Source organism: Shewanella sp. POL2 (assembly GCF_000282755.1).
GTDB classification, from domain to species: domain Bacteria; phylum Pseudomonadota; class Gammaproteobacteria; order Enterobacterales; family Shewanellaceae; genus Shewanella; species Shewanella xiamenensis.
Genome location: NZ_AKZL01000010.1, coordinates 1 through 57,671, shown reverse-complemented (window position 1 = coordinate 57,671; position 57,671 = coordinate 1). Strand labels below are relative to the sequence as shown.

The following is a 57,671-nucleotide window of genomic DNA, read 5'->3' as shown; positions in this document are numbered from 1 at the left end:
CCTAACTATCAATATTTTCATCAAAATATAAATCAAGGTTTTATTATGCAACCAACGAATAATCAATATTATTCGTCGATTTCTCGTCGACGAAATAAATGGTCTGTGTTTTTCTGCTTGCAGGTGATGCTGGCGAGTTTTTCATTTGTCGGCCAAGTATTGGCTGTCAATGAATTTGAGTTAGCCACGGATGCACAAGCTGCAAAATGGTCTGGCTACGTTAATGTTGGGTTTACCCGAAACATTTATGACTCGGATAGTTATTACGCCTATCAAGCCTATAACATCGATAGCCGGATCGATTACAAGGCAAATTGGGGCAATGTGCTGTTTACCCTTGGGGGCGAAAAGCAAACATTGCATGGCAAAGAGTCCAGTTTTTATGACCCTTTGCTGGAATACCGTACACCACTGTATGCCTTAAGCGATACCGTCTCATTCAAAGGCAGTTTAGGTGTGTATTTGCCCGCAGAGCGCGAATCAAAATTGGATAGGTTGCAATATGCACCGCGTATTGCTGCGTACTTATTTTGGAGCCCGCTAGATAACCTAAGTTTTTATTTTTCACCGCGCTATCGCTACAACGCTTACCAATACAAAACCGCTGGTGAGCGCGTGTTAGTTGAACAGCAACTCGATGGATTACTCGATGCTTATTGGCAAATTACGGCTAATTGGTATTTGGACGTGAGTGGTCGTTATCGAGTCTCCAAAAACTATTACGGTCGCCGACTCGACGATCAATTTACCTTCGCCCAAGAACTCGGTTGGTCGTTTAAGCCTGACTGGGTGTTGGCTGTTGGTCATAACAATAGTGGTCGTTTCTATAACCCAGAAGTGGGGACATCTCAGGGATTTGAGATTTATGACAAAAAGAGTTCAACCTTTTATTTGTCAGTTACTAAATATCTATAAAAACAGTAGTTAAGAGGAATCTATGAAGAAGTCCATGGTATGTCTGGCGATAACCAGCGCACTGACCCTTGTGGGGTGTGGTGCCGGTGATGAGCCTTATAAAGAACTCCCCAAAGATGAAAAGCAAGTCACCACTGCCGACATCGATAAAGCCACTGAGCGGCAATATCTCTACATTCGCAGCGTGGGTAAGGCTCCGCGTTATGCCGCCGAGGTGCGAGGTTTTACCCAAGGTGATCCTAAGTTGGTAACCTTGCATAAAACAGAGAATGGTATCCAAGTACGTCAAATTGACCGAGATAATATCGGATTAGGCCATGACAGCCGTTATCCTAATGAATATAACCAAGCGCCAGTGTTAACCATTCCTGGTGAATATATCGACTTTAAATGTACCGAAGATAAATGGCGTGAGTGTATTAACGTAGAGCAAGTTAACACCGATGCTAATTTAACATGGCAGGATAAGCGCTACTTTGTCCCCGATTTTGCCAAAGCTAAAATTGCCGAGTTGGGCATTAATGACATATTTACCTTTGGTGAATGTGTGACTGAAACAGAGGCCCCGCGTCTAGTGAATACTCAAGGCCAAAAAGGCTATGAGATGGATTTAGCTAAGGGCGTGGTTAACTTTGAAATTGAGCATACCTATCAGGCTTCACCAAGTTGCTTTAACCAATTTTACGGTGGCAACCTCGACAATCTATCCTTTACGACCACTGAGTTTATTTCGATTGTGGCGGTGGATCAGTTAGCCAGTAAAGACTATCAAGCGATTCCCTATGCCGAAAATGAAAAGGGCGCATTTGGTTTCTTTACTTCCTCACATACTTATCGTGATGCGACTGATTCAGAGGGCGTTGACGGGTATGTGCGTACCTACATGAATCGCTTCAATCCGGCCAAATCGGAACTGACTTATTACCTGAGTAATAATTTCTACGACGCGAAAAATAAACCCTTTTTGGATGCTGCTATCGAGTCCGTGACGGCAATTAACATTCAAAACAAGTTGTATAAAACGGGTTTTCCACAGATAAAACTTGAGCAAGCCCACGATAAACGCCATGGCGATCTGCGCTATAGCAACATCACTTTATTTGATGAACCGCTGGATAATGGTTTGGCGGGTTATGGCCCATCCGCGGCAAACCCGCTTACAGGCGAAATTGTGAGTGCGCGAGTCAATCAATACAGCTCGAATCTAAAACAAGGCGCAGTACGTTACTATCGCCAAGTGCGTTTAGATTATAACAGAGGCAAATTGGACGCGAATTCAGTCACATCGTTAACGGGCGAGCCTTATGTGTCGAATCTAAACAAGCCAGATGTCAGCGTTGATACTGTGCCAGTTGAGGCGGCGGCATTTGAACAACCGACTCAGCAGCTTATTGCAGCACCCAAATCAATGTTATTAACGCCTAAGGATAATAGTCTCGATGCTTTGGCGGATTTTGATGAAAAAACACAAGCGTTTTGGTCTGAAAATTCAATGATGCATGTGGATACCGTGTTTGCTACAGGTGGTAGTAATCGTGAATTACCTCGCGGTATCAAAGGTCATGAAATTGATTGGAAAAAAGCCGAAATGTGGGTTGATGGCAAAGTGGGCGGTAAATTAGCGGCATTTGAAGATTTGCCGATAAGTTTACAAGACTCATTAACTACAGCCCTTGCTGCACAAGCATTTGCCGGCACCTTGACCCATGAATTAGGGCATACCTTTGGCTTAAGACATAACTTTGCTGGGAGTCGCGACCACGACAATACCTTTAACCAAGCACAACTGACGGAGTTAAAAGCCGCCTTTAGCGATGCAGGTTACCCAGATATTACTGTTAATGCCGAGTTTTCGAGCCAAATGGACTACAACGTGAATCGGTTTGCAACCACGTTTGAACCCTATGACTTAGCGGCGTTACGTTTTGGCTATGCCCGCGAAGTGGAAACAAAGGCTAACGAATTTGTATCGCTCAAAGCGGAAGATGCTAAGCGTCGCGACGAACTTGCCAAAGGCATTGTTAACGGGGATACCCGATTTGGCGCACTTTATAATATTGAGCAAAACAATAGCCTACGTCAGTATTCTTATTGCACAGATGAACATGTGTCCCTTAACAGCAACTGTAATCGTGGTGATGCGGGTAAAAACTTAGATGATATTAACCAGTTCTATATCGATAAGTATTTTGATAGCTACGAGACCATGAACCTACGCCATAATCGTCAATCTTTGTTTGAGGATCATAGTCTAAGTTACACCATTAATCGTAAAGTTCAGTTTGATGAGATACGTCAATTCATTGAAGATGTGAGCTTTTTAGAGCAATTATTTGGTCTATCAGAAAACTTTTTTGCAGGTGAGTGCGACCGACTGGCTGCGGCAGGTAGCGAGGCTTGGTATTGTGCGAATCAGCGGGCAATGAATCAGTCGGCCGATTTCTTCCTTAAGCTAGTGGGAGAAAACGACGCCACATTGGACGTCACATACAAACAAGCTGATGGCAGCGTAGCGTTAAGACAGCAGTACAATTTTGCTAAGGTACTTGAGCAATATCGTTTTAAAAGCGGCGATATGAAGGCGCAATTTGAGCCGGGTGAGGTGATCAGTCAGTTCTCTGATTCCCCAGAAGCCTTGAAAGAGTTGATCATTAAATCGCAAATAAATCCTCAATTTCAGGATTTATTAACGGCTGATGTTAGCTTTTCGGGCCGCTTACTCAATGGTATTAAAACGCCTGCATCCTCACCTAACCATCCGTATGTGAATGAGCGCGACGTGTTAGGTGTATGGCCTGATAAATTGTTAGCCGTGCGAGCCTTAGTATCACGTACAACGCCCCGCAGCACATCGAGTCGTGGTTACAAAGCATTGGTTGATTTACCGAATGTGGGTCCAGTGTTCCAAGATATGTTGTGTAAGATGACCATGGGTGAAGGCCCTGGGCTGACTCGTGGTAATGCACCGCTCTTTACCGAAAGCTGTGGCGTGAGTGGTAAGCTCGATAGCTATCTGCCTTATTACACTGATTTTGCCCAACAAAGTATTGAGCCATTACCTAATTACGATCGTTCAGTTTCACGTTACTTCCAATTTGATACTGTTAACGGCCAACCAAAAGGTAAGAGCAATTTACTGCAGATGATATTACGGCAAGTGGTACTTGCATCGGTTGACAGTGATTATCAAGGCGAGCAAAAAGCCAGAGTATGGCGTGAATACGTCGGTATTCATCTAGCCGGCCCTGCATTAGCCACACAAGCGGAAGTGACAGTAAATGGCCGTGTGTATGCTGCGACCGCAGAAAACACTTTAGCATTGGCGCTGATCAACCGAATTAAAGAAATGGAAACCTTTAAGGCGCAGGTCGGCGAGGCCACGCTTGCCATCAAGTTAAACAACGGTACAGTAGGTGAGATAATTGATGGGCAACTAAGCCGAGATCAGTTAGTTCTCAGTTATTTGCCTGTGCTTGATTAAGTCACTTGAATCGAGTGAGCCGCACCCGCGGCTTTGCAATCCATCACCATGTGTAAAACGTAAAAAAAGGCCGCTCAGTGAGCGGCCTTATTATTCATACAATCTTATATGGCTTAAGACTTTGCGCGTTTCATCGCGGTGAAGAATTCTTCGTTAGTCTTAGTCATCGCCAGCTTATCAATGAGGAATTCCATTGCACTGACTTCATCCATTGGATTGAGGATCTTACGCAGGATCCACATTTTTTGCAGTTCGTCAGGATTTGTCAGCTTCTCTTCACGACGAGTACCGCTGCGGTTAAAGTCAATCGCAGGGAAGACGCGTTTTTCAGCGGCTTTACGTGACAGATGCAGCTCTTGGTTACCAGTACCTTTAAACTCTTCGTAAATCACTTCGTCCATCTTAGAACCGGTATCGACTAACGCAGTAGCGATAATGGTTAAGCTGCCGCCGTGTTCGATGTTACGTGCTGCACCGAAGAAGCGTTTTGGACGGTGCAGGGCGTTTGCATCCACACCACCGGTTAACACTTTGCCTGATGAAGGGATAACAGTGTTGTAAGCACGCGCTAAACGGGTGATAGAGTCGAGCAGAATCACCACGTCTTTTTTGTGTTCGACTAAACGCTTAGCCTTTTCAATAACCATTTCAGCCACTTGTACGTGACGGCTTGCTGGTTCGTCGAAGGTAGATGCAATAACTTCACCTTTAACGAGGCGTTGCATCTCGGTTACTTCTTCTGGGCGTTCATCGATCAGCAGAACCATCAATACCACTTCAGGGTTGTTGTAGGTAATGGATTGCGCAATGTTTTGCAGTAATAGCGTTTTACCCGCTTTTGGTGGCGCAACGATCAGACCACGTTGACCTTTACCGATAGGTGAGCATAAATCCAGAATACGGGCAGTGATGTCTTCAGTTGAGCCATTACCACGCTCCATACGCATACGTTCTTCTGCGTGGAGTGGCGTTAAGTTTTCAAAGAGGATTTTATTGCGAGAGTTTTCAGGTTTATCAAAGTTAACTTCGTTAACTTTTAACAGGGCAAAATAACGTTCACCTTCTTTTGGTGGACGAATCTTACCAAAAATGGTGTCACCCGTTCGCATGTTGAAACGGCGAATTTGGCTTGGTGACACGTAAATATCATCAGGGCCAGCTAAGTAAGATCCATCTGCACTTCGTAAGAAACCGAATCCGTCTTGGAGTATCTCTAATACGCCGCCACCGAAAATGTCTTCGCCACTTTTGGCGTGGGCTTTAAGGATGGAGAAAATAATGTCCTGCTTGCGAGCACGGGCCATATTTTCGAGTTTCATGTTTTCGGCTAGCGAAACTAGGTCGGATATCGGCGTGTCTTTTAATTCAGTTAAGTTCATGTTGGGGATCTTGTGTTACGCGACAAAGCTTACCGCGATCAATCAGTAAAGTTTGTGATTCAGGATAGTGATTGACGAGCGAGAAGTGGTTTAGTTAGAAAGAATCTGGTTATTAAAGTAGCACTAACAAAGCGGGGCGTCCAGAAATTTAGGGGCATTCCGGCACAATTTAATTTCAGCTTGTGCCGGAGGTCACTCATAACGACAACAAATTAGATTTGTGCGTCGATAAACTCTTTTAACTGAGTTTTAGAGAGCGCGCCAACTTTGGTCGCTGCCAATTCACCGTTTTTGAATAACAGCAATGTTGGAATGCCGCGAACGCCGTATTTCGCTGGAGAAACGTTGTTCTGGTCAACGTTTAATTTAGCGATAGTTACGCGACCGGCATACTCTTCGGCAACGTCGTCAAGGATTGGCGCGATCATTTTACATGGACCACACCATTCAGCCCAAAAGTCTACCAATACTGGTAAATCGGCCTTTAATACGTCGTTTTCGAAGCTGTCGTCGCTCAGGTATATAATTTTATCGCTCATGATGTTCTCCAGTTTGGTTGCCATTGCTGGTTTGTTAATGGCTTACCATGTATATTGGGGCTGAAAAATAGCTTTTCAAGTTACCTTTTACAATGTGGCTATTTCAAACGATCGAGTATCTTATTGCAACCCCAAATGGTATGCTTGCGCTATGAGCCAAACACATTTATCAAATCAAAAATTTGCCGACTTACCTCTGCATCCTGAGGTTAAACAGGCCCTTGCCGAGAACGGCTTTGAATTTTGTACGCCGATTCAGGCGTTATCATTACCCGTATTACTTCAATCAAAAGATATCGCTGGCCAAGCTCAGACGGGCACTGGCAAGACAATGGCGTTTTTGGTTGCTACATTTAACCATTTATTGTCGACCCCTGTTCCTGAAGGACGTCAATTAAATCAACCGCGTGCCATTATCATGGCGCCCACCCGTGAATTAGCCATTCAAATTGCTAAGGACGCGATTTTACTCGCGAAACATACTCGCTTAAAGGTGGGGATTGTTTACGGTGGTGAGAGTTATGACGTCCAACGTAAAGTGCTCGACCAAGGTGTTGACATCTTAATCGGTACAACCGGACGGATTATCGATTATGTGCGTCAGGGCATTATTAGCTTAAATGCGATTCAAGCCGTGGTGTTAGATGAAGCCGATCGTATGTTCGACCTCGGTTTTATCAAGGATATTCGTTTCTTATTCCGACGCATGCCTAATGCCGATCAGCGCCTGAACATGTTGTTTTCAGCGACGCTTTCAATGAAGGTGCAAGAGTTGGCTTATGATCATATGAATGATCCGGTGAAAGTCGAAATTGCCCCCGAAGAAAAAACCTCAAAGAATATCAAAGAAGAAATTTTCTATCCTTCCCAAGAAGATAAGATGCGTTTATTGCTAACGCTGATTGAAGAAGATTGGCCTGAGAAAGCCATTGTTTTTTCAAACACTAAGCATAGCTGCGAGAACTTATGGGCTTGGCTTGAGGGTGATGGTCACCGTGTGGGTTTGCTCACTGGGGATGTGCCACAGAAGAAACGTATTCGAATCCTAGAGCAATTTACGCAAGGTCAATTAGATATCTTGGTTGCGACTGACGTGGCTGCACGCGGCCTGCATATCTCCGATGTTTCCCATGTTTACAATTATGATTTACCTGATGATTGTGAAGATTACGTCCACCGTATTGGTCGTACTGGGCGAGCGGGTAACAAAGGGGTATCAGTTAGTTTTGCCTGTGAAGAATACGCACTAAACTTGCCAGCAATTGAGACTTATATTAATCACTCAATCCCAGTGAGTAATTATGACCGCGATGCGTTACTGGATGATATTCCACAGCCAGCTAAGATTCATCGCAAACATCCAGCGGGAGCTCGTAATTTACGTGAGCGCTCTGGGGTGAGTCGTACTCAAGGTGCACATCGTAGTGGTGGTCGTCCACCTCGCCATGACAGGACGCGTAGACAGCCGTAAATGCCAACACCCGCTTATGCTGCCATTACTTTAGGCTCTAACAGTTTTAATATGCTGATCGCTAAAACAAAAGGTGGTCAGCCACATATTATTGCTAAGTACAAACGTAAAGTAAGGTTAGCCGAAGGGATTGGCGAAGACGGCTATTTATCACAGGAAGTGATGCAACGAGGTTTAGATTGCCTCGCCATGTTTGCCCAAATGTTAGCACTGCATAAAGTCCATCCTAATCATGTTGCTGTGATTGCCACAGCAACACTGCGTACTATCAATAACGCCGACGAGTTTAACCAGAGGGCAATTCCCCTTCTCGGTCACCCGATTGAGATTATTTCGGGCATGCGTGAAGCTGAGCTGATTTATCAAGGTATGGTGGCAACAACCTGTGGCCAAGGTCGACGCTTAGTGATTGATATTGGTGGAGCAAGTACCGAATTTATTATCGGGGATGGTCATCAGGTTCAGTTTAAGACTAGCTTGCCTATGGGCAGCGTGACCTTTAACCGCCGTTTCTTCAACAACGCGCCGTTGCAAGAGCTCGATTTTGACGATGCTAAACAGGAAGTGCTAGCAGTCTTAGGTGAACATAGGCAAAGGCTAAAAGACTTAGGATGGCACTGTGTAGTGGGGGCTTCTGGCGCAGTGCAATCTGTGGTCGAAGTGTTAATGCACCGTAAGCAGTCTGAAATCATCACTTTAGCTGTGCTGACACAGCTGAAAGCGGAAATCCTCGCCGAGGAAGATGTGAGTCTTGAGGGGATTATCGGCTTAAGCGCCGAACGTGCGCCAACATTTGCCGCAGGGGTGGCGATTTTACTTGCGCTCTTTGAACTCTTAGGAATTGAGCAGTTGGCGCTATCAGGTGGAGCATTGCGTGAGGGGGTGTTAGTGATGCTGGCGCAGCGGATTTTAGAAGAAACGATTTAATACGATTGGTATAACCTCACAACTATTATTAAAAGACAAAGGCCGCCAAGTTTACACTTGGCGGCCTTTGTTATTATTCGGGTACGATTACTTTAAGATCTCGGCTAAATCTTTTTCGAGCGAAACGGTTGGACGCTCTACGATGCGGCCAATTTCTTTACCTTGTTGTTGCACGATAAAGGTAGGAATACGTTTGAATTCGTATTTTGCCGCCAGTCCTTCAGGGTCTTGCTTGCTGCGATCGACACCAATATAAGTCACTTTAATATTGGGGTTCGCCACTTCTTCGATAATGCGGATAAAACGTGGCGTTTCGCGATGACAGTCTGGGCACCAAGTACCAATAATCACGACGATTTCTGTTGGTTCTGTGACTTTTTTGAGTGGTGCTAAGGCGTCGGTATCGACTTGGTAGCTTTTGTAGCCCTCAGCAAACTCATTGAGATCTTTTACTAAATGTTGCGCTTCAACTACACCGGTTAAAATCACTTCTTGTTTCTCCTCGCTGCAGGTGGCAATCAAGCCCTGTTGTTGCTCTTCAAAGCCACAGCCGCCATTTGCTAGTACTTGGCAACTAAAAAATAACGCGGTCGTGGCGAGTAATGCTTTAACGTTATTGTGCATGATATGCCCTCAAAATCGAAGAAGAATAATGAATTTGCATTCAAGCACTAATTTACGTTTTGTAAAAGTTGTGAATGAATTTGCTGCAAGCCAGATCACGTATCGCTAATGTAAATCTGGCTATTACCCATAAAAAGATGTGATTAGTTTTGTGCTAATAGCTTGGCGAGGATAGGTTTATTAGCATCAGGGAAGTCATAATGGGTGAGCTCGTGCTTATCGACCCAGACGATTTGTTGTCCTTCAAGCCCTTGCGCCTCGCCCGTAAAGTCACTCACAGTGTGAATATCGAGTAGTACCTGTTTATCTGGGTAGTCGTAGCTTAACGCCATAAAAGGTTCGCTCGAATGGACGTTAAGCGCCACTTCTTCTTTTAACTCACGAATTAAGGCTTGGGTAACGGTTTCGTTTTGCTCCACTTTTCCACCGGGAAATTCCCATTTGCCGCCTTGATGTAAATGCTCTGGGCGCTTGGCGAGTAGGATTTGTCCGTCAGTATTAAGAATAATGCCCACGGCAACATGAATACGTTTTGTCATAAATTTCTACTTATCACTGTATGAACAACAATCCGAGACTCGTCGGTTCTGGTCGTTGGTAAATAAACTGAGTTGTTGTATGAGGCTTATTCTTTAAAGAAGCTTTCTTCGTCGTAACCAAGTTCGTCTAAAGCGTCGACATCAAACTCAGATTTGACTGGAATGGCGTGTTTCTCCGATGCCCAATCACCGAGATCGATCATCTTACAGCGCTCACTGCAAAAAGGTTTGAACTCTGACTGAGGGCTCCATTGTACTGGAGTTTTACAAATTGGGCAGTTGACGGTTAACGGCATAATGGGGATCTCTTGATTTACTGCTGAATAACGAATAACGAATAACGAATAACGAATAACGAATAACGAATAACGGTTATCAATGGCTTTAGTGTAAAGGCTTCACGCGCAGGTCGCTAGTAAGAATTCGATGCTACGGTCTGAGTGGCGTTGTTGATCGAATTGTACAAAATGAATGGCATAACGATTTTTATGGCCACTGATCGTGGGATAACAACCGTGGGAAGCATCGACTTTGACTCTAACTAATGACAGGGCTTGAGTGCTATCCCCTTGATAAAAACCGGCATGAGCGGTGGCATTATCGAAATCAGCGGTACTGCGGGTAAGTTGAAGCAAAAGCGTGATGGGTGTGAGTAGGGGATCGAAATGACTTATCCAAGCTTGATAATCCTGTCGTCTTTCTTCCCAGGGTTTGGCGAGCCAAAAATGCAGTTGGGGAAGGTCGAAGTTACAGCAGGCACCTGGCATACCAAAGCGTTGCCTGAGAGCAGATAAGAATCTGTCTTGCTTTAGCTGGCTCCCACAGCGTTCGGGACGTTGTAATGGTTCTCTGGCTTGGGTTAAGGCTTGAATATAAAAGCGGATTTGTTCGCTATCGACATGCTCGAGTTCTTGCCATTTGCTCAGTTGCAGTAGATTTCGCTCGATATCTTTGAGGACCTCATTGCGGTAGTCGCAGCGCTCCGAGAGCTCGCACAGGGAAAACAGAGGGTAGAAACATCTATGCTGGTGGTCGTGATTTAGGTTATTACAGAGCTGCTTGTTGAGGTATTCGAGCCGCAAGTAGCTGCGGATCTTCTCATTTAAAGGCTGTTCATAAACTAAGTCAGTCATGGGCGTTGTGATTACCAGATAATTGTAAATAGCGCTGATGCAATGCTTGCACCTTTTGTTTTAGCGTTGATATCTCTCCCTGATTATCAATAATGTCATCGGCTCTAGCGAGTTTTTCACTGCGGCTACACTGGCTCTCAATGATGTTATTTACTTGAGTTGCATCGACATTGTCCCGCTTTACGGTACGGCTTATTTGTAACTCTGGCGAAATATCCACCACTAAAGTCCGATTGACTAACCTATCTAACCCGTTCTCAAATAGCAAGGGTACAACCATAATTACATAGTCTGAGGTGGCATTTTTGACTTGCAAAAGCATTTCTTGGCGGATCATAGGGTGCAGCAGTTGATTTAACCACTGACGCGCTTGTTCATCGCTAAACACTCGCTGCCTAAGTTTTGCGCGGTCAAGCTCGCCCGAGGCCGTTAAGATTTCTGTCCCAAAATGGTCAATAATGGCGTGTAATCCGTAGGTGCCTGGTGCGACGACTTCTCGGGCAACGACATCGGCATCGACTAGGCAAACACCTTCTGCCGCAAACAGATTCGCCACGGTCGTTTTACCACTGCCAATCCCGCCCGTTAAACCGACAACAAATTTGGACATAAAACTCTCTTAAAAGTGATGAAGGACGCTACGCTGCTAGGACCTAGAGCGGACTTCGTCCTGCTAGGGCGTCGCTGCGCTCCTTCTAGAACCTAGAACCTAAAGCCTAGAACCTATAAGGCCGAAGCCAGTTCTATAACGTACTTAAATACCAATCCACTATAGGTTGACCCCATATTAGGGCGATCCAACCTGCGGCGGCAATGTAAGGACCAAAGGGAATCGGATTTGCCAGTTGATTACGTTTGGTCACGATCAGCGTGATGCCTACGAGGGCACCCACTAAGGATGAAAGTAAAATCACCAGTGGCAACATTTGCCAACCAAGCCAAGCACCAAATACGGCAAGTAGCTTAAAGTCACCATAGCCCATGCCTTCTTTACCGGTTAACAGCTTAAATAGCCAAAAAATCGACCATAAACTTAAATAGCCTACTGCGGCACCAATAATCGCATCGGTTGGGTTGGTAAAGGTATGGTTGAGGTTTATGAGTAGTCCTAACCATAGCAGGGGAAGGGTCATTTGATCGGGAAGCAGCATTTCATCCAGATCGATTCCGGTGAGCGCAATCAACACAAAAGTGAGTATTGCAGCAAATATAAATTGCCCGCTGGGGCCAAAATGCCAGGCGAGTGTTGCAACGAGTAACCCTGTTATTAGCTCAATAATCGGATAGCGTGAGGAAATGGGGGCATGACAGGCAGCGCATTTTCCCCTCAACATTAACCAACCTAAAATGGGTAAATTATGCCAAGGCTTGATGGCGGTTTTACATTTAGGGCAGGCAGAGCCAGGTACCACAAGATTGTATTTGGGAGGATAGTGATCGATCGGTTTATTGAGCTTTTCTATTCCTACTTGCTTAACAATATCTGCATGATATTCCTGCAGATATTGATTGCATTCCTGTTGCCATTCGCGCTTCATCATCACCGGAAAGCGGTGAATCACCACATTTAAAAAGCTGCCAATGGTGGCGGCAAACACAAAACTTAAGCAGATAAAAAGCCATGGTGCTTGGTCAAAAGTGTGACCCAATAAAGTGAAAAATTCAGTCATTATTCTTACTTAATTATATTGTTCAATGTAAAACGGATTTTAGGCCTCTAGGACGCTTCGCTGCTCTAGAACCTAGAATCCATAAGGGCGTAGCCCGTTTTGCTTTTTCTGGCTGCTGCGGTTTTTGCAACGTTCTAGCCACCAACCACTTTACCCATTTGGAAGATAGGTAAATACATAGCGACAATAAGACCACCAACAACAGTGCCAATGACCACCATCATGATAGGTTCAATTAGGCTGGATAAACCATCGACAGCGTCGTCTACTTGCATCTCATAGATATTGGCCACTTTATTAAGCATATTATCAAGAGAGCCTGATTCTTCGCCAATCATCACCATTTGGATCAGCATATCGGGGAACAGCCCTGTGGTTCGCATTGCCACGTTCATTTGCATCCCGGCCATCACTTCTTGGCGGATTTTTAAAATGGCTTTACGGTATACCGCATTTCCCGATGCTCCGGCAGCGGATTCTAAACCGTCGATTAAGGGGACACCAGCGGCAAAGGTGGTGGCTAAGGTACGGGCAAAACGCGCCATAGCGCCTTTGTGTAGAATGGGACCAATAGCTGGAATTTTTAAGATGACTTCGTCAACTCTGTCTCTCACGATTTGCGAGTTCCTATGAGCCCTCACAAATAAAAATACGCCAGCCACTATGGCACCCAAAAAGATATACCAAGAGGATTGTAGGCCGCGGGAGATATGCAAAACCAATTGGGTAAATGCAGGTAACTCGGCCCCAAAGCCCTTAAAAATATCTTCAAATTGTGGCACCACAAACAGTAATAATAGTGCCGTTACTAAAATAGCGACTATTACTACTGCTGCCGGATAAAACATGGCTTTTTTAATCTTAGATTTTAATGCTTCAGATTTTTCACGGTAGGTCGCAATACGATCAAACACTACATCGAGTGAGCCTGAATGTTCACCCGCCGCCACTAAATCGACATAAAGATCATCAAAATAACGTCGGTGGGGACGCAAAGCATCAGATAACGGAATACCTGACTGGATCTCCGATAGAATTGTCGCTAACAGCTCACGCATTTTTGCTTTTTCATGGCCGCGACCCAGTAGTTCAATGGTAGTCACTAATGGCACCCCAGCGGCAAGCATGGTGGCAATTTGCCGAGTCACCATAGCAATATCCATAGGGGTAATTTTGGCATCGCCTAATTTAAATAAGGCGGCCGATTGTTTGCGAACGGTTTTAGGATTTACCCCTTGAGATTTTAACTTGCTACGAACCTCTGCAGCAGAGGCCCCCCTCAGTTCGCCACTGGTTTTTTGGCCGTCGCGGTTAACACCTTTCCATTCAAAGGTATAAATTTTAGGTTGGCTTTTTTGCTCAATCTTTTTTGGGCGAGGCTTTTTTACTGTGGTTGCCGTAGCCATAAATTTTCCCTGTTGGTTGTAAAGCTAAGAAGGACGCTCGCATGCTCGCTCTAGAATCTAGAATCTAGAATCTAGAATCTAGAATCTAGAATCTAGAACCTAGAACCTAAAAGTTGCTATTAAAAACTGGTTACCCGATTCACTTCGGCAATACTGGTAACACCTTGGAGCACTTTTAGTAGTCCTGATTGCCGCAGATCGCGCATGCCTTGGGCCTTGGCTTGAGCAGCAATTTGCAATGAATTGCCCCCTTCCATAATAGTACGGGCAATTTCATCTGACATCTTCATCACTTCGTAAATACCTACCCGTCCTTTATAGCCGCCAGAGCAATGCTCACAACCCACGGGTTTATAGGTGGTAAATCCTTTAGCGATTTGCTCATCAGTAAAGCCTAAACGTTGTAGCTCATGTTCAGGTATTTGTTCGGATTGTTTGCATTCTGGGCACAGTCGCCGTGCAAGTCGCTGAGCAATAATAAGATTAACTGAGCTGGCAATATTATAGCCGGGTACGCCCATATTTATTAAACGAGTGAGTGTTTCTGCCGCCGAGTTAGTATGCAGGGTTGATAGAACCAAATGGCCTGTTTGGGCGGCTTTAATGGCAATTTCGGCGGTTTCAAGGTCACGGATTTCGCCGACCATCACCACATCGGGGTCTTGGCGCAAAAAGGAGCGCAGTGCCGAGGCGAAGGTTAAACCCGCTTTTAAATTAATATGGACTTGGTTTACCCCCTCAAGGTTAATTTCCACCGGATCTTCGGCGGTGGAAATATTACGCTCGGCGGTATTGAGGATATTTAAGCCTGTATAGAGCGAAACGGTTTTACCCGAACCTGTTGGGCCTGTCACTAATATCATGCCTTGGGGTTTGGCTAGCATCTCAAGGTAGAGCTTTTCTTGATCGGGTTCGTAGCCGAGTTTTTCGATACCGAGCTGTGCGGAAGAAGAATCCAAGATCCGCATTACAATTTTTTCGCCCCACAGAGTCGGCAGGGTACTTACCCGAAAGTCGATAGACTTAGTGCGGGATAGCTTCATTTTAATCCGGCCATCCTGGGGGACGCGACGCTCGGCAATATCCAGCTTTGACATTACCTTTAAGCGCGCTGAGAGTCGTCCGGCTAGGCTGATTGGCGGCTCTGAGACTTCATGCAAAATACCATCGATACGAAAACGGATACGATAGCGTTTTTCATAGGGCTCAAAATGTAAGTCTGAAGCGCCCTTACGAATAGCATCGGTTAGTATCTTATTGATATAAATGACGATAGGGGCATCGTCACTGGATTCACCAGCATTGTCTTCATTGCGTTTATCGGTATCGGTAATTTCGATACCCGCAAGTGCTGCTTCATCCATGCCGCTTAAATCAAGGCCAGTAATATCTTCTTCGAGTACCTTTTCAAGGGCCTTAGCGAGCTTATCTTCTTCCACCAAAATGGCTTCGGCATGCAACCCAGCACTAAATTGGAATTCCTCAAGGGCGGCAATATTGGTAGGATCTGAAGTGGCGATATAAAGGCGATTGCCGCGCTTAAATAGCGGTAAGCAGCGGTGTTTTTCAATCAGTTTTTTATTCAGAAACTCTTCGGGTATTGCGTTAACATCAAATTCGGCTAAATCCAACAGCGGGGTGCCATATTCCTCATAGCAAAGCTCGGCAATACTGCGGGCTGACACGAGCTTAGTTTGCACTAAGGTGGTGACTAAGGTTTGTTTGTTTTGGCGGGATTTGGTGATGGCACTCGCCATCTGCTCTTCATTAAGCAGACCTTTACGGATGAAAAGGGTGGATAATCCCAGGTGAAGGCCAGCGGATGGCATGAAAAACTCCTATCTCCATTAGTTTTTCCATCATAGCGGCAAAATGGTTATTTGTCATATATAAAAAAGCTCAAATAATCACAAAAAAATGAGTATCATCATAAGGATGCGAATTTATGTACAGCTTTCAAAAGTGGCTATATTTTACCATAAACTGTACTGTGGGTTAATGGTCGATAAATAACAATGCCTTATAATAAAGTCACTTCGATTTACTTGACTAGAACGCGTAAATAATCGGTGATTTGGTGATGCACTTTAACGCCAATGTCGGGGGATAAATACGTGATGGAATGCTCAATTAAGGAAACAGATATTGCAATCAATCCCAATTTTTAGCCGGATTTTCCTGCTCACTTTCTTCGCGCTATTTTTCCTTGGCTCGGTATTATCAGGTTATATCACAGGATATCTGGGGGTGGATAACGCTTACGATCTTAAACGAATCCTAGTAATTATATTTATCGTGTGTTCAGCGATTGGCCTTTTGTGGCGCTCGAGTATTCCAATAATCCTACCATCGCCTTTGACACTTTGGGTGGTGGTAAGCCTATTTATACTTGGTTTTATATCAACCATTTTTAGCCAGCATCCATTTTGGTCATTACTTGAATTAGCCAACTTTTTTTTGCTGCTCTGTTTGTTTTATATCTTAGGTGTACTCATAACTGACATTGGCAGAAATCTGACGCTGCAATATTTTTTTGGATTTGCGTTATTTTTCTCAATTTGTATTGCGGTTAAGTTTTTTTTGCTGCTGTTTTTTCATGCGCTCGATGCTAATCGGCCAGATGTGCATTCTTTAGTGGCAGGCTTTATGAATGTAAGGTTTTTCAATCAATTGCAAGTTATGCTGCTACCGTTGTTGTGTTTGTCTTTTTATATCGAACCACTTAAAAAATATAAACGGACAGCTATGTTGGCTTTTAGTGTGCAGTGGTTAATCCTGCTGCAATCAGAGGCTCGCGGCGCATTGTTGGCAATAGTTTTAGCGGCTGTTGTGGTGTATCGCTTTTTGCCCGCCAACTTAGGTCAAGCATTTATTCGCCCAATGCTGAAGGCTGTAGTTTTTGGCACGCTTTTATGGCTAGCGCTGATTATTATTATTCCACTGTTTATTTTTGATAGCCCAATTTGGCAATTAAGAACCAATAGCTCTGGCCGCATTGATATGTGGATTTATATTTTGCAGGCGATCCCTGAACGTATTGGCTTAGGTTACGGGCCAATGAGTTTTGCATGGGCAGAAGCAAGACCTTTACCTAATGCTCACTCACATAATGCCCTCATGCAGTTTTTATATGAGTTTGGTGTGGTTGCGTTTATCTTGCTGGCGAGTTGGTCGCTGATAATATTATGGTCAATATTAAAGCGGCTTACCTTATTAGGGGAAAAACCGAGTGAGCATTTAGCTAAAAACTCACAATGTAGCCTCGACACAGGCTCACATATAGGTATAGATACGGACACAACCGATATTGTGTTGGTATTTGCCCTGTGTGCAATATGGATATATGCCATGTTTGATGGGGTAATTGTAATGCCATTATCCCAAGCATTATTGGTGGCATTATTGGCACTTAATTGCCGCCACTATCAACTGCGAGTGATAGCATTACCTTGGAAAGTGGTATTAATGGCAGCCGTGATAACCTGTGGTGCACTATTAATCGCAAGCCTAGGTGATACCGCGCTAAATCAGCAAATGTATCCAAGATTATGGTTAACCGGGATAATTAATTGATAAAAATAAAAAAGCCCCGAAAAGGGGCTTTAGAAAGATTTGTGATATTAGCTGCCGATACCAGCGCCTTTTTGGCATAGAGAAAGATCACTACTGCTAGTCATTGTATATGTTACACCACCATTACCATCAAACGCGGCAGTAAGAGTACATTTTGGTTCTGTCCAAACCAAACTAACAGTAGCACCTTGAGCTGGTTCTGCTAATAAAGCGGTCATTTTTTTGTTTTTTGCTACTTCAGCTTGTATACCAGTACAGCCAACTCCCGTTGTATTACAGGTTTGAATTTTTTGGGCAAAGGCACTAATGCCTTTCATTGCAGCTCCGCCTTGGGCTGACGTGACATAGTCTTTATATGCTGGTAACGCCACAGCGGCCAAAATACCGATAATGGCTACTACAATCATTAATTCGATCAAGGTAAAACCCTGAGCTTGCTTGTTCATCTTGATACCTTTCATTTTTTGCTCCAAATATAATGCAAATTGTTGTTTATCGATTGTGTTCGTTTCGGCTGCTTATCTTGATTGCTTGACATGAATTGCTGGTTTTTTGGCTAGCGACAATTCACTTTGAGCTAATTTTGATAAGGAAGGCCGAAACGGCCATCTCGCCTAGGTAAAAGTTAGTACAAAGTTAAGTAAAATGAAACAACTTTTACGCATAAAGTATTAATTAAATGATTATTTTGTCTAAAAACTTGACGCTAAAACGTATTGCGTTCTAACAAATGTTTGACAATGTTAGTTAAGTTGACGCATTTAAAACAACGTCAAAACATCGGCGCACACTATACCTGTGTTTTGTTAGGTTATTTAGTGGGTTTATGCTGTAAAGGTTGGGAAGATAGAATCTAGGACGTTGCTGCGCAACTGCTAGGACGCAGGCAAGCTCGCCCTAGAAGCTAGAGCTGAAATGCATAAAGCTGGATCCCCGCGTCGATAACTGCTCCTGCGTTATTCTACCTCCTGCATCCATGCAGTCGTTCGCGAGGATGACGGCTTATGGGCTGCTACTAGAACCTAGTACCTAGAATCTATAAGGGCGCAGCCCGCTCTACTTTTCTAGCCTTTCAGTCGCATTGATAGGTCTAAGGCGCGGACATGCTTGGTGAGGGCGCCAACGGAAATATAATCCACCCCCGTTTTGGCAAATTCTGCCAAGGTGTCTAAGGTCACATTGCCCGATACCTCAAGTTTTGCCCCTTTGCCTTTAACTTGGCTTTTGGCATTCAGTTCAACCGCTTCGACCATCATAGTGATATCGAAGTTATCTAACATGATAATATCTGCGCCAGAATCCAGTGCTAATGCCAGTTCGGCTAAGGACTCGACTTCGACTTCAACGGGTTTATTGGGGTGTAAACTGCGCGCTGCATCCACTGCTTGGCGTATGCCACCACAGGCCATGATGTGGTTTTCTTTAATTAAGAAGGCATCAAACAGACCGATACGGTGATTTTTACCGCCGCCACAGGTGACAGCATATTTTTGGGCGGTGCGCAGTCCTGGAATGGTTTTACGGGTATCGAGCAGTTGGGTGTGAGTGCCAGCAAGTTTGTCTACATAGTGTTTGGTGAGGGTGGCGACACCGGATAAGGTTTGGATAAAGTTCATCGCAGTGCGCTCGCCCGTCAATAAGGCGCGAGCGGGGCCGGATAATTCACACAAGACTTGATTGGGTAACACAAGATCGCCATCATCGACATGCCAATGCAGCGCGACTTCGCCACCTAATTGATTAAAGGCTTGCTCTGCCCAGGCTTTGCCACAAAAAACTCCTTCTTCGCGGGTAATTAAGGTGGCTTCGGCATATTTATCTGCCGGAATCAGTTCGGCAGTAATGTCACCGTAGGCAATGGTTTTGGTATGCTCGTTGATTTCAGTGCCGCCAAGATCTTCATTGAGCGCGGTTTTTACGGCATGTCGAATATCGTTTTCTAGCATGATCGGAGTCCTTGCTTTTATACGTCGGGCGAGTGGGCATGGGTTAACATGGGTCAATCGTCTGCCTGCTTGCATTTGGGCTTAAGATTATCATGGCTGCGCCGCTAGGTGCTAGAGCGTCGCTACGCAACTGCTAGGATATAGGGCCTAGAGCGTTGCTGCGCAACTGCTAGGACGCTCGCAAGCTCGCTCTAGAATCTATAAGGGCGCAGCCCGTTCTGCTTTTAAGGAGTAAACATGAGTTTTGAGTTTGGTTGGTATCGCGCGGCGCGGCGCTGTGAATCGCCACATTTTAATCAACGCCCCTTTGGGGAGATTAGTCTGTTGGTGATCCACAATATCAGCCTGCCCGCTGGATGCTTTGGTTTACCTTACATTGATCAATTATTTCAAGGCTGTTTAGATACCAGTGCCGATGAAACTTTCGCCGATTTAGCGGGGCTTAAGGTATCAGCACATTTTTTAATTCGCCGCGATGGTGAATGTGTGCAGTATGTGAGTTGTGACGATAGAGCTTGGCACGCTGGCGTGTCCCGTTATGGTGAAAGGGAAAATTGTAATGATTTTTCCATTGGCATTGAGCTCGAAGGGACGGATACTAAGCCCTATACTGCCGCACAATATCAACAACTTGTTGAATTGACTCAAGCCTTGTTTGCACAATACCCTAGCTTGAGTGTCGAGCGGATTGTTGGGCATTGTGATATTGCGCCAATGCGTAAAACTGACCCTGGCCCAAGCTTTGACTGGCAAAGATATTTAGCAAAGCTTCGCGACTTTTAGTATCTAGGACGTTGCTGCGCAACTGCTAGGACGCTCGCAAGCTCGCTCTAGAATCTAGAGCCTAAAATCTAGATTCTATAAGGGCGCAGCCCGTTCTGCTTTTTCTAGCAGCTGCGCTTTTTGCAGCGCTCTAAAGCCTAGAACCTAGAACCTAGAATCTAGGGCCTAGAAGGGCGAAGCCCGCTCTGCTTTTTCTAGCAGCTGCGCTTTTTGCAGCGCTCTAAAGCCTAGAACCTAGAACCTAGAATCTAGGGCCTAGCAGGGCGAAGCCCGCTCTGCTTTTTCTAGTCCGTCCTGCTTTTTTACAAGGAGTACTATCGATGGCATTATTTTCATTACTGGTCGCCATTCTTGTGGAGCGACTAAAGTTTCTTCCCGCCTCTTGGCAGTGTGATCGTGTACTGCAATCTTACCAATCCAGCTTTTTTGGCGATAAAGCGTCGCTTAATAACACTAATATGTTGTTGGCTTTGATATTGCCCGCGGGTGTGGTTTATCTGTTGGGTTGGATTGCGTCGGGTATGTTTTGGGGAGTATTAAGTCTCGCGCTATGGGTGCTGGTGGCGATTATTTGTTTTAATCATCAAAAACAGCGCGATACCTTTAAAAAATATATGCAGGCGGCGTGTCGCTCCGATGTGCAGGCCTGTTATCACTATGCCGCTGAATTAGATTGCAGTGAGTGTTTGGAGGCGGTTTCGGAAAAAGATTTAGGTGCCAAGGTCGGGCAGAGCGTTGCTTGGATTAACTATCGTTACTACGGTGCAGTGGCATTATGCCTTATTTTTCTTGGACCTGTGGGGGCTGTGTTATATTGCACAGCGCGATTTTATGCGGAGGAAAATATACGTAAGTCACTTAATTTACCGCTGATTGAAGATATTATGTTTGCGTTTGATTGGCTCCCAAGCCGAGTGTTTTCCTTTGGCTATGCGCTCAGTGGTCAGTTTAGTGAAGGGCTCGCGGCGTGGCGCAATAATGCGTTAAATATCAATGCCAGTGCTAGGCAAGTGGTCACTGAAACGGCACTCGCTGCCCAGCCTTTGCCCGAGATGTCTAGCGCGCCTGTTTGTGTGCAGTCGACCTTAGCATTGTTAGTATTAAGCAAACGCAACTTTACGCTGATGGTTGCTGTGTTATCACTGCTGACTATTTTTGGGTTGGTGAGTTAATAAGAAGGATGCAGCGCAGCTTCTAGAATCTAGGACGCCACTTCGTGGCTCTAGAATCTAGAACCTAGAATCTAGAATCTAGAATCTAGAATCTAGAATCTAGAATCTAGAGCCTAGAACCTAGAACCTAGAACCTAGAACCTAGCACCTAAAATCTAGAATCTATAAGGGCGCAGCCCGTTCTGCTTTTTCTAGCAGCGGTACTTTTTGCAGTGCTCCAGAACCTAGCCGCTAGCACTTGCTCTCGTTGTGGTTTAATGGTCTGACCCCATGATGAGTTTTTTAGGCTATGCTCTCTCATCGTGAGCGGTTTTGAGTGAGATCACCTTTTAAGGTTGATTTTCAATCTGGACATCAAAAGTGTGATTTGATAAAGTGCGCTCACTCATAAAAATTGGTAAGACCAATTTACAACGGAGCTGAGCGCCAAATGGCCTATAGTAAAATTAATCAGCCAAAAATTTCTGATGTGATCATGGCGCAACTCGAGCAAATGATCCTCGAAGGCAGTTTACAGCCGGGCCAGAAATTACCACCGGAGCGTGAACTGGCCATCCAGTTCGAAGTATCTCGTCCCTCATTGCGTGAAGCGATTCAAAAACTTGAGGCGAAAGGGCTATTAATGCGCCGTCAAGGCGGCGGTACTTATGTCAAAGAGCAACTCTGGCAGAGTCTTGCCGATCCTATCGTTGAATTAATGACTGCCGATCCAGAAAGCCAATATGACTTGCTGGAGTTTCGTCATGCGACCGAAGGCATGATGGCCTATTTTGCCGCATTGCGTGGCACAGACGCTGATATGCAAAATATCAAGCGGATGATCCTTGAGGTAGAAGCCGCCACCAATATCGAACAACAAGCTGCTGCTATTGTGCGCTTCTATCGCGCCGTCGCTGAAGCGTCACACAATGTGGCTATGTTGCATCTCGTACTCAGTTTAACCCCTGTGCTGCATAAGAATGTGGCGCAAAACCTGGAGCTTTTAAGCCGCCGCGAAGAAGCTTCCACTATGGCTAACGATCACAGACGTGCTCTGCTCGCTGCTATCGTTCGTCGTGATCCTGAAGCCGCTAGAGAAGCCTCGAATGAACACTTAAGTTACATCGAAGAGGTGATGTTATCTGTGCGGGAAGAAGATAGCCGGTTGCAGCGAAGTTTGCGCCGTTTAAAGAGTGGCGCTTAAGTTCCCGACTTTAGCACTCGCTAAAGCGGAATATGCCGCAAACACCATTCATTATCATGTATATAGAGAAGGACAGTGTCATGTCTGAAGATATGCTACAAGACTTAGATCCGTTAGAGACTCAGGAATGGGTTGATGCCCTGCAAGCTGTATTAGAACAGGAAGGCCCTGAACGCGCCCATTTCTTATTAGAGAAACTGATCGATAAAGCCCGTCGCAATGGCACACACTTGCCTTACACGGCAACCACAGCCTATTTGAACACCATTCCTGCGGGTCAAGAGCCGCACATGCCAGGCAACCAAGAGATGGAACGTCGCATTCGCGCCATCATCCGTTGGAACGCCTTAGCTATGGTTCTGCGTGGTTCTAAGAAAGATTTAGAGTTAGGCGGCCATATTTCGAGTTTCGCGTCGAGCGCAACCATTTATGACGTGTGCTTCAACCACTTCTTCCGTGCGCCAAATGAGAAAGACGGCGGCGACTTAGTGTATTTCCAAGGTCATATTGCCCCAGGTATCTATGCGCGTTCATTCTTGGAAGGTCGTTTAACGGAAGATCAACTGGCGAACTTCCGTCAAGAAGTGGATGGCAAAGGCCTGTCTTCTTATCCGCACCCTAAGTTGATGCCTGACTACTGGCAATTCCCAACGGTTTCTATGGGCTTAGGTCCTATCCAAGCGATTTATCAGGCCCGCTTCCTGAAATATCTGACTGACCGTGGTCTGAAAGATTGTTCTGAGCAAACCGTTTACTGCTTCTTAGGTGACGGTGAGTGTGACGAGCCAGAAGCCTTAGGTGCGATTGGTTTAGCTGCCCGTGAAGAATTAGATAACTTAGTCTTTATCATCAACTGTAACCTGCAACGTCTGGACGGCCCAGTACGCGGTAACGGTAAGATCATCCAAGAACTGGAAGGCGAATTCCGCGGCGCTGGCTGGGAAGTCGTGAAAGTGATTTGGGGTCGTTACTGGGATCCATTATTGGCCCGTGATACCAGCGGTAAGTTATTGCAGTTAATGGAAGAAACCGTTGACGGTGAATACCAAAACTGTAAAGCCAAAGGTGGCGCTTATACTCGCGAACACTTCTTCGGCAAATACCCAGAAACCGCCGAAATGGTAGCGAACATGTCAGATGATGACATTTGGCGCTTAAACCGTGGTGGTCATGACCCAGTTAAAGTGTACGCGGCATTAGACCATGCGCGTAAGACTAAAGGTCGCCCAACGGTGATCCTGGCGAAAACCGTTAAAGGTTACGGCCTAGGTGATGCGGGTGAAGGTAAGAACATCGCCCACAACGTGAAGAAAATGGGTATCGAGTCTATCCGTTACTTCCGCGATCGTTTCAATATCCCGATTCCTGACGATCAATTAGAAGATCTGCCGTTCTACCACCCAGGTCCAGATTCGGAAGAAGTGAAGTACATGATGAGCCGTCGTGCCGCGCTGCATGGTAGCGTGCCACAACGTCGTGAGAAGTTCAGCGAAGAGCTGGAAGTGCCATCTTTGAAGATTTTCGATTCGATCTTAGCAGGCTCAAATGGCCGTGAAATTTCATCGACCATGGCGTTTGTTCGCGTACTGACTGCGCTGTTAAAAGACAAGAAAATTGGCAAAAACATTGTGCCAATTATTCCTGACGAAGCGCGTACTTTCGGTATGGAAGGTCTGTTCCGCCAAGTGGGTATTTATGCTCACGAAGGCCAAAAATACGTACCGCAAGACTCTGACCAAGTGGCTTACTATCGTGAAGATAAAACTGGTCAAGTGCTGCAGGAAGGTATTAACGAACTGGGTGCAATGTCATCTTGGGTAGCTGCTGCGACCAGCTACTCAGTCAACGATACACCGATGATTCCATTCTACATCTACTACTCAATGTTCGGTTTCCAACGTATTGGCGACATGGCATGGGCTGCGGGTGATATGCGTGCACGTGGCTTCTTAGTCGGTGGTACTTCAGGCCGTACAACACTGAACGGTGAAGGTTTACAGCATCAGGACGGTCACAGTCACGTACTGGCTAACACTATTCCTAACTGTATTACCTACGATCCAACTTACGGTTATGAAATTGCCGTTATCGTTCAAGATGGTATTCGTCGCATGTACGGCGAAAAACAAGAAGATATCTTCTACTACCTGACCACAATGAACGAAAACTACATCCAGCCTGAAATGCCAGAAGGTGCCGAGGAAGGTATCGTTAAAGGTATCTACAAGCTGGAAACGGTTAGTGGTTCTGGTAAAGGCAAAGTGCAGTTACTGAGCTGTGGCACCATTCTTGAGCAAACCCGTAAAGCAGCGCAAGCGCTGGCGAAAGACTTTGGTATCACTGCCGACGTATTTAGCGTGACCAGCTTCAACGAACTGACTCGCGATGGTCAAGCGGCAGAACGTTGGAACATGCTGCACCCAACGCAAACGCCAAAACAAGCGTATATCAGCCAAGTGATCTCTAGTGATGCGCCTGCAATCGCAGCAACTGACTACATGAAGATCTACGGCGAGCAGTTACGTGCATTTATGCCAACCGATTACAAAGTGTTAGGTACTGACGGTTTCGGTCGTTCAGACAGCCGTGACAACCTGCGTCACCACTTCGAAGTGGACGCTAAGTTCATCGTTATCGCGGCACTGAAGTCACTGGTTGATCGTAAAGAGCTGCCTGTTGATGTGTTAGCAAATGCCATCAAGGAATACGGCATTGACGCTGACAAGATCAATCCACAGTACGCGTAAGAGGCAATAAAAATGGCTGAATTAAAAGAAGTTTTTGTTCCTGATATCGGCGGCGATGAAGTACAGGTTATCGAAATCTGTGCTTCTGTGGGCGATACCTTAGCAGCGGAAGAGTCGATTTTGACCGTTGAAAGCGACAAGGCGACCATGGATATTCCTGCGCCTTTCGCGGGTGTGTTAGCCGAATTGAAAGTGGCCGTCGGTGACAAAGTCAGCGAAGGTACCTTAATTGCGATGATGCAAGCAGCGGGTGCATCCGCTCAAGCTGCTGCGCCAGTTGCTCAAGCTGCCACTCCTGCGCCAGCTCCAGCAGCACCTGCTCCAGTACAAGCGGCTCCAGCCCCTGTGGCTGCCGCGACAGCGACGGGCGCAACCCAAGTGGTTGAAGTCACTGTGCCGGATATCGGTGGTGACACCGATGTGTCTGTTATCGAAGTCTTAGTTGCCGCTGGCGATAAGATTCAGGTCGACGCTGGCCTTATCACGCTTGAAACCGACAAAGCGACCATGGACGTACCATCGCCATTCGCGGGTGTGGTAAAAGAAGTGAAAGTGGCTGTGGGTGACAAGGTTTCTCAAGGCTCATTAGTGATCATGCTCGAAGTGGGCGGCGCGGCACCTGCCGCAGCGCCACAAGCGAGCGCGCCAGTAGCGTCAGCTCCTGTCGCTCAAGCTGCACCTGCGGCGGTTGTTGCTCCAGTAGCTGCTGCACCAGTGGTTGCCGTTAAAGAAATCCAAGTGCCAGATATTGGTGATGCCAGCAATGTCGATGTGATCGAAGTGCTAGTGTCTGTGGGTGATATGATCACTGCTGACCAAGGTTTGATCACGTTAGAAACCGATAAAGCGACCATGGAAGTGCCTGCGCCATTCGCCGGTAAACTGTTGTCGTTAACCGTTAAAGTGGGTGATAAGGTTTCTCAAGGTAGCGTGATTGCGACGATTGAAACTGTGACTGCTGGTGCAGCTCCTGCGCCAGTAGCTCAAGCCGCAGCGCCAGTTTCTGCACCTGTCGCCCAAGAAGCGGCACCAGCACCTGTTGCAGCCGCGCCGAGCCGTCCACCGGTTCCACATCACCCAAGTGCAGGTGCGCCAGTGGCAACCGGTGTGGTTCATGCGTCTCCAGCGGTTCGTCGTTTGGCCCGTGAATTTGGTGTGGACCTCACTCAAGTGACGGGTTCTGGCCGTAAAGGTCGCATCATGAAGGAAGACGTACAGGCGTATGTGAAGTACGAACTGTCTCGTCCTAAGGCGACAGCAGCAACTTCCGTTGCAGCGGGTAACGGTGGTGGTCTGCAAGTGATTGCTGCACCGAAAGTGGATTTCAGCAAGTTTGGTGAAGTGGAAGAGATTCCATTAAGCCGTATCCAGAAGATCTCTGGTCCAAACCTGCACCGTAACTGGGTAACCATTCCTCACGTGACTCAGTTCGATGAAGCTGATATCACCGAAATGGAAGAGTTCCGTAAGCAGCAGAACGACGCAGCGGCGAAGAAAAAAGCCGATTATAAGATCACTCCGCTGGTCTTTATGATGAAAGCCGTGGCGAAAACGCTGCAACAGTTCCCAGTGTTCAACTCAAGCTTAAGCAGCGACGGTGAATCACTGATCCAGAAGAAGTACTACCACATCGGTGTGGCGGTTGATACGCCAAACGGTCTAGTGGTACCTGTGGTACGTGACGTGGATAAGAAAGGGATCATCGAGTTATCTCGTGAGCTGGCCGATATTTCTGTCCGTGCCCGCGATGGTAAGCTCAAATCTGCCGATATGCAGGGCAGCTGCTTCACTATTTCAAGCCTAGGTGGCATTGGTGGTACTGCGTTTACCCCAATCGTTAACTACCCAGACGTGGCGATTTTAGGTGTGTCTAAATCTGAAATTAAGCCTAAATGGAATGGTAAAGAGTTCGAGCCTAAATTGATGTTGCCACTGTCGCTATCATACGATCACCGCGTGATCGATGGTGCAATGGCTGCACGCTTTAGCGTGACCCTGTCAGGAATTCTGTCCGATATTCGTACTTTGATTCTGTAAACAAATAAGGCTGCTCATCTTGAGTGGCCTTTTGTTTATTGTGATCAGTATCAAACACAGGTTAAAATGCGCCCACCTTACGCGCTGGCGCATTTTCGGTTGGCAGGATTACTCTCCTCCAACGGATTGAATGAGAATTAGAGGAAAACATGAGTAACGAAATCAAAACTCAGGTAGTGGTATTAGGTGCAGGTCCTGCGGGATATTCTGCTGCCTTCCGTGCGGCTGACTTAGGTCTGGAAACCGTTATCGTTGAACGTTTTAGCACCTTAGGTGGCGTGTGTCTGAACGTGGGTTGTATCCCATCTAAAGCCCTGTTACACGTTGCTAAAGTTATCGAAGAAGCCAAAGCCGTTGCTGCACACGGTGTGGTGTTCGGCGAGCCAACCATCGATTTAGACAAGTTACGCAGCTTTAAGCAAAAAGTGATCAGCCAGTTGACTGGTGGCTTAGGCGGCATGTCTAAAATGCGTAAAGTAAACGTTGTTAATGGCTTCGGTAAATTTACAGGCCCTAACAGCTTAGAAGTGACTGCTGAAGACGGCACTGTGACCGTTGTTAAGTTTGACCAAGCGATCATCGCTGCGGGTTCTCGCCCAATCAAACTGCCATTCATTCCCCATGAAGACCCACGTATTTGGGATTCGACCGACGCATTAGAACTGAAAGAAGTTCCTGGCAAACTGCTGGTCATGGGCGGCGGTATCATCGGTTTAGAAATGGGTACGGTTTACTCTTCTCTGGGCAGTGAAATCGACGTGGTTGAAATGTTCGACCAAGTGATCCCTGCGGCTGACAAAGACGTTGTTCGCGTATTCACTAAGCAAATCAAGAAGAAATTCAACCTGATCCTCGAAACCAAAGTCACTGCGGTTGAAGCCCGTGAAGACGGTATCTACGTTTCGATGGAAGGTAAGAGCGCGCCAGCAGAGCCTGTTCGTTACGATGCGGTGTTAGTGGCAATCGGCCGTACGCCAAATGGTAAGCTTATCGACGCTGAAAAAGCGGGCGTTAAGATTGATGAGCGTGGTTTCATCAACGTAGACAAGCAATTACGTACAAACGTACCGCACATCTACGCAATCGGTGACATCGTTGGTCAACCAATGTTGGCTCACAAAGGCGTGCACGAAGGCCACGTTGCGGCTGAAGTGATCGCGGGTATGAAGCACTACTTCGATCCAAAAGTGATCCCATCAATCGCTTACACAGACCCTGAAGTGGCCTGGGTTGGTCTGACTGAGAAAGAAGCGAAAGAGCAAGGTATTGCTTACGAAACAGCGACTTTCCCATGGGCAGCCAGCGGCCGTGCAATCGCTTCAGATTGCAGCGAAGGTATGACTAAGCTGATTTTCGATAAAGACACTCACCGCGTAATCGGTGGTGCTATCGTAGGTGTGAACGGTGGCGAACTGTTGGGCGAAATCGGCCTAGCCATCGAAATGGGTTGTGATGCTGAAGATTTAGCATTAACCATTCACGCTCACCCAACGCTGCACGAGTCAGTAGGTCTTGCGGCTGAAATCTATGAAGGTTCTATTACTGACCTGCCAAACCCAAAGGCAAAGAAAAAGTAATTTAACCTTTGTCTCGTCCTGAAATAAGTTGAGACTTATATTCGTAAAAGCGCCTTTAGGGCGCTTTTTTATTGCCTAAGTAAAAATGTAAAGTTAATGTGAATGTGCGGGTGTATTCAGACTGTTGAACTGCTACAGTAAAACTATGGTGTTAAGTAAGTCGTCAAATGAAAAAAATAATAATCCACTTCCTTTTGGCATCAATATTGGTTTTTTGTTCAGGTCTTCATTCGGCTTGGGCGGGTAGTTTTGTACAACGGGTTTTTTCTGACAGGGACGGACTTGAAGCGACCAGTATTCGCGCGCTCACACTCGATGACCATGGTTTTATATGGGCTGCAACCGAGCAAGGTTTATATCGGGTTAGTAATTCTAAAGTGAGGCGAATTGATAAAACGGGTTCTGAGTTACGCCTTGCTGATGAGTTTTTGACAACAGTTGTCAATATCGATCGCGATATGCTGTTAGTCAGTACCAATGCCGCAACCTATCTTTATGACATCGCAAAAAATCAATTTACCCAGATGGGGTCACCTAATTTATTCCCTCATTTCCCTGGTGGAGTGTTAATTTCTGCTGCTCGTAAAAATGCCCAAGAATGGCGCTTGTTGATTGATAACGGCCAGATTTACGACTTATCCCCCTCAACCTTGACCTTAACTTTAGTGAGTCAGTTACCCGTTAATCGCGATCTACCCTGGCGCAAGTTATTGAGCATGCCTGATGGTCAGTTTCTTGTTGCGGGTCAATTTCAATTGTTACTCCTTAACAGTGCCGGGGAAAAAGTCGTTGATTATCAATGGACTGAACCTATGGGCAGTATTCTGGATATGCTTGAGGATTCAAAACAGCGTATTTGGATTGCAACGAGTCGAGGGATTTACCGATTAGAACCAAAAACCTTACAGATTTTCCCTGTTCCTGAATTACCCGATTGGAGCACTGCTATGGCTGAAGGCCATAATGGTGAGATTTGGTTTTCGAGCCGGGCAGGTTTATTAAAGTGGTCTCCAGATACCCATCAGATTGAAAATTATCAACAAGAGCTTAAAACTCAAGCCAATATGGAAACATTAAAGGCGATATTGTTTGATAAATCAGGTTTGATGTGGGTTGGGGGCTCTGGAGATGGTTTAGCCTTACTGGCCTCGCAACCGGATTTCATTCTTGATACTTATACTGGCGAACCGCCACACCAATTATCTGATGCTATGGTGTGGTCAGTGTTTGCGAGTGATGAAGGATTATGGTTTGGAGCGTCAAATGTCAGCTTTGTCGGGCGAAACACTCAAAAAGCAATTACCGTAGATATTGAGGGATTAAAGCCGCACGAGAGTGTTTACGGGATCAGTCGCTTTATTGACCACTATTTATTAGTTTCGACCACGAGTGGTTTGTTTGTCGTGGATAAGTTGACCTTAAAAGGGATCAGTTTTGCCCAGTGGACGCATGGTGGTGAAGCATTTAAAAATAAACTCATCTATGGCACTTATGCCGATCCCAAACTCAAAGGACGGTTTTGGATTGCAACGGGTACGGGGCTATATTTTTGGGAGCAAGGACTGTTTGAGCCGCAGCCATTTAACTTTGATGGGGCAACTGGGAATTCGCCAGAGCTTAAGCGGCCGACCATTCGTACTTTATATCGAGCCTCTGACGGTAAGTTATGGATAGGTGGACGAAAGGTATTTGGTTATATTGACGAGCAAAATCTTTTTCACGATCAAAGACAATTGTTCAGTGGCTTAAACTCTGTGCCCTCAATTAGCCATATTGAAGAAATATCTCCCGGTGTGATGTGGTTTGGCTCCTATGAAAGGGGCTTATTCGAATTAAATCTCCACAGCGGCAAACTGGTTTCGTTAAGTTCACAATGGCAAGTAAATTGTAGTTCAGTATTTTTTATCCAAAAAACAACCAATGCCAATGTCGTTGCCTGTGCTGATTCGCTAATCCGTCAAGATAGAGCTACTGGGCAAATCTCAATGTTTAACCAACTTGATGGCCTAATTTCTAATGAAATGAATGAAGGCGCCTATTTCTATTCTGCCGTTTCAGGTCTGTATATTGGTACTCCTGAAGGGGTGATGAACCTTGATGTGGACAAGATGGTCAACCGTATTGCCGATGATCATGTGATGTTGGAGTCGGTATCGGTTTATTACGACAACAATACCCAAGTCTCGTTGTTACCCAAACCGTTGATGGTGATTAAGCCTGACGCCAATATGGTAAGCCTGCAGATCACTAACCTCGATTACCTTGATGATTCGCCAATACAATTTAAATATCGACTCAGGGAGGAAGATAACTACGTGCTGCTCCAAGGTGAGTCGCAGGTAAACCTCGCAGGCTTAGCAGCGGGAGAATATCTACTTGAGGTGTTAAGCCAAGTCAATGGAATCTGGTCAGATAAGCCCTTTACTTTTCCCTTCTATGTTGAGCAGCACTGGTGGCTGACTCAAGGGTTTAAAGGTCTATTATTATTAGTGTTTTCAATTATTGCACTGAGTTTAGCGTGGTATCGACAGCGTCAGGTTCGCACCTTTATGGCGATGAACCAAGCGCTAACCGAGAGTGATGATCGTCTCAGGCAATCGTTACGTGGCAGCGACTCTGATCTTTGGGAATGGCACAGGGATAGCCAATGTTTTTATCTCGATAACCGCGGTTATGTCTTGGGAAGTCATGCCAACGAAATTGTACTTACTCTTGAATCACTTCCCGTACATCCTTTGGATCGGGAAAAAGTACTGGTGCAATGGAATAGCATGCTTGCAGGAGAGGTTGATCGGTTTGAAGCCGAATATCGATATCATCGTCGCGATGGTAACTGGGGGCTGGTTGAGGGTGCGTGGGCGTCCTGTGGCTCGTAATAAACAAACCCAAGTTATTGAGCGGGTAGCGGGGATTTATAGTGATATAACCTTGCAGCGGCAGCTTGAAGATGAAGTCAGTCTTTTAGCCCAAGCGTTTGAAAATACATCAGAAGGTGTACTTATTTTAGACGTAGATGAAAATATTCGTGTTGCCAATCATGCCGCTCAGCACATTATAGGCTCAGAACAACAGAGCTTAGTCGGCCTATCATTTTCGCAATTTGTGCAAATGAAGGATGGGTTATCTACGGAAGTTGCCCAGTTACTTGGTCAGGATAGCTCATGGACGGGTGAGCGTGAGTTAGTCGGACAAAACGGCCTAGTGTATCCCGTATGGCTTAACGTGTCGGTGATGCAGTCACTGAATGAAAATGCCATTCACTATGTAGTGGTATTTTCAGATATCACTGAGCGGAAACGCACCGAGGCCGACCTTAGACGTCTGGCAAATTACGATGTATTAACAGGACTCCCTAACCGTTCGTTATTCGCCAATCGTTTGATGCAATCTATTCAAGCGGCTGAGCAAAGTGGTGAAAAGTTAGCATTGCTGTTTCTTGACCTAGATAGATTTAAGCATGTCAATGATTCCTATGGCCACAGTATGGGCGATGCACTCTTAGTTGAAGCATCTAATCGATTACAATCCTGTATCGGAAGTGACCATTTACTCTGCCGTTTTGGTGGCGATGAATTTGTTATTTTGCTGAAGAATGTTAAAGAGTTAAGTGATATTAACCACTTAGCTGAACAGTTGTTGGCACAAATCGTCGCGCCATTTAGGTTGTTTGGCCGCGAGTTTTATATTTCAACCAGCATTGGGATCAGTATTTGGCCCGATGATGCAATGCAGCCAGAAGCCTTCATAAAAAATGCGGATCTGGCCATGTATCATGCCAAGGAAGAAGGTCGTGGTAACTTCAAATATTATTCATCAGAGCGCAATGCCCAAGCGTTATACCATTTACGTTTGGAGGCTGATTTACGTAAAGCGATAGAGCGGCAAGAATTTGAACTGTATTATCAACCACAAATTGATATTTTGCAGGGGGATAAATTTATTGGCATGGAAGCACTCATTCGTTGGCGACATCCCGTCGATGGTTTTGTGCGACCCGATATTTTTATTAAAGTTGCCGAAGCTTGTGGTTTGGTTGTTGATATTGATCGCTGGGTTTTACGCCGCGCGTGTTCGGATGGGGCCAAATGGGCAATGCAAACCGCTGAGCCATTTAAATTGTCGGTCAATATTTCAGCTGTGCATTTCCGTCAACCAGACTTTATCGATGGCGTGAAGAAAATTCTCGATGCCACCCGTATGCCAGCTTCATCTTTATGCTTAGAAATTACCGAAGGAGTGTTAATGAAAGAGTTGCAGGTGGCTAAAGCCCACTTAATGCAGCTTGACGAGCTTGGCATTGAAGTCGCGATTGACGACTTTGGCACCGGATATTCCTCTTTAGCTTATTTACGCAATTTTGAGGTGAATACACTCAAAATTGACCGTTCATTTTTGATCGATATCGCCTCGAATTCTGCCGATCAGGCTATTGTGAGTAGTATTATTGAATTGGCACGTAACTTAAAATTAACCGTAGTAGCCGAAGGGGTTGAAACCGTTGAGCAGTTAGAGCAGCTTTTTAGCCGTGGCTGTTATATTGTTCAGGGCTATTACTTTGCCAAACCAATGTCTGTCAGTGATTTTGAAAAATATCTTCAGTTACAGTCTCCGCTTGACTCATTGCAATCTTAATCTGCAATTTATGTGTGTTTAATTGCGCATTTTTAGCCTCGGCTCAAGTTGGGGTTTTATGTTGAATTATCTGTTTACAGCACTTGTGTTTAAACGTAAATGAAATAACGCGATCATTAATGGCAAATTTTCAACTCATCGGTTCAGATAAAATATGACTGATGGTTAAATAGATAAATTTGCTAATATTAACTCGAAATTTTTTATCCTATAAAAGTACTCATTATGATGCGCCGAATAGTAGCTTCTCTCTTTTTATGTGTGTTGCTGACTCCCTTATGTGCGGCTGAACGGCCAAAAATAGGATTAGTGTTAAGCGGTGGTGGTGCTAAAGGCGCCGCCCATGTTGGTGTACTTAAAATTTTAGAAGAACATCATATTCCTGTGGACTATATTGCAGGTACGAGTATCGGCGCTTATGTCGCGGGTATGTATGCCTTGGGATACAGTGCAAGTGAAGTCGAAACCATCATGATGGGAGTTGATTGGGATAGTGGTTATTCGGATACCATCCCTCGTAATGTATTGAGTTATCGAGATAAACAGTTACGAGATCGCTATAATATTCCGCTCAATATTGGTTATACCGAAGGCGAGGTGAAAGCGCCAAGTGGGGTATTGCGTGGGCAGACCATGTCGCAGTTATTACGGCAGTCCACGGATTTAGTGGAGCAATTTGGTGATTTTGATGCTTTAGCCATTCCTTATCGTGCCGTGGCGACGGATTTAGAAACCAGTCTACCCGTAGTGCTTAACCATGGCAGTATTATCAAAGCAATGCAGGCTTCTGCTACGGTGCCAGGTGCATTACAACCTACGCAAATCGACGGTAAGTTACTGGTGGATGGTGGTATTGCCAACAATATGCCTGTGGACGTAGTGAAGGCGATGGGCGCTGATATTATCATTGCTGTGGATATTGGCTCACCACTGGTAAAAAAAGATAAGCTCGATAGCACTATTGCCGTATTAGATCAGTTGTCCAATTTCTTGACTAACGCCAGTACTGAAAAACAAAAGCAATTATTGACTGATAATGATGTGTTGATCCGTCCTGCGATCGATGCCCTAAGCACAACCGATTTTACCATCATGCCTTTAGCGTTAACCCTCGGCAAAGAAGCGGCGACCAGCCAGTTAGTTAAATTGCAAAAGATGAGCGTTAGCGAAGAACAATATGCCGCCTATGTTGAGAGTAAAAGGGCCAAGGGTAAGACTGTCATGGCGGATATCGCTCATCCTATCAAGGAAATTGTGTTTGATAACCACTCAAAAGTTAGCCTTAATTTATTAAAAGAAACCCTAGAACTTAAACCTGGTCAGAATATTACTAAAGATGAATTGAACGATGCGATAAAACGTATCTATTCCTTAAATAAATTTGAACGTGTTGACGCCGAATTTGTGGAGGGTAAAGAAGGGCGTGTACTTACGGTAACCACGCGCGCTAAATCATGGGGACCTAATTATTTCCAACTAGGCTTTAATTGGGAGGACGATTTTAGCTCTGATTCAGCCATCAGCTTTGATATGGCTTATACCATGACAGACTTAACCTTTAATGGCGGAGAGTGGCGAAACGAAGTTAAGCTTGGATTCGAGAAGCTATTTGCGACTGAGTTTTATCAGCCCTTGAATCGGGATCAAGAGTTTTATAGTCGAGCTCGTTATCAATACGATATCCATAATTGGGACTTATACGATAACAATAATCGTGCGCTAACCTTTGATAAGAAAACCCACACCATCGAATTAGGTATTGGTTACAACTATGTGCTGCAAGGCGTTGTCGAGTTGGGGCTAGTGGCGGAAAAAGGTGTCATTATTAATGATGCATGGTTACTTCAGGATTTTGATTTTAACTCCTATGGCGCTTATTTCAGGATGGGGTATGACAGCTTAGACAGTATTAGTTTTCCGACATCGGGCAATCGTGTCAGCTTAAACGTTTATGTTCGTAAAGAGAATTTTGACGATGTCATCGATAATCAGAACGACTATAGCGTGCAGATCGAGGCCGACTGGAAAGGCGCGCTGAGCGTTGGTAATCATGCGTTTGTGGGTAAAGCGTCGCTTGCGACAAATAATAATGATGGCCTCAATACCTTGCACTTGTCAGATTTAGGCGGTTTCTTAAATCTTTCTGGTTATCACAAGGACTCGTTGAATGGAGCTCATAAACTCTTTGGTGCCTTTATTTATCAGTATGATTTAGGGCGTGATGCCTTAGGTATGCGAGATTACCCTCTGTACTTAGGCTTAAGTTTAGAGGCAGGTAATGTGTGGTTTGAACGATCAGAAGTATCGCTTACTGATCTTATTTATGCATCGAGTCTGTACATTGGCACTGATACCACAATGGGACCTGCGGCGATTGGTTTTGGTATTACCGATATGGGTGATAAGTCAGTTTATTTATTTATTGGTAAAGCGTTTTAATGATAAGGGTATAACTAGGGCGTGTTGACGTTTCGAGATTAGATTTTGTTCATTCTGTCTTTTAATAAGGTGGGATGAATCGATAAGTGTCATAACCTTTTACAAAATCTTACTACAGCCAAACCAGTCTAAATGCTAAGGTTTTGCAGGAAAAAATAACAACACTCTCAACGGAAGCTGGGGAAAACAATGAAGAAGATAAGCACACTGGCGCTGGGTATTGCCTTGAGCCTAGGTTTAGCCGCTTGCAGCAGCGAGCCTAAAACTGAAGTCGCCGCGGTTTCTGGCATTGAATTACAAAACTTTGATGCCTCAGTTCGCCATCAAGATGATTTTTACTACAGTGTTAACGGTAAATGGTTAGCCAACACACCCATTCCAGCTGATAAATCCAACTACGGTGCATTTTCTGTGCTGTACGATCAAAGCCAAGATGCATTGAAAAAGATCATCGATGCAGCGGCCGCCAAAAAGAATGCAGCCCCTGGCTCCAATGAGCAAAAAATTGGCGACTTTAACGCCAGCTTTATGAATACCGATTTGCTCGAATCCTTAGGTGTAACCCCATTAAATCCATTACTGGCGGACATCTCTGCAGTGAAAAATCACAGTGAATTACCCGCGGTGATGGGGAAATTACTCACCAGCGGTTCAGGTATTCCCTTTGGTTTCTACGTTAATAACGACGCGAAAAACTCTACCCAATATGCAGTGTATTTAAGCCAGTCAGGCTTAACCTTGCCAGACCGCGATTACTACTTAAAAGATGACGCTAAGTTTGTCGCTAATCGCCAAGCAATGGCGAAATATGTGACTGATATTCTGACTGAAGCGGGCTATAAAAATGCAAAACGTGCCGCGAAAAACGTGGCCGATATTGAAATGATGATCGCGAAAAGTCAGTGGAGCCGTGTAGAGTCGCGCGATGCGAACAAATCCTATAACAAACTGAACCGCGCCGAGCTGCAAAAGCTCATGGGACAGTTTGATTTTAATGCCTTTGCCGCGAATGCTGGTTTAGGTGATAAAGTGACTGACGTGATCGTGCGTCAACCCTCTTATTTTGAAAAGTTAGGTGCAAATTTTGATGCCTTCCCTGTTTCGGCTTGGCAGGACTATTTAACGTTCCACCTCGTGGATAGTTACGCCGAGCTGTTAAGTAAAAACTTTGTCGATCTTAACTTTGCCTTTAAGAGCAAAACGTTGATGGGCATTGAAGAGCAGCAACCACGCTGGAAAAAAGCGGTTGATGGCGCCGACCAAGTAATAGGTGAATTAGTGGGTGAAGAGTACGTTAAGCAGTACTTTAAACCAGAAGCCAAAGCTCGCATGGAAACTATGATCAAAAATCTGATCAAAGGTTTCGAAGTCAGTATTAATGAGCTCGAGTGGATGACGCCAGAAACTAAAGTCGCGGCTCAGGAAAAACTGTCTAAGTTTACCTACAAGATTGGTTATCCAGACAAGTGGAAAGACTACACTGCGCTAGAAATCAAGCCTGATGAGCTGGTGGGCAACTATATGCGTTACGCCCAGTTTGAATATCAAGACATGATCAACAAGCTCGGTAAGCCAATCGATCGTACCGAGTGGCATATGACACCGCAAACGGTGAACGCTTATTACAGCCCAGTTGGCAATGAAATCGTATTCCCTGCAGCGATTCTGCAACCGCCATTTTTCAATATGGAAGCCGATGATGCGGTCAATTACGGCGGTATCGGTGCGGTTATTGGCCACGAAATCAGCCATGGTTTCGACGACCAAGGCGCTAAGTACGATGGCGACGGTAACTTGCGTGACTGGTGGTCGGATAAAGACCGTGAAGAGTTCCAAAAACGCGGTAAGCAACTGTCGGCGCAGTATTCTGGCTACGAAGCATTACCCGGTAAGTTTGTGAACGGTGATTTAACCTTAGGTGAAAACATCGGTGACTTAGGTGGGTTAACAGTAGCTGCTCGCGCCTATATGATGAGCTTAAACGGTAAACCTGCTCCGGTGCTCGATGGCTTAACGGGCGAGCAGCGTTTCTTCGTTGGTTGGTCACAGGTATGGCGCCGTAATTACCGTGATGAAGAGTTAGGTCGTCGTCTGTTGACTGACCCTCATTCACCCAGCCATTACCGCGCGATGGGGACACCGCGCAATATTGAAGCTTTCTACAAAGCTTTTGAGCTGAAAGAGAGCGATAAGATGTACTTAAAACCAGAAGAGCGCGTAAAAATCTGGTAATCCCTAAGATGAAAAGGAAAAAGCCAGACGGATGTCTGGCTTTTTACTTGGGTTAGGATTAATGCCCATATCCTAAGGTTTTAATTTTTTCGATTTTTTGATCGGTTGCATAAACCCGCCGCATCAATCGTGTCGGGCCAAAATCATAGGTCCACTCAGCATATTCTATCGGCAACTTGCTTGGATCAATCACGATATCACCCGCGGAGTTTCGATAAGTGGCGGGTTGGCTATATTCTTTGGCTTCGTTTGGCGGTCCGCACTTTTCTAACACTGCGTCTAAGGGATCGCCTACGTTGATGACGAATTGCTTACAGCGCATAGAATCTGTCGCTAAGGCTGGCAAACTCGCCGCCCACAGTATTAACAACACATAATACTTCATCGGTGTATCCTAGCAGTGATTAACCTTTCTCAAATTGATTCGGTGAATTGATTTAGAACACCTTATCAAGCTCCAATAAACTCTCTAATTGATGATGGGCAATGATCCATTTTGCTTCTCCGCGTTGTTCTGGCGCAGGAATCGCAACGGTTTGCATATTGGCAGCGCGGGCTGCGATCAGACCATTAAAAGAGTCTTCAATCGCGAGGCAATAACGCGGGTCGACTTCTAAGGCGGCCGCGCAATTTAAGTAAACCTCTGGATGCGGTTTACCATAGGTGAGCGCTTCTGCCGATTCGACAGCCATAAATTGGCCCTTAAGTTTAAGCCTTGCTAGCACTGCATCAATCAACGCTGTTGGTGAAGAGGTGGCTAAGCCTACCTTTAAGCCTTTGGCTTGGCAGTAATCAATTGCTTGCTGAACGCCTTGCATGGCTTCGCCTGTTTTCAGGATCTCCTCTGCAACCCTATCAACAATGGCGTTGCTGACCTTGGCATTATCGTAATCGGCCCAAGGCGCTTTGTGATACCAATAATCGACACATTGATCGATACGTAACCCTGTGGTTTGTTGAATCGTTTCAATAGTGACGGGTACGCCAAGTGCCGATAACACTTCATATTCAACCCTTTGCCAAAGGGGTTCTGAATCAATTAACACGCCATCCATATCAAAAATGACGGCTTGAATATTACGGGATGTCATTACTACTCCAAAGGACGGGAAATGGGCCATTCGAGCTTGAGTGTAAGTTTAAGCCCGTCATCTTCAAAGCCTAAACACACAAAGTTGAGAAATATTTTTGGTGGAAAGGAATTGATGTCCAAAAAAATAATCGTTCGATTTTAAATTGATTAACTTATGTTAACTATTTGTAGATTATGGTTTTTTATCTGTTTTCAAACTATTGTCTAATTTCCATTGTTTTATTGTTGCCGTAAGTTGAGTTGCACCTCCGGATTTAGCCCTTATTTCGTCTTTCGCCGAGTGTGACCTGATTCATACTTTTGCAAAGCTGTAGTATACTGCTGGCCGGAAATACGGGTCGATCATGTCGGACTGTCAGCTTCAATTGAGAAGACGTGCAGTTTCGTTGTTAGAGCGCCAAACAAAGAGGAATGTTGCCGTGCTAGAAGCATATCGTAAACACGTCGCAGAACGTGCTGCAGAGGGCGTAGTCCCTAAGCCATTAGATGCACATCAAGTGGCTGAACTGGTTAAATTGGTTCAAAATCCCCCCGCTGGTGAAGAAGCGTTTGTTCTTGACCTGCTCGAAAATCGAATTCCCCCCGGTGTTGACGAAGCCGCCTATGTAAAAGCCGCTTTTTTAGATGCGGTCGCTAAAGGCACTGCAACTTCACCCATCCTGTCTGCCGAACGTGCGACTGAGTTATTAGGCACTATGCAAGGTGGCTATAACATCGAGCCGCTGATCGCTCAGCTAGATAACCCAGCTCTTGCTCCAATAGCTGTTAAAGCACTGGCTCATACGCTGCTGATGTTTGATTCTTTCCACGATGTGGTTGAGAAGATGGAAGCGGGCAATGAGTTTGCTAAGCAAGTGGTTGAAGCTTGGGCAAATGCAGACTGGTACTTAAGCCGTCCAAAATTAGCGGACAAAGTCACCCTGACCGTATTTAAAGTCTCTGGTGAAACCAACACCGACGACTTGTCACCAGCACCCGATGCTTGGTCACGTCCCGATATCCCATTGCACGCCTTAGCTATGTTGAAAAACGCGCGTGATGGTATCGAGCCTGATGTACCTGGCAGCGTAGGTCCAATCAAGAAATTAGAAGAACTGAAAACCAAAGGTTTCCCATTAGTTTACGTGGGTGACGTTGTGGGTACAGGTTCATCACGTAAGTCTGCGACTAACTCAGTACTGTGGTTCATGGGCGATGATATCCCATTCGTACCTAACAAACGTGCTGGTGGTTTCTGCTTAGGTGGCAAAATTGCGCCGATTTTCTTCAACACTATGGAAGATGCCGGCGCACTACCAATCGAACTTGACGTTAGCAAAATGGAAATGGGCGATGTGATCGACATTTATCCATACGCTGGTGTTGTTAAGCGTCATGGCTCAGATGAAGTGATTTCTGAGTTCAGTCTGAAAACCGACGTACTGTTAGACGAAGTGCGTGCGGGTGGCCGTATTCCATTGATCATCGGCCGTGGTTTAACTGACAAAGCGCGTGCAGTATTAGGTTTACCCGCTTCTGACGTATTCGTACGTCCTCAAGACGTCGCTGATAATGGCAAAGGTTATACCCTTGCACAGAAGATGGTCGGTAAAGCCTGTGGTGTTGCTGGCGTACGTCCAGGTCAATACTGTGAGCCTAAGATGACTTCTGTGGGTTCTCAGGACACTACTGGTCCTATGACCCGTGACGAGCTGAAAGACTTAGCCTGTTTAGGCTTCAGTGCCGATTTGACTATGCAGTCATTCTGCCACACTGCCGCTTATCCAAAACCAGTAGACGTGAACACTCACCACACTCTGCCAGACTTTATCATGAACCGTGGCGGTGTGTCTCTGCGTCCAGGTGACGGTGTTATCCACTCTTGGTTAAACCGTATGTTATTACCAGACACAGTTGGTACTGGTGGTGACTCACATACACGTTTCCCAATCGGTATTTCATTCCCAGCAGGTTCTGGTTTAGTTGCTTTCGCAGCGGCGACCGGTGTGATGCCTCTGGACATGCCAGAATCAGTATTAGTGCGCTTCAAGGGCAAGATGCAACCTGGCATCACCCTACGTGACCTAGTACATGCAATCCCATTAAAAGCGATTGAAATGGGTCTGCTGACCGTTGAGAAGAAAGGTAAGATCAACATCTTCTCTGGTCGCGTACTGGAAATCGAAGGCTTAGAAACCCTGAAAGTGGAACAGGCATTCGAACTGTCTGACGCTTCTGCAGAACGCTCTGCAGCGGGTTGTACTATCAAGTTAGACAAAGAGCCAATCATCGAGTACCTGAACTCGAACATCACTATGCTGAAGTGGATGATTGCCGAAGGTTACGGTGACCGTCGTACTATCGAGCGTCGTATCAAAGGCATGGAAGAGTGGTTAGCAAATCCTGAGCTGATGAGTGCTGATGCCGATGCTGAGTACGCTGCAGTAATCGAAATCGATCTGAACGAGATCAAAGAGCCAATCCTGTGTGCGCCTAACGATCCAGACGATGCCGTGTTACTGTCATCCGTTGCGCAAACTAAGATTGACGAAGTGTTCGTCGGTTCTTGTATGACTAACATCGGTCACTTCCGTGCGACCGGTAAGATGTTAGACAAGTTCGCTAAAACGCTGCCAACACGTTTGTGGATCGCGCCACCGACTAAGATGGACAAAGATCAGCTGACCGAAGAAGGTTACTACGGTATTTTCGGTCGCGTGGGTGCGCGTATCGAGATCCCTGGCTGTTCACTGTGTATGGGTAACCAAGCACGTGTGGCTGAAGGTGCAACTGTGGTATCAACTTCTACCCGTAACTTCCCGAACCGTTTAGGTACAGGTGCTAACGTATACTTAGCGTCTGCGGAATTAGCGGCAGTGGCAGCACTGTTAGGTCGTCTGCCTACGGTTGAAGAATACCAAGAATACGCGAAAGAGTTAGACGCAACTGCAGCTGACACTTACCGTTACTTGAACTTCGATCAAATCGATTCTTACACTAAGAAAGCATCACAAGTGATCTTTCAATCAGCTGTATAATCGATTGATATAATAATGAAAAAGCCAGCGAAAGCTGGCTTTTTTGTTTCTATTGAATGCTTTGCTCTAACTGTTTATGCGCAAACAATCACATAGCAACTTAACGAAAGACAGAGGATAAATTGATTATTTATCGGTCAGATATCTCTTTAGCGCAGTGTTTAGCGTGGCTTATCATGCCGCATTAAGCTTGCTGGGCGTGCTCTGAGTATTTGCTGTGCAGCACTTCGAGGAGCTTATCCTCTAACTCGAAACGCGTTTCCATGGTATGCGCCAGTTCGGAGAGATCTTTATCGAGCTGATACATCACTTGATCGTCCTGCGTTTCAGCATACTTATCGTTAAAGTCTAACGCTGCGTTGGTCGTTGGGGTGATCTTAGGCAAAACCTGTTGAATAGCCGCTTTGCAAGGGGCGCCAAATTTTTCGCAGGCGTTAATCACTTGGTCATACACTTCGAAATGACCTTCAGAAACGTAATCCACTAATAAATCACAAAATGACTTTACGTTCTCAAAAGAGGGAAGCGATTTTTCCGCATTAGTGTAGGGCGGTAGCCCAGCAATTTGGCAATAATGCACCAAGAGTTTGCGACGATTTTCTAGCCATTGATCTATAAGCTTATTTGAACCGCCCCACTTTTGTTCTGCTTTTTCGAGTTCTCTCAGCATGATGCATTCCATTTAAGTGCTAGGACATAACTCTAATGTAGGGGAGAAATAGCTCTTCGATCAACCCTTTTTATCGGGATTTGCGATAATTGGTAAATGGACAAACCAGCTGTTTTGTATAAAAAAATGTGGAAATAAAAAGCCCAACGATAGAAACCTATCGTTGGGCGAGTAATGTATATAGCAGGCTCGATGCGACGAGCTTCTTGATTGTTCTTGCTAGCGCAGACTTTTTATACCAAAGGCGGGGAACTGGTGCAACTTTTTTCTGTCTGACTGTGACTTTGAGTTCGATTAATAAACAGTATGTTATCTGGCTAGCATTTTGAGGATAACTGCTTAAATGGACAGCAATGATGGGGAATAGCTCACATAAATTATCTCATATTGGTTACATTATTCGCGTAAATGCTAAACTACCGACCCAGCGGATCTCAATAAAAGTCTAGGAATCAAGCCAAATGGCAGAATTAAAGAATGATCGTTATTTACGCGCCCTATTAAAACAGCCTGTCGATATGACTCCGGTTTGGATGATGCGTCAAGCAGGCCGCTACCTTCCTGAATATAAAGCGACTCGCGCTCAAGCGGGTGATTTCATGTCTTTATGTAAAAACCATGAATTGGCCTGTGAAGTGACACTACAACCGCTGCGTCGTTATGAGCTGGATGCGGCGATTCTGTTTTCCGACATTTTGACTGTTCCCGATGCAATGGGATTAGGTCTGTATTTTGAGGCGGGTGAAGGCCCACGTTTTGAGCGCCCAACAGATACTATCGATGCCATCAAAAAATTATCAATCCCAGACCCAGAAGATGAGCTGGGTTATGTGATGAAGGCCGTTAGCACGATTCGTCGTGAACTGAATGGCCAAGTGCCATTAATCGGCTTCTCTGGTTCTCCATGGACTCTAGCCACTTACATGGTTGAAGGCGGTTCGAGCAAAACCTTCGAAAAAATTAAGAAAATGGCCTACGCCGAGCCTGCTGCATTGCATATGTTGCTTGATAAGCTTGCAGATTCAGTGACCTTATATTTAAACGCACAGGTGGCTAATGGTGCGCAATCTTTAATGATTTTCGACTCTTGGGGCGGCGCGTTATCGCACACTGCTTACCGTGAGTTCTCACTGCGTTATATGCAGAAAATTGTTGATGGCTTAACTCGCTTTGCTGATGGCCGCCAAGTGCCAGTGACCTTATTCACTAAGGGCGGTGGTTTATGGTTAGAAGCGATGGCTGAAACGGGCTGTGATGCTTTAGGTTTAGACTGGACTGTCGATATCGCTGACGCCCGTCGCCGTGTTGGTCATAAAGTTGCTCTGCAAGGCAACATGGATCCATCCATGTTATATGCACCAATCCCACGTATCGAAGAAGAAGTTGCTCAAATTCTGGCTGGCTACGGTGAAGGTACAGGCCATGTGTTTAATTTAGGCCATGGTATTCACCAGCATGTGGACCCAGAGCATGCAGGTGCCTTTATTAAGGCGGTTCACGCTCAATCTAAGCAGTACCATAAATAAGCTGCACTAAATAACAAACGGACCTGAGGGTCCGTTTTTTATGGCGTTTATCACAGCGTCAGAAACTTCCACTTGGGTGTTGTTAATTGGGTATTAACTTGTGGTTTAGTGAGTGCATTAATTAATCGCGTGCTTTATAGCGTATGTCTCCGCGGTGTTAGTGTGTTGGAGCTCGGTTACCATCTAACTTTTTAAAACTTTTTATCGAATAGCTGCGTTAAATCAAAGGCGTTTAAAGCAATTAAATGCATGCTATTGCCTACTTTAGCAACGGATAAAGCAAAGTGATATTTAATACTATTTGCAAATGAGATATGTTGCATGGCGCTATAAGGGACTAAATAAAGCCGTTTGTTAATTTAATTACGTAAGCCGTGGTAAAAGATGCGCATAGGCAACAAAATATTGGTATTTATTGCAGGGTTCTGTTTACCAGCCGTTGTGCTTGTCTCCTATTGCCTCGGGGTTTGGTTTGACCATAGGGTCGAATTGTTACGTCAGGATAATGTACAGCGCGAGCTAGCGAATATTCAGCAGCAGTTCCGCATCGATGTCGATCGGTTAGGGTTTCTCACTAATATTTATGCCTCCCCATTAGCTCATCTCGATAGCGAGCAGTTAAAATCCCTCGAGTCTTCGTGGCTTGAGAGCTCCATGTCTGCCAATTTAAGTTGGTTTATTCTGCGAGATGGAAATTTGCAGAGTGTTTTTCAAAATGAGCAATCAATAGCTGATGTGAATCGGCAGGAAATCGCCAAGGCGATAACGACGCAGGCTAAGCCTGAGTTTGCCAGCGCCTATTTAATTGGCGATAAAGGATATGTCGTCACTGCGGTCGCTTCACATTTGGGTGAGTATGTGCTGTTAGTGCGGCAACTTACTGAGCGCGATCTACTGGAATATGCTCAAACCTCCCTTGTCGCGCGGATCAGCATGTCTAATGCTGTAACAACACATAATACTTTACATCCAAGTTCGGTTGCGCTGCCGAGTCTCATTAGTCAACAACCAATCTATCTTCAGGTTGAATTTTCTGATGATCCTTTTCGAGATGTAAAGCTTAGTCTCGACTGGGTGTCGCTTGCGGTGATATTGCTGGGGGTATTCATTGTCGCCTTGGGTTATGTTTGGTTGCGTTCAGGCTTGTTACAGCCCCTTAATAGCTTGATGCAGCAATTAGCGCTCGTTGATCCTATGGCGAGTGTATATCGGCCTGTGACCAGCGAGGGTAATGAAGAGTTATCTGTATTGGCGAATCGCGTAAACAGCTTACTCGCGAGGATTTATCAGCAGAAAGAGCGCGGTAAAATAACCTTAGAGTCGATTGCTGAAGCCGTTATCTTGACCGACATCGATGCAAACGTCATTTACATGAATCCAAAGGCTGAAACACTGCTTGATGTGGCCAGTTGTGATGCCGTTGGAGAGAGTCTTGCTAGCTTATTAAAGGCTGGAGAGCAGTTAAATCAAGCGGTATTTCATTGTATTCGCCTTGGCGAAACGACACCTCAAGTCGCTAAAATCAAACTGCTAACCACAACGCCACGGATTATTGAACGTAGCATTAGTAACGTGCTTAATCATGAAAAAGAGATTGTCGGTACTGTAGTAGTACTGCGGGATATCACCCAAGAAGAACGCCTTAAGCACCAGCTACAAAAACGCGCAAACTTTGATGGTATTACCGGGTTACTTAATCGCCAAGCGTTCGAAGAACAACTGCCCGAGTTCGTCGGTCAAACGAGGAGCCTTGCGGTATGTTATTTGGATTTAGAGCAGTTTAAGTTGATCAATGATAGTTGTGGCCATACTGCGGGTGATCGCATGTTGGCCATGGTCGCTAAGGCTATCCAATCATGTCTTGGGCCTCAGGAGTTATTCGCTCGCTTAGGTGGGGATGAGTTCGGACTGGTGATCTGCGATCGCTCGGCGTTAGCCGTGGTGCAGTTGCTAAAGCACATTATTGCCCAGGTATCGTTGCAAGTGTTACACGATAAAAATTGCAACTACAAAGTCGGCTTAAGTATTGGTGTTGCCTTTGGGCGTGCGCCCTATATCAATGCGCAGGAATTACTCAAGGATGCGGATATCGCTTGTATTGCCGCTAAAGCTAAGGGCGCCAATCAAATTCATATTTATGATGATAAAGATAAAGAACTGACCTACCAGCGTAATGCGCCTAAATGGGCGATGCGTATTGCCCAAGCAATTGAGGAAAATGAACTCCTGCTCTACTACCAGCCCATCCGAGGATTAGGTGCGAGTTCTAAACGCCAACGGATGGAGATTCTGCTCAGGATCCAAGAGCCTTGTGGTCGCATTTTGGCGCCAGCCCAGTTTATTGCTGCCGCAGAACGTTTTAAGCTGATGCCTGAAATTGATAAAGAAGTGATACGTAAAGCCTTTTTATGGCTGTCGCTAAATTCGCAGCTTTGGCCGGATCACTGCATTTCAATCAACCTTTCGGGCAATAGTCTCGGCGCCGAAGGCATGGTGGAATATATTGCTAAGCAGCAGCAAATTTTTGATATTCCTAGCCAATGCGTTTGCTTTGAAATTACCGAAACGACTGCGATTCAAAACCGTCACCGCGGCATGGAAATGCTCAGGCAATTGCGCAAACTCGGTTTTTCCTTTGCATTGGATGATTTTGGCAGTGGCTTTGCTTCCTACGGCTATTTACGCGAACTGCCCGTGGACTACGTCAAAATCGATGGCTGCTTTGTTAAAAACCTGGCCGTCAATGCCAAGGACTATGCCATCGTGAAATCTATTCAAGACGTTTGCCGAGTAATGGGAATTGAGACGGTCGCCGAATTTGTAGAAAACCAAGAGATTATCGATAGATTGCAAGCGATTGGTATCAACTATGCTCAAGGTTATGCGATAGGACGGCCGCAACCTCTAGCAAGTTATTGTGAGCAGTTTGAGATGAGCTTAGCGCAACGCGCATAGGGGATTGCGCTTTTTAGGTGATTATGCCAATTTACCCTTAACCGAAGTTAACATATTAGTAACAAGGATATGGTTATGGATGGACTGACGGGTAAAGTGGTTATTATTACAGGGGCTTCTGAAGGTATTGGTCGTGCGCTGGCGATTGCCATGGCGCGGGTAGGATGCCAACTTGTATTGAGTGCTCGCAATGAAACGCGTCTTGCCTCACTTGCCCTCGAAATTGCTAACTATGGTCCTACTCCCTTTGTTTTTGCCGCTGATGTCAGCAGTGCCTCCCAGTGTGAAGACTTAATTCAAGCCACGATTGCCCATTATGGCCGTCTCGATATTTTGGTTAATAATGCGGGCATGACGATGTGGTCGCGTTTTGATGAGTTAACCCAACTAGCGGTTCTTGAAGATATCATGCGCGTTAATTACTTAGGCCCTGCCTATTTGACCCATGCCGCCTTACCCTATTTAAAGTCGAGCCAAGGTCAGGTCGTGGTGGTGGCTTCGGTGGCTGGGTTAACAGGCGTACCGACTCGTAGTGGTTATGCGGCGTCTAAGCATGCTGTTATCGGTTTTTTTGATTCGCTGCGGATTGAGCTTGCTGACGATAATGTGGCCGTGACGGTGATTTGCCCTGATTTTGTCGTCTCGCAAATCCATAAGCGAGCCTTAGATGGTGCGGGTAAGCCACTCGGTAAATCGCCAATGCAGGAAGCTAAAATTCTTTCCGCAGAGCAATGTGCCGACATGATGCTACCTGTGATAGCAACCCGAGGCCGGCAGCTTATCACTTCTCTTCGCGGCCGGCTCGGACGTTGGCTTAAGCTGATTGCACCGGGCTTAATCGATAAAATAGCCCGTAAAGCAATTGCCTCAGGCCATTAGCTTTTATTGAGGTGTTTAACGATGGCTTGTTCAGCTTCATTTTGGGTTGCCTTATCACCATCAGCTTGGATGTTGGCTGTTGCCTTATGGCCTGTGAGATCCTCGGCAATATGAAGCCAGTCAGGATGCCAGTAAAAATTCTGTCCTGACAATGTTTGCCAGTTGTGCACGCCGGACTTTTCGCCTTGATAAATAATGTCTTTGATTGAATAACCCATAGAAAACCCCTGATTTATTATTGGATATCATTATTGAGGTCAAATAGTGCGCTATCTACTTCGCAACTTGTGTGCGTTAGATCACGCTTTTAGGCAAAATAAACCTCGCATTTGCGAGGTTTATTTTTTATTGCACTTAATTTTCAGTGTCTTAACGTCTAGTGCTTTAATGTCTAGGGTATTAAGGTTTCGCGCATTGGCTAGGTGAGCCTGTGCCTTTCCAAAGTGTGCTGCTATCGCTCAGTGACAGTGGGATAAAGGTTAAGCCTTGGCTCATATTGGCGGGTGGTAAATCAGTTTCGAGCTCATACATACCCATTGGGACCGTGCCAAGGGTGGCGTTTGCTGTGACTTGTATGGCTGCAAGACTAGAGTAACGCAGTCCTAGCATATCGAAATGGCTGCGCCAATCTTTGCCTGTGAGTTTGCTTAAGGAAACCAACATAAAGTCATTGCCAGGAATATCTCTGACCGTTTTACCACCGAAGACGCTATGGCCATCGAAGGGGAACAAGTCAAAACCGAGTTTACTGCGGTTTGCCTCCCAATCGTTGGCGTTATTAGCGTATTTACCGAAAATACGGCTGTGCTGATACAGCAAGGTAAAGAGATTAAAGCCATTACTTAAGGTTGTGCCATCACTTAGCGTCATGCCATGGGCCTTGAGGGCCATTTGGATATAAAACCCCATGCGATAGCCGTTGTGTACCGCGTAGGCATTGCTGGCCCAAGGGGCTGTGTATCTGTCTTCACCCGCATCGAGCACTTTGCAGTTGGCGCCGAAGACCACGCGTTTGCCACTGGTATCCGTGGTGCCCACAGCATCGGACATAAACACATAGAAGAGATCTTTGTGATTCATATGGCCATCATTGATGGTGTTGGTATTACCATCACGCAAATAATGGGTCTTCCATAGCACCACATAGGGGAAGATATTGTTGGAGTTTTCCCCCGCGCGGCTGCCATAGCCTGTCCAATTATCGCTATTGGCGGCAGTGGCATATTGCACATTGAGGCGGTTGGTTTGCAGATTATGGCCAAGTTCATGGTTATCTCCCCAACCCGTGGGTGAAATATTCCAAGCGGCATCCCAAGGATTCCCACTGCAACCCGATCCACATTGGGCATTCTGGTCATAGTTAGCGTGTTGGATAATCGTGCGAGTGTGCAGATTAACATCGATACAATCTTGCCCAAACAGTGCCTGACAGCTTGATAGCACCTCGGCGGGTAACGACTCAGTTAAGCTTTTACCTTGGATCTTAAGTCCTGCTAAGGTGTAAACACTATTGATATGGTCCTCGACGATGCTTTTGAGCAAGGCGGTAACATCAGGGATCTTACCGCCAATGGCATTCATAAAACGGTCGCGGCGTAAATGCTGTTCAGCGCCATCGGTGCGCAGATCCACATGGGGCAGCTCAGTGTTTTGGATTTTGTCATTGAAGGCCGTGATTTCAGCAGGATTAGAAAAATCCATGATACTTGGGTGCTTAGCCACATTTTTTGCTTGCACATCGACACTGAGCGCGCCTTCGCCGCCACTGATATAGAAATAAATCGGGCCGCCATAGGGGGTTGAAAACTCGATGCTTTGCCCTTTGGCGAGCTTAAGACGCTGCTGCGCTAACTCAAGCGGCGCGCGATAAACCTTTTGTTCAAAGGCGCGGTTGGTATTGCGTCTATGATAATTGAGCTTAATTTCGACGTTGGCATTGGTGCTATCCAAACGACTGAGCGTGATGGTTTGTCCCGGTAAGGCGTACCAGCCTGAGCTGGTCCATTGACCTGTATAAGGTACGCTAATGGTTTTGCGCTCTGATACTGTGGCCGGATAACCGTAGTGAGCATTAGTGCCTTTACTTAGATTGGCTCTGTCGGTGACATATTCCCCTAAATCGGCTTGGGCAAGGTTATGGGCGCGGGCGTAGCTCACCGTCCAATCGGCAAATAGCGCTTGCTGCCATTGGGTGAACTCGCTGTAGGCGATGGGATAATCAATTTCACTACGGTATTTATCGGCGAGCAGTAAACCGGCCTTTATCAGTGGGAAGTTAGTGCGACTAAACACATCAATGCCATTGATATCTAAGGTTTCAGCACTGCTGCGATACCAGTCGGCACCCGCTTTAAAAGCCTCAACAAAGGCGCTGCTATTACAGCTTAAGTAATTGCCTGTGCAGTCATTTAATACCTGCGTGTCAAAGCGCTGCTCCCGCAGATTTGCCAGTAGTTTTTTAACATCTTCAAGGGCTTTATCTTCGGCCAGAATGCTACTTACATTCAAGTTATCGGCATTGAGTTTGGACCAATAGTTGCCAGCGGTAGAGAGTCCCATCTCAAGATAGAGTGGCGAGAGCATAGCGCTTTGTTCGCGTCGATAATTTGAGAGTAGCAGGGGAATACCCGCAGCCTTGGCTTTGGCAATCGCCGCTTGAATGCCCGCGTAACCTAGGTTGTCGCGGTCAATATCGCTGATAACGATTAAATCGGGTTTTAAGGTATCGATACAGCTGGCGAGGGCGCTGTAGTCGCAGCTATTGGCGGTATTGATACTGTGAGCATCGGGATAGTACTTGCTTAGCCAAGTGCGGATCCCTTCGTTATGGGGGAAATACCAACTGTCGGCACGGCTCGGCATTTGGGCCGTGACTATGCTGAGGCCATCCTGCTGATCGCCGCCTTTGGTTAGCCATCCGATAAGGTTTTTCAGTAGCTTATCACTCTCATCTGAATTATTAACCGCAAACAAGTTGCCACCCATGGCGGCATAACGCTGGCCTTGTTGTTCGCCCGCCATCACTAAACCACGTACGGCACTAGCGCCGCTGCCATCCACATTCGATGGCAGTAAGGTAAAAGTGTTTTCCGGCATAAAGCTCGAAAAAGTGATGGAATCGTGGGTCGGATGCCAACTGATGCTGTTACCCACACCTTGATAGAGTTCGGTGATTTGCGTCTTACGTGCAGCGTCCACCTTCGCAAGTTCGGCAGTGCTGAAATCAATCAGCTCATTGGCGCTGGCAAGGGTATGGTCTTGATGGCGAATGGCATTTTCAGCATTGCTGATAAAGGCTGGAGTAATCGTGCAATCCGCCGACATCGCCGCTGTGGTATAAGTTAACTCGGCTAATGAACCGCCACAGCCACTAATTTTTTCTAGTACAAAGCCTGCGTCCGCTTGAACACTAAAGCTGGCTCTTTTGCCCGAATCGACTTTTTGGCTTGCAGGAGTGAGTTTGCCGCCCGATACCTGACTTGCACTGGCGGTATATTGGGTGATAGTCGGTGGCTGAACGGGTGGTGTGGTGGTGCTCGCATCCTCAGAGCCGCCCCCGCAACCGCCAATCAGTAAGGCGATGGCGGTAGATATAAGTCTAATCTCCATAGGGAGTCCTTATTATTTTGGGAATTAACAATTATGCAGCATTGTAGCGGAATAATACGGGCTAAAGTAGATAATATCTTAATAAAATTTATATAAATCATTATCTTAAATTTGACGATCGTCAAATTTAAGGCATAAAAATACCGGCATTAGGCCGGTATTTTTAGTGGGATTAACCCTTAGCTCTGTTGTTCACGGGCAATGGCGCGATAGCCAATATCAGTACGGAAATACACATCATCCCAATGGATTTCATCAACCAATTGATAAGCGGCTTTTTGTGCTTCGGTCACTGTGTTTCCTAAGGCTGTAGCGCATAACACGCGGCCGCCATTAGTGACTACATGTCCGCCTTTCATTTCAGTACCGGCGTGGAAGACCTTGGCATCGTGATTACCTAGGCTTAGGCCGTCAATCACATCGCCTTTGCGGTAGTCATCAGGGTAACCGCCAGCGGCTAATACGACACCGACTGCGGCGCGCTCGTCGTACTCGGCGGTAACTTTATCCAGCTCGCCGCGGGTTGCTGCTAAACAGAGTTCAACCAGATCTGATTTTAAGCGCATCATAATAGGTTGGGTTTCTGGATCGCCAAAGCGGCAGTTGTATTCCAGTACCTTGGCGCTGCCGTCTGGTGCGATCATTAGACCTGCATACAGGAAGCCAGTGTAAACATTGCCTTCAACCGCCATGCCATCAACCGTTGGGCGGATAACATTAGCAATCGTCCAATCGTGTACGCTTTGGGTGACCACGGGCGCAGGGGAGTAAGCGCCCATGCCGCCAGTGTTTGGACCGTGATCGGCATTATCGCGAGCTTTATGATCTTGGCTAGTCGCCATGGCAAGGATATTTTTGCCATCGACCATCACGATAAAGCTGGCTTCTTCGCCTTTTAAGAACTCTTCGATGACCACGCGTGAGCCGGCATCACCAAACTTGTTGCCCGCGAGCATATCATCAATCGCAGCATCAGCTTCGGCTTGGTCTTGGGCGATGATCACGCCTTTACCTGCGGCTAAACCGTCGGCTTTGATGACTACTGGGTAACCCGTCTTGCCCGTCAGTTCACGCACGAAGGCTTTAGCGTCTTGGATTTCGGTACAGTTTTTATAACCCGCCGTTGGGATATTGTGGCGTGCTAAGAAGTCCTTAGTGAACGCCTTAGAGCCTTCTAACTGTGCTGCCGCTTTGGTTGGGCCAAAAATGGGTAGACCCGCAGCGTTAAAGGCATCGACCACGCCCAATACCAGCGGCGCTTCCGGGCCGACGATGGTGAGTTCGATCTGATTGGTTTTAGCAAAATCGAGCAGGGCAGGAATGTCAGTTGCACTGATATTTAAGTTTTCAAGCTTTGGTTCGAGAGCCGTGCCCGCGTTACCCGGTGCAACATAAACCAGTTCGACCTGAGGTGATTGTGCCGCTTTCCAAGCTAGGGCATGTTCGCGGCCGCCGCCACCAATAACTAATACTTTCATGTTAAGTCATCCCTTTGAGTTTTAAATTCTTGTGGTTAGATTCTTAGTGCTACAGAGTGCGATAAACGAAACAGCCAGCACTTGGCGTGCTGGCTGTAGGTGGCATTAGTGACGGAAGTGGCGCATGCCCGTCATTACCATGGCCATGCCGTGCTCGTCGGCAGCAGCGATGATTTCTGCATCGCGCATTGAGCCACCCGGTTGGATGATACAGCTAATGCCCGCCGCCGCTGCGGCATCGATACCGTCGCGGAATGGGAAGAAGGCATCGGACGCCATCACAGAGTTAACCACTTCTAAGCCTTCATCGGCAGCCTTGATACCCGCAATCTTAGCGCTGTAGACGCGGCTCATTTGGCCTGCGCCGACACCGATTGTCATACCGTCTTTAGCGTAAACAATCGCGTTAGATTTAACGAACTTAGCCACTTTCCAGCAGAACATTAAGTCCTTCAGCTCGCTCTCGGTCGGTTGACGCTTAGTCACGACTTTAATGTCATCTAAGCCAACCATGCCTTGGTCGCGGTCTTGCACCAGCAGGCCACCGTTTACGCGCTTATAGTCTAAGGTCTTGGTCTTAGTATCCCATTGACCGCACTCTAACAGACGCACGTTGGTTTTCTTGGCCACTACATCGCGGGCACCTTGGCTCACGACTGGCGCAATAATCACTTCAACGAATTGACGCTCAACGATAGCGCTAGCGGTTGCTGCATCTAACTCGCCGTTGAAGGCGATAATGCCGCCAAAGGCTGACGTTGGGTCAGTTTGGTAGGCGCGGTTGTAGGCATCGAGTAAGTCTTTACCCAGTGCAACACCACATGGGTTAGCGTGTTTAACGATAACGCAGGCTGGCTCGCTGAACTCTTTCACACACTCAAGGGCGGCATCGGTATCGGCGATATTGTTATAAGACAGTGCCTTACCTTGCAGTTGAACGGCAGTTGCGACTGAGGCTTCGTCGATCTTAGTGTCAACATAGAAGGCAGCAGTTTGGTGGCTGTTTTCACCGTAACGCAGATCTTGCTTCTTCACTAATTGGGTGTTGAAGGTGCGTGGGAACTTTGAGTCTTCGAAGCACTCATCAGTGCTATGCGCTGGAACCATAGTGCCGAAGTAATTGGCGATCATGCCATCGTAACCCGCAGTGTGTTCGAAGGCGGCAATCGCTAAATCGAAACGGGTCGCGTGAGTCGTGCTGCCATTGTTGGCGGCCATTTCGGCTAATACGCGGTTATAGTCGGCCGCATTTACCACGATAGTCACGTCTTTATGGTTTTTCGCCGCAGCGCGCACCATAGTCGGGCCACCGATGTCGATGTTTTCAATCGCATCTTCTAAGGTGCAACCGGCTTTAGCAACCGTATCGGCAAAGGGGTAGAGGTTAACCGCAACCAGATCGATTGCATTGATATTGTTAGCAGCCATGACATTTTCATCAAGACCGCGACGCGCCAAAATGCCGCCATGCACTTTCGGGTGCAGGGTTTTAACGCGACCATCCATGATCTCAGGGTGTCCTGTATAGTCAGATACTTCGATAACAGGCACGCCGTTATCCGCTAACAAGCGAGCGGTACCGCCCGTTGACAGCAGTTCAACGCCTTGGGCGTGTAATGCTTTGGCGAATTCGAGAATTCCGGTTTTATCTGAAACGCTTAACAGCGCGCGACGAATGGGTCTGGCATTATTTGCAACAGTCATTTGGGTACAGGGTCCAGTTATTTTAGTTTCAAGGATCTTTCGGAAAACAGAACAACTTCAATCGGTTCTGCTTTCCAAAAGCCCCTTGGTCCTACTTATATTTTTTGTCCCATCGTCAGGCGCGCGTATTCTACCGTAAAACGGGATTTACGGGTGTTTTTTCTGCGCGATTTCACAATATTGATATCAGAACAAAGTGGAATGATTTTGGGGTGAAGTGTAAATTTGAAAATAGCCCTTGACCTTGGAGTAGGCTCTAAGGTTTATACTCGCTCCATCATATTGATTGTCAGTGTTGCTTGAGAAGATTCGAGTAAAACTGCAAAGGATTAACTATGTACCGAATTGGTGAGTTAGCCGATTTATGCGAGGTGAAGGCCGATACCCTCAGATTCTATGAGAAACACGGTCTACTTTCGCCTTCGAGCCGAACCGACTCTGGCTATCGGGTCTATACCGATGCCGACGCGGCGCGGCTGCGTTTTATTCTGCGGGCGAAGGCGGTGGGTTTTACCTTAAGTGAAATCAGTGAGCTGTTGTCTATCGATCTTGATAAATCCAATTGGGTCTGTGCCGATGTAAAGGGCATGGTGGACCTCAAGCTGGCGCAGGTACAGGCGAAGATTGCCGAGTTATTGCATTTTCAAACCAGTTTGCAGAGCTTGTCGGATGCCTGCTGCGGCGGGCCTCGTAGTGCCGAACATTGCTCGATTTTAGAGGCGCTAGAGTCGAGTACCGAACGAGTTCGCGTTGAGCATGATCATGGTGCAGTCCACAGCGCTACAACCCTAGATAAGTCAGGGAATTAATTATGTTACTGAAGAATTTTATCGATCTGTTTTTAGATTCTGCTCCTTGGCTGTTGCTTGGCTTGATTCTGGCGGGTTTACTTAAAGTATTCGTGCCTATGGCCTGGATGCAAAAGCAGCTCGGCGGACATGGCTTTAAAACTGTGGTCAAGGCAGCGTTATTGGGCGCGCCTTTACCTCTGTGTTCCTGCGGTGTGATCCCCGCCGCCGTGGGGCTGCGCCGCTCTGGGGCATCGAAAGCGGCAACCACCTCCTTTTTAGTCTCCACTCCTGAAACTGGGGTTGACTCAGTAACGGTTTCCTACGTGTTACTCGGCCCTTTTATGGCAATAGTGCGCCCAATTGCGGCGATCACCAGTGCCATTGTTGCGGGCTTACTGGTGGGACGTGATGATGACGATGGCAAACCTGCGGTTAAGGCCGATTCCCAGTCAGACAAGGTTCAGTCAGACAAGGCATTAGCTAGCGCTGCGCCTGTCGCTTCATGCTGCGCCTCAAAATCCCCGTCGACAGAGACAGTGGTAAAAGCCGAAGCGGTAAAAAGCTGCTGCGCATCGACTAAGGCGCCTGTAATCACGCCGGTTAAGTCTTCCTGCTGCGGCAGTGATAACGCGAAAGCGCCATCAACCGAACCGAAAATCAAAATGACACCTATGGCTAAGCCCAGTCTAATGGCAGCTAGTGGCCCAAGTATGGGCACTGTCGGTATGGTTAATGCGGCTAAAGTCAGTGCGGTCAAGGTTGAAAATGCTGGTTCATGCTGTGGTACGCAAACTGCCGCGCCTGAAAAAATCGTGGTAGTGAAGAAGGGCGCTTGTTGTGGTAGCTCAAGCGCGAAAACGGCTGAGAGCCATCAAGCCGAAGGCGAGAGCTGCTGTGCGTCGACTCAGGATATGGCGACTGAGTTGAAGTCTGAATCTGTGATTGCGCGTATTGGGCTTGGGCTTAAATATGCGGCGACGGATCTTGTGCGTGATACGACCCTCTGGCTGCTGGTGGGTTTATTCTTCGCAGCATTAGTACAAACCTATGTTCCTGCTGACTTTTTGGCTAAGTGGGGCGATGGGTTGCTGGCCATGCTGGTGATGGTGCTAGTGTCTGTCCCTATGTATATCTGCGCAACGGCGTCGACGCCGATTGCGGCGGGATTATTGCTTGCTGGCGTGTCCCCCGGCGCCGTGCTGGTGTTTATGATGGCAGGCCCTGCAACCAATATCGCTACTTTAGGTGTAGTGACTAAGGAGCTGGGTAAGCGTGCGCTCTACGGCTATCTTGGCGGTGTGTTAGGTGTTGCCTTAGTAGCGGGTGCCTTAGTGAACTATCTAGTGGCGAACTTTGGCTTTGAGGTAATGCCACAGATTGGCCATGAACATCAAATGCTACCAAGTTGGTTAGTGGCCACTTCGGGCATAATACTGGCGTTGTTGATGGCGAAAGTGGTGTTTGAGAAGATCCCAAGAAGTTGGTTACGCCGCAGCGATTGCTGTTCATAGCGCTAACGCTAAATAAAAATCCCCAGCAATGAC

General features: G+C 46.3%; 38 protein-coding genes and 1 pseudogene. 20 read left to right on the top strand and 19 right to left on the bottom strand.

The window, feature by feature from the left end; all coding sequences use genetic code 11:
- Positions 1-45 precede the first annotated feature (45 nt).
- A complete protein-coding gene (locus SHEWPOL2_RS04170) occupies positions 46-915 on the top strand; it encodes a hypothetical protein (protein ID WP_037426371.1) in 870 nt (289 codons plus the stop codon).
- Positions 916-937: 22 nt separating this feature from the next.
- On the top strand, positions 938-4,396 hold the full coding sequence (locus SHEWPOL2_RS04165) for a zinc-dependent metalloprotease (protein ID WP_037426369.1): 3,459 nt from the start codon (positions 938-940) through the stop codon (positions 4,394-4,396).
- 113 nt (positions 4,397-4,509) lie between these two features.
- Here SHEWPOL2_RS04165 and rho read toward each other — a convergent pair whose 3' ends face one another.
- Both rho and trxA read right to left on the bottom strand, forming a co-directional pair.
- Positions 4,510-5,775 (bottom strand): transcription termination factor Rho, encoded by a 1,266-nt coding sequence (gene rho, locus SHEWPOL2_RS04160; RefSeq protein WP_037413641.1) that lies wholly within the window; start codon positions 5,773-5,775, stop codon positions 4,510-4,512.
- A 212-nt stretch (positions 5,776-5,987) separates the two neighbouring features.
- Positions 5,988-6,314: a thioredoxin TrxA gene (gene trxA / locus SHEWPOL2_RS04155; RefSeq protein ID WP_011070766.1), complete on the bottom strand. Its 327-nt coding sequence runs from the start codon at positions 6,312-6,314 to the stop codon at positions 5,988-5,990.
- Positions 6,315-6,465: 151 nt separating this feature from the next.
- On the opposite strand from trxA, the gene rhlB reads away from it, so the two are divergent.
- Positions 6,466-7,785, top strand: coding sequence for an ATP-dependent RNA helicase RhlB (gene rhlB, locus SHEWPOL2_RS04150; RefSeq protein WP_037413639.1), 1,320 nt, complete (start codon positions 6,466-6,468; stop codon positions 7,783-7,785).
- Positions 7,786-8,712: an exopolyphosphatase gene (locus SHEWPOL2_RS04145; protein ID WP_037426367.1), complete on the top strand. Its 927-nt coding sequence runs from the start codon at positions 7,786-7,788 to the stop codon at positions 8,710-8,712.
- Positions 8,713-8,799: 87 nt separating this feature from the next.
- Here SHEWPOL2_RS04145 and SHEWPOL2_RS04140 read toward each other — a convergent pair whose 3' ends face one another.
- The 8 genes from SHEWPOL2_RS04140 to pilB all read right to left on the bottom strand — a co-directional run bounded on the left by SHEWPOL2_RS04140 (position 8,800) and on the right by pilB (position 15,913).
- Complete coding sequence (locus SHEWPOL2_RS04140) at positions 8,800-9,336, bottom strand: thioredoxin family protein (protein ID WP_037426365.1); 537 nt, start codon at positions 9,334-9,336, stop codon at positions 8,800-8,802.
- A 143-nt stretch (positions 9,337-9,479) separates the two neighbouring features.
- Complete coding sequence (mutT, locus tag SHEWPOL2_RS04135; RefSeq protein ID WP_037413635.1) at positions 9,480-9,875, bottom strand: 8-oxo-dGTP diphosphatase MutT; 396 nt, start codon at positions 9,873-9,875, stop codon at positions 9,480-9,482.
- Positions 9,876-9,961: 86 nt separating this feature from the next.
- Positions 9,962-10,171, bottom strand: a complete 210-nt coding sequence (yacG, locus tag SHEWPOL2_RS04130; RefSeq protein ID WP_037413634.1) for a DNA gyrase inhibitor YacG — start codon at positions 10,169-10,171, stop codon at positions 9,962-9,964.
- 102 nt (positions 10,172-10,273) lie between these two features.
- Positions 10,274-11,008, bottom strand: a complete 735-nt coding sequence (zapD, locus tag SHEWPOL2_RS04125; protein ID WP_037413632.1) for a cell division protein ZapD — start codon at positions 11,006-11,008, stop codon at positions 10,274-10,276.
- Positions 11,001-11,618 (bottom strand): dephospho-CoA kinase, encoded by a 618-nt coding sequence (gene coaE, locus SHEWPOL2_RS04120; RefSeq protein WP_037426363.1) that lies wholly within the window; start codon positions 11,616-11,618, stop codon positions 11,001-11,003. The genes zapD and coaE overlap by 8 nt, the downstream gene beginning before the upstream one ends.
- A 133-nt stretch (positions 11,619-11,751) precedes the next feature.
- Complete coding sequence (locus SHEWPOL2_RS04115) at positions 11,752-12,678, bottom strand: A24 family peptidase (RefSeq protein ID WP_037426360.1); 927 nt, start codon at positions 12,676-12,678, stop codon at positions 11,752-11,754.
- 134 nt (positions 12,679-12,812) lie between these two features.
- Positions 12,813-14,084 (bottom strand): type II secretion system F family protein, encoded by a 1,272-nt coding sequence (locus SHEWPOL2_RS04110; protein WP_037426357.1) that lies wholly within the window; start codon positions 14,082-14,084, stop codon positions 12,813-12,815.
- A 119-nt stretch (positions 14,085-14,203) separates the two neighbouring features.
- Positions 14,204-15,913, bottom strand: a complete 1,710-nt coding sequence (gene pilB, locus SHEWPOL2_RS04105; RefSeq protein ID WP_037426354.1) for a type IV-A pilus assembly ATPase PilB — start codon at positions 15,911-15,913, stop codon at positions 14,204-14,206.
- Between the two features lie 916 nt (positions 15,914-16,829).
- On the opposite strand from pilB, the gene SHEWPOL2_RS22850 reads away from it, so the two are divergent.
- Positions 16,830-17,657 carry an O-antigen ligase family protein gene (locus tag SHEWPOL2_RS22850; protein WP_157173865.1) on the top strand — a complete coding sequence of 276 codons (828 nt, stop codon included), beginning with the start codon at positions 16,830-16,832 and terminating at the stop codon, positions 17,655-17,657.
- Between the two features lie 47 nt (positions 17,658-17,704).
- Here SHEWPOL2_RS22850 and SHEWPOL2_RS04095 read toward each other — a convergent pair whose 3' ends face one another.
- Together SHEWPOL2_RS04095 and nadC are read right to left on the bottom strand one after the other, a co-directional pair.
- Positions 17,705-18,118 (bottom strand): prepilin-type N-terminal cleavage/methylation domain-containing protein, encoded by a 414-nt coding sequence (locus SHEWPOL2_RS04095; RefSeq protein ID WP_037426351.1) that lies wholly within the window; start codon positions 18,116-18,118, stop codon positions 17,705-17,707.
- Between the two features lie 603 nt (positions 18,119-18,721).
- Positions 18,722-19,603 (bottom strand): carboxylating nicotinate-nucleotide diphosphorylase, encoded by an 882-nt coding sequence (gene nadC / locus SHEWPOL2_RS04090; RefSeq protein WP_037426348.1) that lies wholly within the window; start codon positions 19,601-19,603, stop codon positions 18,722-18,724.
- Between the two features lie 237 nt (positions 19,604-19,840).
- On the opposite strand from nadC, the gene ampD reads away from it, so the two are divergent.
- From ampD to SHEWPOL2_RS04045, 9 genes and pseudogenes are all read left to right on the top strand, one after another.
- The gene (gene ampD, locus SHEWPOL2_RS04085; protein WP_037426345.1) at positions 19,841-20,386 is read left to right on the top strand and encodes a 1,6-anhydro-N-acetylmuramyl-L-alanine amidase AmpD; all 546 of its coding nucleotides are present in this window, start codon (positions 19,841-19,843) and stop codon (positions 20,384-20,386) included.
- Between the two features lie 320 nt (positions 20,387-20,706).
- Entirely contained in the window at positions 20,707-21,558 is an 852-nt protein-coding gene (gene ampE, locus SHEWPOL2_RS04080; protein WP_037426342.1) for a beta-lactamase regulator AmpE, read from the top strand.
- 430 nt (positions 21,559-21,988) lie between these two features.
- The gene (gene pdhR, locus SHEWPOL2_RS04075) at positions 21,989-22,741 is read left to right on the top strand and encodes a pyruvate dehydrogenase complex transcriptional repressor PdhR (protein WP_011070781.1); all 753 of its coding nucleotides are present in this window, start codon (positions 21,989-21,991) and stop codon (positions 22,739-22,741) included.
- Between the two features lie 80 nt (positions 22,742-22,821).
- Positions 22,822-25,488: a pyruvate dehydrogenase (acetyl-transferring), homodimeric type gene (gene aceE, locus SHEWPOL2_RS04070; protein ID WP_037413614.1), complete on the top strand. Its 2,667-nt coding sequence runs from the start codon at positions 22,822-22,824 to the stop codon at positions 25,486-25,488.
- A gap of 12 nt (positions 25,489-25,500) precedes the next feature.
- Positions 25,501-27,525 carry a pyruvate dehydrogenase complex dihydrolipoyllysine-residue acetyltransferase gene (gene aceF / locus SHEWPOL2_RS04065; protein WP_037426339.1) on the top strand — a complete coding sequence of 675 codons (2,025 nt, stop codon included), beginning with the start codon at positions 25,501-25,503 and terminating at the stop codon, positions 27,523-27,525.
- Between the two features lie 149 nt (positions 27,526-27,674).
- Entirely contained in the window at positions 27,675-29,102 is a 1,428-nt protein-coding gene (gene lpdA / locus SHEWPOL2_RS04060; protein ID WP_011627382.1) for a dihydrolipoyl dehydrogenase, read from the top strand.
- A 167-nt stretch (positions 29,103-29,269) separates the two neighbouring features.
- Positions 29,270-33,734: pseudogene (locus SHEWPOL2_RS04055) on the top strand (EAL domain-containing protein).
- A 225-nt stretch (positions 33,735-33,959) separates the two neighbouring features.
- Positions 33,960-36,173 (top strand): patatin-like phospholipase family protein, encoded by a 2,214-nt coding sequence (locus SHEWPOL2_RS04050; RefSeq protein WP_037426334.1) that lies wholly within the window; start codon positions 33,960-33,962, stop codon positions 36,171-36,173.
- A 189-nt stretch (positions 36,174-36,362) separates the two neighbouring features.
- Positions 36,363-38,405, top strand: coding sequence for a M13-type metalloendopeptidase (locus SHEWPOL2_RS04045; RefSeq protein ID WP_037426332.1), 2,043 nt, complete (start codon positions 36,363-36,365; stop codon positions 38,403-38,405).
- Between the two features lie 58 nt (positions 38,406-38,463).
- Here the strand turns inward: SHEWPOL2_RS04045 and SHEWPOL2_RS04040 are convergent, their stop codons facing one another.
- Positions 38,464-38,790, bottom strand: a complete 327-nt coding sequence (locus SHEWPOL2_RS04040; protein WP_037426329.1) for a DUF2845 domain-containing protein — start codon at positions 38,788-38,790, stop codon at positions 38,464-38,466.
- A 52-nt stretch (positions 38,791-38,842) separates the two neighbouring features.
- Positions 38,843-39,496, bottom strand: a complete 654-nt coding sequence (gene hxpB / locus SHEWPOL2_RS04035; RefSeq protein WP_037426326.1) for a hexitol phosphatase HxpB — start codon at positions 39,494-39,496, stop codon at positions 38,843-38,845.
- Between the two features lie 421 nt (positions 39,497-39,917).
- Between hxpB and acnB the strand changes: the two genes are divergently transcribed.
- Positions 39,918-42,515: a bifunctional aconitate hydratase 2/2-methylisocitrate dehydratase gene (gene acnB / locus SHEWPOL2_RS04030; protein ID WP_037426323.1), complete on the top strand. Its 2,598-nt coding sequence runs from the start codon at positions 39,918-39,920 to the stop codon at positions 42,513-42,515.
- A gap of 184 nt (positions 42,516-42,699) precedes the next feature.
- Here acnB and rsd read toward each other — a convergent pair whose 3' ends face one another.
- Entirely contained in the window at positions 42,700-43,185 is a 486-nt protein-coding gene (gene rsd, locus SHEWPOL2_RS04025) for a sigma D regulator (protein WP_086023981.1), read from the bottom strand.
- 461 nt (positions 43,186-43,646) lie between these two features.
- Between rsd and hemE the strand changes: the two genes are divergently transcribed.
- From hemE to SHEWPOL2_RS04010, 3 genes are all read left to right on the top strand, one after another.
- Complete coding sequence (gene hemE, locus SHEWPOL2_RS04020; RefSeq protein ID WP_037413592.1) at positions 43,647-44,711, top strand: uroporphyrinogen decarboxylase; 1,065 nt, start codon at positions 43,647-43,649, stop codon at positions 44,709-44,711.
- Between the two features lie 384 nt (positions 44,712-45,095).
- The gene (gene pdeB, locus SHEWPOL2_RS04015; protein WP_037426320.1) at positions 45,096-47,666 is read left to right on the top strand and encodes a cyclic di-GMP phosphodiesterase PdeB; all 2,571 of its coding nucleotides are present in this window, start codon (positions 45,096-45,098) and stop codon (positions 47,664-47,666) included.
- Between the two features lie 75 nt (positions 47,667-47,741).
- A complete protein-coding gene (locus SHEWPOL2_RS04010; RefSeq protein WP_037413590.1) occupies positions 47,742-48,545 on the top strand; it encodes an SDR family oxidoreductase in 804 nt (267 codons plus the stop codon).
- On the opposite strand, the gene SHEWPOL2_RS04005 is transcribed toward SHEWPOL2_RS04010, so the two are convergent.
- The 4 genes from SHEWPOL2_RS04005 to purH form a co-directional block, all read right to left on the bottom strand.
- Positions 48,542-48,763: a hypothetical protein gene (locus tag SHEWPOL2_RS04005; protein ID WP_037413589.1), complete on the bottom strand. Its 222-nt coding sequence runs from the start codon at positions 48,761-48,763 to the stop codon at positions 48,542-48,544. The genes SHEWPOL2_RS04010 and SHEWPOL2_RS04005 overlap by 4 nt on opposite strands.
- Positions 48,764-48,944: 181 nt before the next feature.
- The gene (locus SHEWPOL2_RS04000; protein WP_037426318.1) at positions 48,945-52,154 is read right to left on the bottom strand and encodes an ImpA family metalloprotease; all 3,210 of its coding nucleotides are present in this window, start codon (positions 52,152-52,154) and stop codon (positions 48,945-48,947) included.
- A 179-nt stretch (positions 52,155-52,333) separates the two neighbouring features.
- Entirely contained in the window at positions 52,334-53,632 is a 1,299-nt protein-coding gene (gene purD / locus SHEWPOL2_RS03995) for a phosphoribosylamine--glycine ligase (protein ID WP_037426315.1), read from the bottom strand.
- 105 nt (positions 53,633-53,737) lie between these two features.
- Entirely contained in the window at positions 53,738-55,336 is a 1,599-nt protein-coding gene (purH, locus tag SHEWPOL2_RS03990) for a bifunctional phosphoribosylaminoimidazolecarboxamide formyltransferase/IMP cyclohydrolase (protein ID WP_023268923.1), read from the bottom strand.
- A gap of 335 nt (positions 55,337-55,671) precedes the next feature.
- On the opposite strand from purH, the gene zntR reads away from it, so the two are divergent.
- Together zntR and SHEWPOL2_RS03980 are read left to right on the top strand one after the other, a co-directional pair.
- Positions 55,672-56,145: a Zn(2+)-responsive transcriptional regulator gene (zntR, locus tag SHEWPOL2_RS03985; RefSeq protein WP_037426311.1), complete on the top strand. Its 474-nt coding sequence runs from the start codon at positions 55,672-55,674 to the stop codon at positions 56,143-56,145.
- A gap of 2 nt (positions 56,146-56,147) precedes the next feature.
- Complete coding sequence (locus tag SHEWPOL2_RS03980; protein ID WP_037426310.1) at positions 56,148-57,638, top strand: permease; 1,491 nt, start codon at positions 56,148-56,150, stop codon at positions 57,636-57,638.
- The last annotated feature ends 33 nt before the right edge of the window (positions 57,639-57,671 follow it).

Coding starts and splice junctions, on each gene's coding strand:
- SHEWPOL2_RS04170 (WP_037426371.1), top strand. CDS start 46: ATGCAACCAACGAATAATCAATATTATTCGTCGATTTCTCGTCGACGA.
- SHEWPOL2_RS04165 (WP_037426369.1), top strand. CDS start 938: ATGAAGAAGTCCATGGTATGTCTGGCGATAACCAGCGCACTGACCCTT.
- rho (WP_037413641.1), bottom strand. CDS start 5,775: ATGAACTTAACTGAATTAAAAGACACGCCGATATCCGACCTAGTTTCG.
- trxA (WP_011070766.1), bottom strand. CDS start 6,314: ATGAGCGATAAAATTATATACCTGAGCGACGACAGCTTCGAAAACGAC.
- rhlB (WP_037413639.1), top strand. CDS start 6,466: ATGAGCCAAACACATTTATCAAATCAAAAATTTGCCGACTTACCTCTG.
- SHEWPOL2_RS04145 (WP_037426367.1), top strand. CDS start 7,786: ATGCCAACACCCGCTTATGCTGCCATTACTTTAGGCTCTAACAGTTTT.
- SHEWPOL2_RS04140 (WP_037426365.1), bottom strand. CDS start 9,336: ATGCACAATAACGTTAAAGCATTACTCGCCACGACCGCGTTATTTTTT.
- mutT (WP_037413635.1), bottom strand. CDS start 9,875: ATGACAAAACGTATTCATGTTGCCGTGGGCATTATTCTTAATACTGAC.
- yacG (WP_037413634.1), bottom strand. CDS start 10,171: ATGCCGTTAACCGTCAACTGCCCAATTTGTAAAACTCCAGTACAATGG.
- zapD (WP_037413632.1), bottom strand. CDS start 11,008: ATGACTGACTTAGTTTATGAACAGCCTTTAAATGAGAAGATCCGCAGC.
- coaE (WP_037426363.1), bottom strand. CDS start 11,618: ATGTCCAAATTTGTTGTCGGTTTAACGGGCGGGATTGGCAGTGGTAAA.
- SHEWPOL2_RS04115 (WP_037426360.1), bottom strand. CDS start 12,678: ATGACTGAATTTTTCACTTTATTGGGTCACACTTTTGACCAAGCACCA.
- SHEWPOL2_RS04110 (WP_037426357.1), bottom strand. CDS start 14,084: ATGGCTACGGCAACCACAGTAAAAAAGCCTCGCCCAAAAAAGATTGAG.
- pilB (WP_037426354.1), bottom strand. CDS start 15,913: ATGCCATCCGCTGGCCTTCACCTGGGATTATCCACCCTTTTCATCCGT.
- SHEWPOL2_RS22850 (WP_157173865.1), top strand. CDS start 16,830: ATGTTGGCTTTTAGTGTGCAGTGGTTAATCCTGCTGCAATCAGAGGCT.
- SHEWPOL2_RS04095 (WP_037426351.1), bottom strand. CDS start 18,118: ATGAAAGGTATCAAGATGAACAAGCAAGCTCAGGGTTTTACCTTGATC.
- nadC (WP_037426348.1), bottom strand. CDS start 19,603: ATGCTAGAAAACGATATTCGACATGCCGTAAAAACCGCGCTCAATGAA.
- ampD (WP_037426345.1), top strand. CDS start 19,841: ATGAGTTTTGAGTTTGGTTGGTATCGCGCGGCGCGGCGCTGTGAATCG.
- ampE (WP_037426342.1), top strand. CDS start 20,707: ATGGCATTATTTTCATTACTGGTCGCCATTCTTGTGGAGCGACTAAAG.
- pdhR (WP_011070781.1), top strand. CDS start 21,989: ATGGCCTATAGTAAAATTAATCAGCCAAAAATTTCTGATGTGATCATG.
- aceE (WP_037413614.1), top strand. CDS start 22,822: ATGTCTGAAGATATGCTACAAGACTTAGATCCGTTAGAGACTCAGGAA.
- aceF (WP_037426339.1), top strand. CDS start 25,501: ATGGCTGAATTAAAAGAAGTTTTTGTTCCTGATATCGGCGGCGATGAA.
- lpdA (WP_011627382.1), top strand. CDS start 27,675: ATGAGTAACGAAATCAAAACTCAGGTAGTGGTATTAGGTGCAGGTCCT.
- SHEWPOL2_RS04050 (WP_037426334.1), top strand. CDS start 33,960: ATGATGCGCCGAATAGTAGCTTCTCTCTTTTTATGTGTGTTGCTGACT.
- SHEWPOL2_RS04045 (WP_037426332.1), top strand. CDS start 36,363: ATGAAGAAGATAAGCACACTGGCGCTGGGTATTGCCTTGAGCCTAGGT.
- SHEWPOL2_RS04040 (WP_037426329.1), bottom strand. CDS start 38,790: ATGAAGTATTATGTGTTGTTAATACTGTGGGCGGCGAGTTTGCCAGCC.
- hxpB (WP_037426326.1), bottom strand. CDS start 39,496: ATGACATCCCGTAATATTCAAGCCGTCATTTTTGATATGGATGGCGTG.
- rsd (WP_086023981.1), bottom strand. CDS start 43,185: ATGCTGAGAGAACTCGAAAAAGCAGAACAAAAGTGGGGCGGTTCAAAT.
- hemE (WP_037413592.1), top strand. CDS start 43,647: ATGGCAGAATTAAAGAATGATCGTTATTTACGCGCCCTATTAAAACAG.
- pdeB (WP_037426320.1), top strand. CDS start 45,096: ATGCGCATAGGCAACAAAATATTGGTATTTATTGCAGGGTTCTGTTTA.
- SHEWPOL2_RS04010 (WP_037413590.1), top strand. CDS start 47,742: ATGGATGGACTGACGGGTAAAGTGGTTATTATTACAGGGGCTTCTGAA.
- SHEWPOL2_RS04005 (WP_037413589.1), bottom strand. CDS start 48,763: ATGGGTTATTCAATCAAAGACATTATTTATCAAGGCGAAAAGTCCGGC.
- SHEWPOL2_RS04000 (WP_037426318.1), bottom strand. CDS start 52,154: ATGGAGATTAGACTTATATCTACCGCCATCGCCTTACTGATTGGCGGT.
- purD (WP_037426315.1), bottom strand. CDS start 53,632: ATGAAAGTATTAGTTATTGGTGGCGGCGGCCGCGAACATGCCCTAGCT.
- purH (WP_023268923.1), bottom strand. CDS start 55,336: ATGACTGTTGCAAATAATGCCAGACCCATTCGTCGCGCGCTGTTAAGC.
- zntR (WP_037426311.1), top strand. CDS start 55,672: ATGTACCGAATTGGTGAGTTAGCCGATTTATGCGAGGTGAAGGCCGAT.
- SHEWPOL2_RS03980 (WP_037426310.1), top strand. CDS start 56,148: ATGTTACTGAAGAATTTTATCGATCTGTTTTTAGATTCTGCTCCTTGG.